This is a genomic window from Sorangium sp. So ce385 (genome assembly GCF_051474135.1).
Lineage (GTDB): Bacteria > Myxococcota_A > Polyangia > Polyangiales > Polyangiaceae > Sorangium > Sorangium cellulosum_D.
Genome location: NZ_CP150337.1, coordinates 10,727,980 through 10,785,187 on the forward strand (window position 1 = coordinate 10,727,980; position 57,208 = coordinate 10,785,187).

45 protein-coding genes (1 of these 45 cut by a window edge) are annotated in these 57,208 nt (G+C 73.0%); 27 read left to right on the top strand and 18 right to left on the bottom strand.

Going from position 1 to position 57,208, the window contains the following annotated elements:
- Nucleotides 1-3, bottom strand: the 5' portion of a protein-coding gene (locus WME83_RS39180) for a glycosyltransferase family 39 protein (protein ID WP_437314808.1). 1,839 nt of this gene lie to the left of the window's left edge; 3 of the gene's 1,842 nt are visible here — the first part of the coding sequence; its start codon is at nt 1-3; the stop codon falls past the left edge of the window.
- 284 nt (nt 4-287) lie between these two features.
- On the opposite strand from WME83_RS39180, the gene WME83_RS39185 reads away from it, so the two are divergent.
- The gene (locus tag WME83_RS39185) at nt 288-1,625 is read left to right on the top strand and encodes a dihydrolipoamide acetyltransferase family protein (protein WP_437314809.1); all 1,338 of its coding nucleotides are present in this window, start codon (nt 288-290) and stop codon (nt 1,623-1,625) included.
- Nucleotides 1,622-2,893 carry a serine hydroxymethyltransferase gene (gene glyA, locus WME83_RS39190; RefSeq protein ID WP_437314810.1) on the top strand — a complete coding sequence of 424 codons (1,272 nt, stop codon included), beginning with the start codon at nt 1,622-1,624 and terminating at the stop codon, nt 2,891-2,893. Before WME83_RS39185 ends, glyA begins: the two co-directional genes overlap by 4 nt.
- Before the next feature lie 139 nt (nt 2,894-3,032).
- Here glyA and WME83_RS39195 read toward each other — a convergent pair whose 3' ends face one another.
- Nucleotides 3,033-3,866: a hypothetical protein gene (locus WME83_RS39195; protein WP_437314811.1), complete on the bottom strand. Its 834-nt coding sequence runs from the start codon at nt 3,864-3,866 to the stop codon at nt 3,033-3,035.
- Between the two features lie 271 nt (nt 3,867-4,137).
- On the opposite strand from WME83_RS39195, the gene WME83_RS39200 reads away from it, so the two are divergent.
- Both WME83_RS39200 and WME83_RS39205 read left to right on the top strand, forming a co-directional pair.
- Nucleotides 4,138-4,416, top strand: a complete 279-nt coding sequence (locus WME83_RS39200; protein WP_061626740.1) for a hypothetical protein — start codon at nt 4,138-4,140, stop codon at nt 4,414-4,416.
- 217 nt (nt 4,417-4,633) lie between these two features.
- Nucleotides 4,634-5,230, top strand: a complete 597-nt coding sequence (locus WME83_RS39205) for a hypothetical protein (RefSeq protein ID WP_437314812.1) — start codon at nt 4,634-4,636, stop codon at nt 5,228-5,230.
- Nucleotides 5,231-5,437: 207 nt separating this feature from the next.
- Here WME83_RS39205 and WME83_RS39210 read toward each other — a convergent pair whose 3' ends face one another.
- The gene (locus tag WME83_RS39210) at nt 5,438-5,776 is read right to left on the bottom strand and encodes an HU family DNA-binding protein (RefSeq protein ID WP_020739698.1); all 339 of its coding nucleotides are present in this window, start codon (nt 5,774-5,776) and stop codon (nt 5,438-5,440) included.
- Between the two features lie 363 nt (nt 5,777-6,139).
- Nucleotides 6,140-18,232: a tetratricopeptide repeat protein gene (locus WME83_RS39215; RefSeq protein WP_437314813.1), complete on the bottom strand. Its 12,093-nt coding sequence runs from the start codon at nt 18,230-18,232 to the stop codon at nt 6,140-6,142.
- An 836-nt stretch (nt 18,233-19,068) separates the two neighbouring features.
- Here WME83_RS39215 and WME83_RS39220 point away from each other — a divergent pair.
- The 8 genes from WME83_RS39220 (at nt 19,069) to WME83_RS39255 (ending at nt 26,913) form a co-directional block, all read left to right on the top strand.
- On the top strand, nt 19,069-19,605 hold the full coding sequence (locus WME83_RS39220) for a hypothetical protein (RefSeq protein ID WP_437314814.1): 537 nt from the start codon (nt 19,069-19,071) through the stop codon (nt 19,603-19,605).
- Nucleotides 19,606-19,800: 195 nt separating this feature from the next.
- Nucleotides 19,801-20,484 (top strand): hypothetical protein, encoded by a 684-nt coding sequence (locus WME83_RS39225; protein ID WP_437314815.1) that lies wholly within the window; start codon nt 19,801-19,803, stop codon nt 20,482-20,484.
- Nucleotides 20,485-21,031: 547 nt separating this feature from the next.
- Nucleotides 21,032-21,562, top strand: a complete 531-nt coding sequence (locus WME83_RS39230; RefSeq protein WP_437314816.1) for a hypothetical protein — start codon at nt 21,032-21,034, stop codon at nt 21,560-21,562.
- 184 nt (nt 21,563-21,746) lie between these two features.
- Complete coding sequence (locus tag WME83_RS39235) at nt 21,747-22,820, top strand: ABC transporter substrate-binding protein (protein ID WP_437314817.1); 1,074 nt, start codon at nt 21,747-21,749, stop codon at nt 22,818-22,820.
- Between the two features lie 68 nt (nt 22,821-22,888).
- Nucleotides 22,889-23,968, top strand: coding sequence for an ABC transporter permease (locus tag WME83_RS39240; protein WP_437322095.1), 1,080 nt, complete (start codon nt 22,889-22,891; stop codon nt 23,966-23,968).
- Nucleotides 23,965-24,855, top strand: coding sequence for an ABC transporter ATP-binding protein (locus WME83_RS39245; protein WP_437314818.1), 891 nt, complete (start codon nt 23,965-23,967; stop codon nt 24,853-24,855). Before WME83_RS39240 ends, WME83_RS39245 begins: the two co-directional genes overlap by 4 nt.
- 245 nt (nt 24,856-25,100) lie before the next feature.
- Nucleotides 25,101-25,997: an NAD-dependent epimerase/dehydratase family protein gene (locus WME83_RS39250; protein WP_437314819.1), complete on the top strand. Its 897-nt coding sequence runs from the start codon at nt 25,101-25,103 to the stop codon at nt 25,995-25,997.
- 208 nt (nt 25,998-26,205) lie between these two features.
- Nucleotides 26,206-26,913, top strand: coding sequence for an aspartate/glutamate racemase family protein (locus WME83_RS39255; protein WP_437322096.1), 708 nt, complete (start codon nt 26,206-26,208; stop codon nt 26,911-26,913).
- 31 nt (nt 26,914-26,944) lie between these two features.
- Here the strand turns inward: WME83_RS39255 and WME83_RS39260 are convergent, their stop codons facing one another.
- The gene (locus tag WME83_RS39260; RefSeq protein WP_437314820.1) at nt 26,945-27,400 is read right to left on the bottom strand and encodes an N-acetyltransferase family protein; all 456 of its coding nucleotides are present in this window, start codon (nt 27,398-27,400) and stop codon (nt 26,945-26,947) included.
- 227 nt (nt 27,401-27,627) lie between these two features.
- Nucleotides 27,628-29,046 (bottom strand): family 43 glycosylhydrolase, encoded by a 1,419-nt coding sequence (locus WME83_RS39265; RefSeq protein ID WP_437314821.1) that lies wholly within the window; start codon nt 29,044-29,046, stop codon nt 27,628-27,630.
- A gap of 324 nt (nt 29,047-29,370) precedes the next feature.
- On the opposite strand from WME83_RS39265, the gene WME83_RS39270 reads away from it, so the two are divergent.
- From WME83_RS39270 to WME83_RS39280, 3 genes are all read left to right on the top strand, one after another.
- Nucleotides 29,371-30,678: an LLM class flavin-dependent oxidoreductase gene (locus tag WME83_RS39270; RefSeq protein WP_437314822.1), complete on the top strand. Its 1,308-nt coding sequence runs from the start codon at nt 29,371-29,373 to the stop codon at nt 30,676-30,678.
- A gap of 63 nt (nt 30,679-30,741) precedes the next feature.
- Nucleotides 30,742-31,506 carry a dienelactone hydrolase family protein gene (locus WME83_RS39275; RefSeq protein WP_437314823.1) on the top strand — a complete coding sequence of 255 codons (765 nt, stop codon included), beginning with the start codon at nt 30,742-30,744 and terminating at the stop codon, nt 31,504-31,506.
- 112 nt (nt 31,507-31,618) lie between these two features.
- Complete coding sequence (locus WME83_RS39280; protein WP_437314824.1) at nt 31,619-32,593, top strand: aldo/keto reductase; 975 nt, start codon at nt 31,619-31,621, stop codon at nt 32,591-32,593.
- A gap of 82 nt (nt 32,594-32,675) precedes the next feature.
- On the opposite strand, the gene WME83_RS39285 is transcribed toward WME83_RS39280, so the two are convergent.
- Nucleotides 32,676-33,449, bottom strand: coding sequence for an SDR family NAD(P)-dependent oxidoreductase (locus WME83_RS39285; RefSeq protein ID WP_437314825.1), 774 nt, complete (start codon nt 33,447-33,449; stop codon nt 32,676-32,678).
- A gap of 243 nt (nt 33,450-33,692) precedes the next feature.
- The gene (locus tag WME83_RS39290) at nt 33,693-34,943 is read right to left on the bottom strand and encodes a hypothetical protein (protein ID WP_437314826.1); all 1,251 of its coding nucleotides are present in this window, start codon (nt 34,941-34,943) and stop codon (nt 33,693-33,695) included.
- 586 nt (nt 34,944-35,529) lie between these two features.
- Between WME83_RS39290 and WME83_RS39295 the strand changes: the two genes are divergently transcribed.
- Nucleotides 35,530-35,760: a DNA-binding protein gene (locus WME83_RS39295; protein ID WP_437314827.1), complete on the top strand. Its 231-nt coding sequence runs from the start codon at nt 35,530-35,532 to the stop codon at nt 35,758-35,760.
- Nucleotides 35,761-35,842: 82 nt separating this feature from the next.
- On the opposite strand, the gene WME83_RS39300 is transcribed toward WME83_RS39295, so the two are convergent.
- On the bottom strand, nt 35,843-36,427 hold the full coding sequence (locus WME83_RS39300) for a hypothetical protein (protein ID WP_437314828.1): 585 nt from the start codon (nt 36,425-36,427) through the stop codon (nt 35,843-35,845).
- A gap of 207 nt (nt 36,428-36,634) precedes the next feature.
- On the bottom strand, nt 36,635-37,390 hold the full coding sequence (locus tag WME83_RS39305) for a hypothetical protein (protein ID WP_437314829.1): 756 nt from the start codon (nt 37,388-37,390) through the stop codon (nt 36,635-36,637).
- Between the two features lie 445 nt (nt 37,391-37,835).
- Here WME83_RS39305 and WME83_RS39310 point away from each other — a divergent pair, with 445 nt between their 5' ends.
- The gene (locus tag WME83_RS39310; protein ID WP_437314830.1) at nt 37,836-38,423 is read left to right on the top strand and encodes an ArsR/SmtB family transcription factor; all 588 of its coding nucleotides are present in this window, start codon (nt 37,836-37,838) and stop codon (nt 38,421-38,423) included.
- Between the two features lie 12 nt (nt 38,424-38,435).
- Nucleotides 38,436-39,257 carry an SRPBCC family protein gene (locus WME83_RS39315; protein WP_437314831.1) on the top strand — a complete coding sequence of 274 codons (822 nt, stop codon included), beginning with the start codon at nt 38,436-38,438 and terminating at the stop codon, nt 39,255-39,257.
- 35 nt (nt 39,258-39,292) lie between these two features.
- On the opposite strand, the gene WME83_RS39320 is transcribed toward WME83_RS39315, so the two are convergent.
- Nucleotides 39,293-40,183, bottom strand: a complete 891-nt coding sequence (locus tag WME83_RS39320; protein WP_437314832.1) for an STAS domain-containing protein — start codon at nt 40,181-40,183, stop codon at nt 39,293-39,295.
- A gap of 50 nt (nt 40,184-40,233) precedes the next feature.
- On the bottom strand, nt 40,234-40,668 hold the full coding sequence (locus WME83_RS39325; protein WP_437314833.1) for a hypothetical protein: 435 nt from the start codon (nt 40,666-40,668) through the stop codon (nt 40,234-40,236).
- An 809-nt stretch (nt 40,669-41,477) separates the two neighbouring features.
- Here WME83_RS39325 and WME83_RS39330 point away from each other — a divergent pair.
- Nucleotides 41,478-43,424 (top strand): putative Ig domain-containing protein, encoded by a 1,947-nt coding sequence (locus WME83_RS39330; RefSeq protein ID WP_437314834.1) that lies wholly within the window; start codon nt 41,478-41,480, stop codon nt 43,422-43,424.
- Between the two features lie 474 nt (nt 43,425-43,898).
- Here WME83_RS39330 and WME83_RS39335 read toward each other — a convergent pair whose 3' ends face one another.
- Entirely contained in the window at nt 43,899-44,828 is a 930-nt protein-coding gene (locus WME83_RS39335; RefSeq protein ID WP_437314835.1) for a LysR substrate-binding domain-containing protein, read from the bottom strand.
- A gap of 75 nt (nt 44,829-44,903) precedes the next feature.
- Between WME83_RS39335 and WME83_RS39340 the strand changes: the two genes are divergently transcribed.
- The 4 genes from WME83_RS39340 (at nt 44,904) to WME83_RS39355 (ending at nt 48,274) form a co-directional block, all read left to right on the top strand.
- Nucleotides 44,904-45,737 (top strand): SDR family oxidoreductase, encoded by an 834-nt coding sequence (locus WME83_RS39340; protein WP_437314836.1) that lies wholly within the window; start codon nt 44,904-44,906, stop codon nt 45,735-45,737.
- A gap of 85 nt (nt 45,738-45,822) precedes the next feature.
- Nucleotides 45,823-46,557 (top strand): iron-containing redox enzyme family protein, encoded by a 735-nt coding sequence (locus tag WME83_RS39345; protein WP_437314837.1) that lies wholly within the window; start codon nt 45,823-45,825, stop codon nt 46,555-46,557.
- 106 nt (nt 46,558-46,663) lie between these two features.
- Entirely contained in the window at nt 46,664-47,428 is a 765-nt protein-coding gene (locus tag WME83_RS39350) for a zinc-dependent peptidase (protein WP_437314838.1), read from the top strand.
- A 189-nt stretch (nt 47,429-47,617) separates the two neighbouring features.
- A complete protein-coding gene (locus WME83_RS39355; protein WP_437314839.1) occupies nt 47,618-48,274 on the top strand; it encodes a hypothetical protein in 657 nt (218 codons plus the stop codon).
- Between the two features lie 28 nt (nt 48,275-48,302).
- Here the strand turns inward: WME83_RS39355 and WME83_RS39360 are convergent, their stop codons facing one another.
- Nucleotides 48,303-49,106, bottom strand: a complete 804-nt coding sequence (locus tag WME83_RS39360) for an SDR family NAD(P)-dependent oxidoreductase (protein ID WP_437314840.1) — start codon at nt 49,104-49,106, stop codon at nt 48,303-48,305.
- A gap of 66 nt (nt 49,107-49,172) precedes the next feature.
- Between WME83_RS39360 and WME83_RS39365 the strand changes: the two genes are divergently transcribed.
- Nucleotides 49,173-50,060 carry a LysR family transcriptional regulator gene (locus WME83_RS39365; protein ID WP_437314841.1) on the top strand — a complete coding sequence of 296 codons (888 nt, stop codon included), beginning with the start codon at nt 49,173-49,175 and terminating at the stop codon, nt 50,058-50,060.
- Between the two features lie 36 nt (nt 50,061-50,096).
- The gene (locus WME83_RS39370; RefSeq protein WP_437314842.1) at nt 50,097-50,639 is read left to right on the top strand and encodes a cupin domain-containing protein; all 543 of its coding nucleotides are present in this window, start codon (nt 50,097-50,099) and stop codon (nt 50,637-50,639) included.
- Nucleotides 50,640-50,733: 94 nt separating this feature from the next.
- On the opposite strand, the gene WME83_RS39375 is transcribed toward WME83_RS39370, so the two are convergent.
- From WME83_RS39375 to WME83_RS39390, 4 genes are all read right to left on the bottom strand, one after another.
- Entirely contained in the window at nt 50,734-51,354 is a 621-nt protein-coding gene (locus tag WME83_RS39375) for a hypothetical protein (protein ID WP_437314843.1), read from the bottom strand.
- Nucleotides 51,355-51,611: 257 nt separating this feature from the next.
- Complete coding sequence (locus WME83_RS39380) at nt 51,612-52,619, bottom strand: cupin-like domain-containing protein (protein ID WP_437314844.1); 1,008 nt, start codon at nt 52,617-52,619, stop codon at nt 51,612-51,614.
- Nucleotides 52,620-52,668: 49 nt separating this feature from the next.
- Nucleotides 52,669-53,292 carry a hypothetical protein gene (locus tag WME83_RS39385; protein ID WP_437314845.1) on the bottom strand — a complete coding sequence of 208 codons (624 nt, stop codon included), beginning with the start codon at nt 53,290-53,292 and terminating at the stop codon, nt 52,669-52,671.
- 181 nt (nt 53,293-53,473) lie between these two features.
- Nucleotides 53,474-54,727: a hypothetical protein gene (locus WME83_RS39390; RefSeq protein WP_437314846.1), complete on the bottom strand. Its 1,254-nt coding sequence runs from the start codon at nt 54,725-54,727 to the stop codon at nt 53,474-53,476.
- Between the two features lie 258 nt (nt 54,728-54,985).
- Here WME83_RS39390 and WME83_RS39395 point away from each other — a divergent pair, with 258 nt between their 5' ends.
- A complete protein-coding gene (locus tag WME83_RS39395; protein WP_437314847.1) occupies nt 54,986-55,933 on the top strand; it encodes a hypothetical protein in 948 nt (315 codons plus the stop codon).
- A gap of 266 nt (nt 55,934-56,199) precedes the next feature.
- Nucleotides 56,200-56,835, top strand: a complete 636-nt coding sequence (locus WME83_RS39400; protein ID WP_437314848.1) for a TVP38/TMEM64 family protein — start codon at nt 56,200-56,202, stop codon at nt 56,833-56,835.
- Nucleotides 56,836-57,208: the final 373 nt, after the last annotated feature.

Sequence of the window (57,208 nt, forward strand, 5' to 3'; positions counted from 1 at the left end):
CACCGGGCCCTTTTACCGGCTCGGGCGCGCCAGCGTCTACGTGCGTCGACGTGCGATTCTACGTACGGTTCCACGTACGATTCCAGCCCTCCTGCGCCGGGCGTGTCGGCGGGCGCGGTTCGTCGTCGCCGAGCCGACCCAGGCAGCGGCGGGAGAATTGCGAAAAGGATGCGCAGCGAACGAACACTGTGTCGTTGCCCTCGAAGGGCGGGCGGCGTATACGACCGTGCCGCCTTGCCCCGAGAAACGGGCGCTCACGGCGGCGCGCGTTGGAGGAGCGAGAAGCGATGGTCGATGTTCGCATGCCGCAGCTCGGCGAGAGCGTGCTCGAGGGGACCGTCTCGAGGTGGCTCGTGCGCGAGGGCGATTTCGTCAAGCGCGAGCAGCCGCTGCTCGAGGTTGCGACCGACAAGGCAGACACGGAGATCCCGGCGCCGACCGCCGGTCGGGTCACGCGGATCGCGGCGGCCGAGGGATCCGTCGTCGCCAAGGAGGGTCTGCTCTGCCAGATCGACGAGGCCGCGTCGGAGGCGCAGGGCGCAGCGGAGCAGCGCCCGCAGGCCGCGGCCGCGGCCAGCCCCGCCGCGCCGGCGCCGGCGCCCGCGCCGGGCAGCAACGGGCATGACGAGAGCGCCCGCCCGCTGTCGAGCCCGTCGACGAAGAAGCTGGCGCTCGAGGCGGGCGTCGATCTGCGCGGCGTGCAGGGGACCGGCGAGCACGGTCGGATCACCCGCGACGACGTGATGCGCGCGGCCCACGGCGCGTCGGCCGAGCCGGCGCCGCCGGCGAGCGCGGCGCCCTCGCCGGCGAGCACGGCGAGCCAGGCGGCCGAGCTGTCGCAGCTCATCCAGTCGAGCGGCGGGTTCGTGCCGCCGGTGCCCGGCGTCGGATACGGCGCGTACAAGGTGCCGCCCTACGCGCCCAAGCCGGGCGACAAGGTGGTGCCCTTCAGCCGGCGCCGCCGCATCACGGCCGACCACATGGTCTATTCCAAGGTGACCTCGCCGCACGTGGTGACGGTCGCCGAGGTCGACCTGCACGAGACGTCGAAGCTGCGCGACGCGCACAAGGACGAGTTCAAGAAGGCGGGTGTGTCGCTGACGTTCCTGTCCTTCATCTGCGCCGCGGCCGTCCGCGCGCTGCGCGAGCACCCGGAGTTCAACGCGCGCGTGCTCGAGAACTCGTACGTGGTGCTGCGCGACGTCAACCTCGGCGTGGCGGTGGACACGCCCGGCGGCCTCATCGTCCCGAGCATCAAGCACGCGGACGAGCTGTCGCTGCGCGGCATCGCGCGGAGCATCGACGAGCTGGCCGGGCGGGCGAAGTCGGGCAAGATCACCGCCGACGACCTGGCGAACACGACCTTCACGGTCTCCAACCCCGGCCTCAAGGGCAACCTGTTCGGCGGCGCGATCATCTCACAGCCGAACGTCGGCATCCTGCGGATGGGGGAGATCAAGAAGCGCGTCGTGGTGGTCACGAAGGACAAGGAGGACTCGATCGCGATCCATCCGGTCATGTTCCTCGCGCTGTCCTACGACCACCGCATCATCGACGGGGTGCTGGCGAACTCGTTCCTCTGGCGGGTCACCGACATCCTTTCACGCGGGGAGTTCGAGGTATGAGCGTGAAGAACGACGTGCAGGGCCTGCGGCCGCTGAGCGAGGTCGATCCGGAGATCGCCGAGCTGATCCGCCTGGAGGAGCGCCGCGAGGCGGACACGCTCCGGCTGATCGCCAGCGAGAACTACGTGTCTCGGGCGGTGCTCGAGGCGACCGGCTCGGTGCTGACGAACAAGTACTCCGAGGGCTACCCGCACAAGCGGTATTACGAGGGCCAGCAGCAGATCGACGTGGTCGAGGAGCTCGCGCGCACGCGGGTGGCCAAGCTGTTCGGGGCCGACCACGTGAACGTGCAGCCCTACTCCGGGAGCCCGGCCAACCTGGCCGTCTACCTCGCGTTCGCGCAGGCGAACGACACGATCATGGGCCTCGGCCTGCCCGCGGGCGGTCACCTGACCCACGGCTGGACGGTGAGCATCACCGGGAAGTACTTCAAGAGCGTCCCGTACGGGGTTCGCGAGAGCGATCACCGCATCGACCTGGACCAGGTCCGCGACCTGGCGCGCGCCCACCGGCCGAAGCTCATCTGGTGCGGGACGACGGCGTACCCGCGCACGATCGACTTCGCCGCGTTCCGGTCGATCGCCGACGAGGTCGGGGCGATCCTGGCGGCGGACATCGCGCACATCGCGGGGCTCGTGGCCGGCGGGGCGCACCCGTCGCCGGTGGGCATCGCCGACGTGGTGACGTCGACGACGCACAAGACGTTCCGGGGCCCGCGCGGCGCGATGATCCTCTGCAAGAAGGAGCACGCGAGCGCGATCGACAAGGCGGTGTTCCCGGGCCTCCAGGGCGGGCCGCACAACCACACGACCGCGGCCATCGCGGTCGCGGCGAAGGAGGCCTCGGAGGACGGGTTCCGGGCCTACGCGAAGCAGATCGTGGAGAACGCGCAGGCGCTCGGGCGCGCGCTGGAGTCGCGCGGCTTCCGGCTCATCACCGGCGGGACCGACAACCACCTCCTGCTGATCGACATGACCCCGAAGGGGATCGGCGGGAAGCCCTATGCGCAGGCGCTCGATCGCGCGGGCATCGTGGCCAACTACAACTCGATCCCGTTCGACCCGCGCAAGCCGTTCGATCCGTCGGGGCTCCGCATCGGCACGCCGGCGGTGACGTCGCGCGGCATGGGCGTCGCCGAGATGGAGCGCCTGGCGGCGTGGATGGATGACGTGGCGCAGAACGTCAACGACGAGGCGCGCATCGCGCGCATCGCCGCCGAGGTCGCGGAGCTCTGCCGCGGCTTCCCGGCGCCCGGGATCCGCGTCTAGCACCGATCGAAGGCGCGAGCCCCCGAGGGCGCCCGGAGCGAGATCTCCCGGCGTCCTCGGCGCTTTCGGGCGTCACTTCACGGCGAGCCCCCGAGGGCGCCCGGAGAGAGATCTCCCGGCGCCCTCGGCGCTTTCGGCGTCACTTCACGTAGAGCTGCGCGGCGGCGACGCCCGAGCCGGCGGTGGCCTTGACGATGTACTTGGCGTTGATGCCCACGGGCAGCGACCAGCGGTAGCAATTGCCCCGGCCGCCGAGCGCGGCGTTCGCGCCGGTCAGGTTGTCCTGCGCCAGCACCGACGAGCCCATCGGGATGGGGGTCAGCGCGACGAGGCTGATGTCGAGCTCGGTGATCCCCGCGCCGACGCCGAGGATCGTGTAGCACTTGCCGGGCATCAGCTGGATCTGCTGCTCGAGGGTCTGCCCGGCGCTGAACTGGCCCGCGATCGGCCCTCCCTCCTTCGTCATGCCCGGCGCCTCGGTCGCGGCGAGGTTGTTCAGCGGGATGGTCGCGGCAGAGGCGAAGTTCGGGTCGACCGGCGACGCGCTGCCGGAGCTGCTGCCGCTGCCGCTCGGGGCGGGCTGCTGGCCGCCGGTCTGCTGGCCGCCGGTCTGGCCAGGGAACGGGAACGGCCACGGGAAGCCGCCGGGCTGCGTCGAGGTCGTCGGGGCGGGCTGCGTCGGCGCCGGCTGCGTCGGGGCGGGCTGCGTCGGCGCCGGCTGCTGGTAGCCGGGCTGCGGCTGCTGATACCCGGGCTGCTGGTAGCCGGGCTGCTGATAGCCGGGTTGCTGATAGCCGGGCTGCTGATAGCCGGGCTGCTGGTACCCAGGCTGCTGGTAGCCGGGCTGCTGGTAGTAGCCGGGCGGGGGCTGGTTCGCGTAGCTCGGCGGTGGGGAGGCCTCTCGCTGTTGACAACCAGCAGCGAGGGCGGCGGTGAGGACCATGGCTGGCAGGACGCCCAACGTACGGAGCAAAAGAACCTCCTCGAATTCCGGCAGAACGCCGCGTTCAATCTCACTGACGGGCTCGCGACGCAACCGATTGCTCACGGGAGCTCCGCGGAGCGAGCCCCGAGGCCCGATCCACCGGGCTTCAGGGCCGTTCGCCGGATGTGGCTTTGGACGGGTCACGCCCTGGCTTTCATCGCGCCCGTCCGGCGGATTCATGCTGTTTCTGCCATGATTTCCAGCGTCATCGCCGCCGGGCTCGGCTGGCCGAGGATCAAAAAGTGAGGTAGCCTACGTCATGACCGACCAAGGCTCCCGCGCGAAGCTCGATCGTCCCGGAGAGTTTTCGCGGTGGTTCCTGGAACGAGAGATGCTGGCGAGCGCCGGCATGGGGATCGCGGCCGACAGGGCGCGGCTGCACCTCGGGCGCGCGGTCACCTTCCTGGAGCAGGGGATGCTGCGCGAGTCGCTGGTGGAGGCGAACTCGGCCGCGTACCTCGACCACGCGATCCGGCCCGAGGCGCTCCTCGTCGCGCGCATGTGCATCCTGCGCGAGCTCGTGGGCGGGTCCGGCTGAGCGGCGCGAGAGGCGCGCGGGCAGGGCCGCCGTCGCGGGCGCGCCTGCGCTGGCCCGCCCGGGCGAAAGCGCCTCGCTCGTAGCCCCCGGCCTCCTTCGGGTGTATGAGCGCCCGCGAGCGCAGCTTTCCGAACGAGGAGCCGCGGCGTGCGGCAGGGCGTGCGCGAGGAGGCCGCAGATGACGGTGACGGGTAGGTCGTTGGGTTCAGCAGTGCTCGTGGCTCTCGCGGCGGCAGCGCTCGGCTGCGGCGGCGGCAGCAAGGAGTCGGAGTTCGCGGACGAGCCCCCGGACGCGGGGGCGCTGCCGCCCCCGCAGCCGACGGTGTCCGCCCCGCCCCCGGACGCCGGCCTGCCCCCGGTCGCGGTGCCCACGGCGGCGCCCTGCGATGGAGTCCAGTCGCTGGCGATGACCACCATGTTCCAGGGCCGCGCCTCCGGCGAGGCGCCGAAGATGCAGCCGGAGGGGGCGCCGGTGTGCAACGTGGTCCCCGAGGGGCAGACGGCCTCGGGGCAGACCTTCATGCTCCAACCGGGCTATTGCTACACGTTCCTGGCGCAGGCGCTCCCCACCGTCACCGAGGTCGATCTCCAGCTGGAGCTCGACCTCAACGCCGGCGGTCAGCCGGGGCTCGCCGCGCTCAACCTGAAACCGGTGCTCGCGGTCGACTCGGACACCGGCCCGACTGCCGCCATCGGCGCCAAGCAGAGCTGCTACCAATGGCCGTTCCCCCTGCCGGCGACGGTGAAGCTGGTCGTCAAAGCGCGCACCGGCTCGGGTCCGGTGGCGGCGCAGGCCTACAGCCGCAAGAAATGACGCGCGCCGCGGCGTGACGGCGCGGGCGGCGCTGGCCGCCCCGCGCCCCCCGACCCCGGGAGCCGGTGTGTCCGGCCGGCGCGCGGCCGTCGGCGCGCGGGAGGCGCCGCCCCCCGCCACGGGCCCGAGAGGGCCGGCGCGGGGCCATGGAGCAAGAACGGCCACGTCGCCGTGGCCGCCCTGCGCTCCGCTGGGAGATGCGGTTGCCTAGAGGAGCGCGTCCTTGATGGCCTTGATCGGCCGAGCGCGGACCGACTTGCTCGCCGGCTTCGCGGCGAAGGTCATCGGCTGCTTGGTAAACGGGTTGATCCCCTGGCGCGCCTTCGTCGCAGGGCGCTTGACCACCCGGAACTTCGCAAAGCCGGGGAGCGTGAACACGCCCGACTTCTTCAGCTCGCGATGACCGATCGTGATGAGGGACTCGAGAACGTTCTTCACCTGCTTGCGGCTCAGCTCATCACCGGCAGCTTCGGTGATGGCCTGGATCAGGCCGCTCTTGCTCAACGTCTTCTTCGCGCCGCCCCCGGCCGTCTTCTTAGTTGCCATGGCACTCTCCTCGGACATGAGCTCGCGCGCGACACCTCGCCGCGCACAGCCTTAGTGAACCTTACACACGACTCAGGACAAAAAAAGACAAAAATGCGGGGAGAAATCGCGATTTCTGAGAACGGGCATCGCGCGGACCCCTGAAAGGCCGCGCCGGAGCGGCGCGCCAGCGGGGGAACGCGCCGCCCGGAAGGCCCGCGGCGCGGCGCCGCCGCGGGCCGGAGAGGCGCCGGAGAGAGGCCCCAACGCCGCAAAATACCGCTGGAATCGAGCGTGCCGGCGCCCCCCGCGCGCCGCCTCGGGCGGCCGCGAGGGCGGCCGCCGCGACCGGGGCATACCTGAGGAGACGCGCGGGAGGGGGGTTTAGCCGGCGCGCAGCTCGTCGAGGAGCGCCCGGGCCGCCTCGAGCGACCCGTCCTCGGAGACGGACTTGTCGAGCATCAGGCGCGCTTTGCGGCGGTCACCGGCGGCGAGCGCCATCGCCCCGAGGTGGTAATAGGCGAGCGCGCGCGCGGCGAGCGTGGTGCCGCCCTCGCCGGGCTCGGGGGCAATCTTCATCAGGGTGACCGCGCGGTAGGCGCGCGCGGCGATGTCCTGCTCCCCCAGCCCGAGCGCGCTCTCGCCGAGCGCCATGGCGAACTCGCCGTTCTGAGGGTCGTTCTCGAGCGCCCTCGAGAGCGCCGTGAGCGACTCGCGCGGATTCCCCTCGGCGTCCTCGATCCGCGCGAGGCGGTGGTAGACGGCGCCGAGGAGCCGCGAGCGGCGCCCCTTGCTGGCGACGATGAGCTCCGAGGTGACCGCGCGCGCCTCCTTGGGGCTGCCCGCGGCCGTCAGCGCGTCCACGAGCAGGAGGGCGACCTCCTGATCCTCCGGGCGGAGGGAGCGCGCCTCCCGGAGCACCGGGGCCGCCTGCGCCGCGTCGCCGACCTCGAGGAGCAGGCGGCCGGCCTTGACGAGCAGCGCGAAGCGGCCGGCCACGTCGGAGGCGGCCGCGGCCTCCTCCAGCGTGATGGCGGCGAGCTCGCGGCTCGCGCCGATCTCGGCGTAGAGCGCGCGCAGGCGCTCGCGGATCTCGGCGTTGCCGGGCGCGGCGCGGCGCGCGCGCTCGAGCCCGCCGCGGGCGTCGCTCAGGTGGCCGGCGCGCGCGCAGGCGCCGGCCAGGCGGAGCGCGGTGGCGACGAGCGCGTCGCCCTCCTCGAGCGCGATGAGCCTCCGGTAGACGGCGCTCGCGGCGTCCCACCGCTCGGCCGACTCTTCGAGGCCGGCGAGCGCCTTGAGCGCCGCGCGATCCTTGGAGTCGGCGTGGAGCAGGTCGCCGAGGTGGGCGCGCGCGCGCTCGAGATCGCCCGAGCGCGCGAGGATCTCGGCGAGGCGCAGCCGGAGCGCGCGGGGTGACGAGGCCCCCGCCGCCTCCGGCGCGGGCTCGGACGGCGCGGGCTCGGCCTCCGCGGGCCGCGCCGCCGCGCGCGCGAGCGCCCGCTCGAGCTCGGCGACGAGCTCGCGCGCGTACTCGGCGCCGCCGAGCGCGTAGGCGCGCTCGAGATCGGCGAGCGCGCGGTCGCCCTGCCCGAGCGCCCCGTGGACCTCGGCCCGCGCGCGGTAGAGCCACGGGTCGTCCGGGCTCGCCTCGAGCGTCGCCGTGAGCGCGCGGGCCGCGCGGGCGTGGTCGGAGGACGCGCCGCACGCGTCGATGAGCGCGAGCAGGACGTCGCGGTCGCCAGGGGCGATGCCGAGGGCGCGCTCGAGGAGCTCGGCCGCGGCCGCGGCGTCGCCCGCGCGGTCGCGGAGGATCTCGGCGGCGCGGCAGAGCGAGGCGACGCGCGCCTCGTCGGCGCCGGCGACGCGCGCGGTGAGGACGTGCAGCTCGGCGAGCGCGTGCCAGGCCTCGCGGGCCGCGTAGCGCGACGCGAGCTCCTCGCGGAGCCGGTCGCTCGCGGGGCAGACCGCGTAGCCGGCCTTGAGGGCGGCCTCGGCGGCGGCGTCGTCGCCGCGCGCGCCGTGCAGCTCCGAGAGCTCCAGCGCGATCTGCGCCGCCTCGTCGCCCTGCTCGATGCGCAGGAGCTTCTCGAGCGCGTCGACGAGGTCGTCCGCGCTGTCGCGCTTGCGGCTGAGGCGCACGAGGGCGCGCAGGACGTCGCGGTTCGTGGCGTCCCAGTCGACGGCCCCGAGGTAGACGTCGCGCGCGCCGCGATCGTCGCCGCGCTGCTCGAGGAGGGCGCCGAGGCGCATCGAGATCGAGGCGATCGAGGCGACGTCGGCGCGGTCCTTCGCGGCGTCGAGCTGCAGCGCGAAGAGCTCGCCGAGCTCCTCGGTGCGGCCGGCCTCCTCGAGCATGGTGGCGAGGAGGATGGCGGCCTCCACCTGGGTCGGGTCCTCGTCGAGGATGTCGCGGAGCAGGAGCGCCGCCTGGGCCGGCGACTCCCGCGCGAGGAGGCGCGCGCGCTCCAGGCGCAGCGCGCAGCGCTCGGAGAGGTCGTCGACGAGGGGGACGGTCTCCTCGAGCAGCGTCGAGAGGCGCGCGGCGTCGCCGCTCCGGCGGTACACGCCGGCGAGGGGCATCCAGATCTCGCGCTCGGCCGGCTCGCGGGCGCGGAGCTCCTCGTAGAGGCGCGCGGCGCGGGCGAGGTCGTCGAGCGGGCCCGCGGCGAGCTCCGCGGCGTGCAGGAGCAGCGCGCGCTCGTCCTCGGGCGCCGAGGCGCGCGCGGCGCGCTCGCAGAGCCACGCGGCGGCCGCGAGATCGGCAGCCTCCTCGCGGAGCTCGGCCAGGGCGACGAGCGCCCACGCGGCGCCGGGCGGGTCGGACGAGGGCGCCGCGCCGGCGCCGACGATGCGCAGCAGGATCGACTCGGCCAGCTCGCGATCGCCGAGCGCGCGGGCGGTGCGGACCGCCTCTTCGAGGACGCCCGGGCCCTCGATCTCGGCGAGCAGGAGCAGCGCGTCCACGAGGGCGCGCGGGCGCCCGCTCTGCCGGGCGAGGCGCTCGAAGAGGCGGATCGCGCGCGGGTTCCTCGGATCCGCGCGCAGCGCGTCGCGCAGGATCGCCTCGGCGCGGTCCGGATCGGCGGAGAGCTCGAGCGCCTCCTCGAGGAGGGAGATCGCCGGATCGACCTCGGCCGGGTCCGACGCGAGCAGCGCGGCCAGGCGGTACCGCGGCTCGGCGCGATCCGGGCGGCCCGCCGCGGCGGCCTGCGCGTCGTCGGCGCGCGCGGCGTCGGCGTGGGCGATGCGCTTGCGGAGGACGTCGGCCTGCGCCAGGCGGTCGCCGAGGCGCTCGTAGATGGCCTCCAGGGAGCGCCACAGCTGCTCGAGATCGGCGACCGCCTCGCGCCCGGCCGACGGCCCGCCGGCCGCGATCTTCGCCTCGGCGCGGCGGTAGACGGCCGCGGCGCGCTCCTGGCCTTCCGGCGCGAGCTCGAGGGCGCGGGCGAAGCGGAGCAGGAGCGCGACCTCGTACGGCTCGGAGGCCGCCCGCGCGCAGAGCCGCTCGACGAGCTCGAGGTACCGGTGCGTCTGGCCGAGCCGGCGCGCGAGCTCGAGGGCGGCGTCGTGGGCGGGGCCGGCGCTCGGCGCGAGATCCAGGGCGCGCAGGCGGGCCGCGAGCGCGGGCTCCGGGCGATCGAGCGGCCCCTCGTAGAGCGACGCGAGCTCGCCGAGCGCGGCGGCGGCGTCCTCGGCGGGCTCGAGGGCGGGGCCGGCGAGCCGCGCCTCGAGCGCGCGGGCGAGCAGGTCGTGGCGCCCGCGGGCGCGCAGCGCGGCGAGGAGCTTCTCGTGCTCGGCGTCGCTCTCGCGCGCCGCCTCGAAGGCGGACTCGACGTACTCGACCTCGCGATCGGGCGCGCCCTGCCGCCGCGCGATCTCGCCGAGCGCGAGGAGGACCTCGGCCCGGCTGAACGAGGTCGACGTCGGGAGGGCCACGCTGGAGCGCGTCGGCGGCATCGAGCTCCGCCGCGCGCCGGGGAACCCGTCGCCGCCCTCGTCGCGGGGCCGGCGCGCGACGAGCAGCAGCGCGCGGTAGGCGCGGTGCGCGCGCTCGAGCTGGCCGTCCTCGAGGGCGAGGCCGGCGAGGCCGTGGAGCGCGTCGGGGTGCGCGGGATCGACGCGCAGCGCGAGGTCGAACTCGGCCATCGCGCGGGCGCGGTCGCCCGCGGCGAGGGCGACGCGGGCGAGCTCGTAGTGCACGAACGCGCGCTCCTTCGGGCGTCGGCTCCCGAAGTCGGCGACGATCGCGCGCAGGGCCGCGGTCGCGTCGTCGGTCCTGCCCGCGGCGGAGAGGGCGCGGCTCCGCGCGAGGCGCAGCGAGAGGTCGTCGGGGGCGAGGACGATGGCCTCGTCGAACAGCGGGATCGCGGCGGCGGGCGCGCTCGCGCGCGCGAGGTAGAGATCCGCGGCCTCGCGGAGGAGCGAGAGCCGGGCCGGCGCCTCGTCGGCGCGGGCGGCGTCGCCGGCGATGAGCTCGGCCAGCGCGCCCCACGCGCCCGACGCGCGGTAGAGATACGCGAGCCGCTCGCGGAGCGGCGCGGGCTGGGCGGCGCGGGGCGCCGCGCGCTCGAGGGCGGCGCGGGCGCGGTCGGGCTCGCCGGCGGCGAGGTACGCGTCCGCGAGGCGCAGCGCGGCCTGGTGCAGCTCCTCGGGCGGCGCGCCCGCGCAGAGCCGCTCGAGCGCCTCGGCGGCCGCCGCGTGCTCGCCGCGGCGCGCGAGCAGCCGGGCGAGGGCGTCGAGCGCCTCGACCGAGCCGATCTCCGCGGCGCGGCCGTAGCTCGCGATCGCGCGCTCGGGCTCGTTGAGCTCGTGCTCGGCGAGGGACGCCGCCTGGAGCCAGAGCTCGGCCGCCGCCGCCCCGACGCCCTCCGCCTCGCGCGCGGACGCCTGCTCCTCGCGGAGCAGCATGAGCTCGCGGTGCAGCCCGCCCGCCTCGAGCAGCGCGGCGAGCTTGTCGATCGACGCGGCGTGCCCCGGGCGCTCGGCGAGGTTCTTGCGGAGCAGCGCGATCGCGTCGGCGGCGCGCGGGGTCTCCGCGAGCAGCTCCGCGGCGTCGTAGCGGAGCGCGACGCGGCGCTCGGCGTCGCCCGAGACCTCGATCTGCCGCTCGCGCAGGCGCACGAGCTCCTCGCGACGGGAGGCCCTCCGGAGGAGCGCCGCGAGGCTCTCGCCGACCGGCTCGTCCGCCGGATCGTCGTCGAAGAGCCCGCCGTAGAGGGCGATCGCCTCCTCGGGCTCCGCCGCCTCGGCCGCGATCCGCAGGAGCCGGCGCTGCTCGCTCGACGCGAGCGGGAGCGCGGCGCCGCGCCGGCAGAGCGCGACGATCTGCGGCCTTTCGCCGGCGTCCGCGAGCATGGCGACGAGCGCGTCGATCGCCCAGAGCGCGGCGCGCGACGGGGGCCACGCGCCGGGGACCGGCGGCTGCCCCTCCTCGTCGCCGAGGCGCCGCACGGCGATCTCGAGGAGCTCCGCGGCGATGTCGCGGGCCCGGGCGGCGTCGCCCGCGCCGCGCGCGGTCTCGACGGCCTCGCGGTAGAGGCCGAGGTCGTGCCCGGTCGCCGCCGCGAGCCGGAGCAGGGTCGGGACGAGCGAGGGCCCGCGCCGGTGCCGCAGGAGCTCCGCGAGATCGAGCAGGATGGCGCTGTTCGTGGGGTCGTGGAGGAGCGCCCGCTCGAACGCGCGCTCGGCCGCGTCGGCGTCGGCGCGCGCGTCGCGGTGCCAGCGGCCGACGCGGAAGGTGAGGTCGCGGAGCGTGGCGGGCGGCACGTCGCCGCGGCGCTCGAGCTCGGGGAGCGCGTCGGCGATCGTGTGCCAGCGGCCCGCGAGATCGGTGAGCCGCAGGAGGCCCTCGGGCTGCCCTTCGCCGGGGGACAGGAGGAACGCGCGGAAGGCGAGCTCGAAGGCGCCCTCCCGGTCGCCGCCGCGCTCCTCGAGCAGCGCCGCGGAGGCCTTCAGGATGGCGACCCGCTCGGCGTCCGTCTCGGCCGCGGCGAGCCGCGGCTCGAGCAGCGCGACCTCGGCGCGCCAGTCGTCCGCGGCGGCGCAGATCTCGAGCAGCGCGCCCACCGCGGCGACCAGCGCGCGGCGGTGCTCGGCCGACGCCGGCTCGATGCGGCGGAGCAGCTCCTCGAGCCCGGCGCGCGCCGTGGACGACCCGCGCGCGGCCCCCTCGCCGCCCTCGCCGCCCTCGCCGCGCGCGGCGCGCTCGGCCTCGTGCGCGCGGCGGTAGCCCTCGACGGCCCGCTCCCACGCGAGCGTGCGATCGCGGTGCGTGTCGCCGAGGCGCCGGAAGAGCTCCGCGCTGCGCGCCGCGCCGGCCCCGCCGGGGAGCGCGCGGGCCGCGGACGCCTCGACCTCGAGCAGCGCGACGAGGTCGCCCCAGCGCTCGGCGCGCGTGTAGAGCGCGGCGAGCGCGTCCCCGCTCTCGGGATCGGGCGCGAGCTCGTCGCGGATGCGGCGCCAGGTGGCGATCGCCTGCTCGGCGTCGCCGAGCTCGCGCTCGAAGAGCCGCGCGACCCGCCCGAGATCGCGCCGACCGCCCGCGCCGCCGCGCACGGCCGCGCGCCGCTCCAGCACGGCCGTGAGCTCCCGGTAGCGCCCGCCCTCCTCGAGGATGGCGGCGAGCCCGTCGAGCGCCTCGAGGTCCTGCCGGTCGTCGGCGAGGCGCGCCGAGTACGCGGCGATCGCCCGCGCCTCGTCGCGGAGCCGCGACGAGGCGAGCCGCGCGAGCTCGCCGAGGGCCTCGCGCCGCGCCGCCGGGTCGGCCTCGAGCGCGGCGAGCGTGTCGAGCACGTCGCACCGATCGGCGACGCGGTCGCCCTCGGCGAAGAGCCGATCGAGCGCGCGGGCGGCGTCGCGCGCGGCCGCGGCGTCGCCGTGGCGCTCGGCCAGCGAGAAGAGCCGGCGGAAGAGCGCGATCGCGCCGTCCGCGTCGCCGAGCCGGTCGCGGCGGAGGAGCGCGGCGTCGCGGACGAGCGCGAGCGCCTGCTGCGGGCCTTCGGCGCGCGGCTCGGCCGCGGCGAGGACCTCGGCCAGGCGATCGTGCCGGCCGAGCCGCTCGGCGAGCTCGGCGAGCTCGGCGCGATCGCCCGGGTCCGACGGCCTGAGCTCGATGAGCTCGGCGAGCCGCGCGAACGCGCCCGGCTCGTCGCCGAGGGCGTCGCGGCGGAGCCGCACGATCTCGCGCAGGAGCGCCGGGCGGTCGTCCACGTCGGCGCCCTCGAGCTGGATCTCGAGCACGCGCACGAGGTCCTCCGGCCGCCCCTCCTCGCGGTAGCGCCGCGCGAGCAGGACGGCCGACCGCTGCCGCGCCGCGCGCGCGGCGAGCGCGCCCGCCTCGCCGGCGGGCGCCTGCTCGGGGGGGATCGCCGCGAGGAGGCGCTCGAGCAGCGCGAAGGCGGCGCGGGGCGCGCCGGGCGCGCGGGACGAGAGCCACGCGTCGAGGAGCTGCTCGATCACGGGGAGCGCGGACGCGGCGTCGCCGACCCCCTCGATCCAGAGGAGCGCGATGCGCTCGCGGAGCCGCTCCGCGGCCTCGCCGGAGAGCCTCGGCAGCTCGGCGGTCAGGAGCTCGATGAGCGGCCGATGCCTGCCGTGCCGCTCGTAGAGCCGCTCGAGCGCGGCGCGGGTGCGCGCGTCGTCCTGGAGCGGCAGGAGCTGCTCGAGGTAGCGCATCGTGCGCTCGCCGTCGCCCGCGAGGTCGCGCGCCACGGCCGCGGCGTCCTCCAGGAGGAAGATGCGCTCGTCGGGCGCCGAGGTGCGCTCGAGCATCGCGTCGTAGAGCGCGAAGAGGTCCTCCCAGCGCTCGGCCGCGTTGTAGGCGAGCTTCAGCCGCTCGAAGCCCCAGAGCGAGCCGGGCACGAGCTCCACGAGCCGGCGGAGCAGCGCGAGGGCGGCCTCCGGCGCGTCGAACCACTCCTCGTGGTGCTCGACGGCCCGGCGGCCGAGCTCCTCGACGACGTCGGGCGGGAGCGCCGCCCCCGCGTCGCCGAGCGCCGCGGCGTGCGCGGCCGCGACGCGCTCGGGCTGCTTCGCCCGGCGGCCGAGCTCCTCGAGCCGATCCCAGAGGTCGAGCTCGCCGGGCAGCTCGGAGACCGCGCGCAGGGCGACCTCGAGGCCCCGGGCGGCGTCGCCCTCGTGGAGATCGAGCAGGCGCTCGAACCAGCCGCGGCGGACGGCGGAGCGCTGCGCGGACGCGAGGCTGCCCCCGTCGAGCGCGCCGCGCGGCGAGCCCGGCGCGGGCGAGCTCGCGAGCAGCGTCTCGAGCAGCGCGGCGCGCGCCTCGGGGTCGTCGAGCGTGTCGCACGCCCGCTCGAGCAAGAGCGCGGCCCGCGCCTGCGTCTCGGGCCGCCCCAGCGCGCGCTCCGCGATCTCGAGCACCGCGGGCTCGATGGTCCCGGCCTCGATCGCGGGCGCGACCGCGTCGAGGGCCTCCGCGGGCCGATCCAGCCGATCGAGCAGGAGCGTCGCGAGCTCGACGTCGAGCGCCACGCGCGCGCTGCCCTCGCTGCGATCGCGGCGCATCGCGAGCACCTCCGCCGCGCCCTCGTCGTCGCCGAGCTCGGCGAGGAGGCGCCCCCGCGCCGCGAGCGCGTCGTCGTTCTCGGGATCCGCCTCGAGCAGCCGGGCGTAGAGCGCCGCGGCCGCCGCGCGCTCGCCGATCTCCTCCTCCCACGCGGCCCACGCGGCGAGCGCCCTCCGGCGCTCGTCCTCGCGCGCGCGCTCCACGAGGAGCGTGAAGAGCCAGCGCCGGTCCACGCGGCGCGCGAGCGTGTCCGGGCTCTGCGCGAGGAACGCGCGGAACGCCTCCAGCGCGGCGGGGTCGAGCGCGCCCTGCGCGGCGTCGCCGCCCTCGGGCGGCGAGAGCAGCCGCCGGTAGACGGACGCGGCGTCGTCCTGCCGGTCGGGATCGGCGGCGAGCACCCGCCCGAGCGCGGCGTCGATCGCGCGGAGCCGCGCCGCGGCCGGCTTGCCGGCGGGCGCGCTCCCCTCCCCCTCGCCCCTCATGCGATCGCGGAGCTCGAGCGCGGCGTCGACGAAGCGCGACGTCGCGCGCGCCCGGATCGCCGCGTCCTCGAGGGCCGCGAGCGCGGCGAGCGCCTCGTCGTCGCCCTCCGCGGTGTCGAGCAGGACCTCGCAGACGGCCGCGAGCCGATCCCAGGCCCCCTGCCCGCGGTAGAGCGCGGCGAGGCGGCCGGCGGCGTCGCGGTGCTTCGGCGCGACGGAGAGCACGCGCTCGTAGAGCTTCTGCGCCCGCTCCGGATCCGCGAGCGGCCCCTCGGCGAGCGCGGCGGCGCGCAGCCAGGCCGCCACCGCGGCGTCGAGATCGCCCGGGGCGGCGTCCGCGCCGGGCGCGCCGCCGATCCCGAACGCCGAGAGCTCGCCGAGCCGCTCCAGCCAGAGCGCCTCGTCCTGCGGATCGCCCGAGGCGGCGACCCGCCGCTCGAGCACCTCGCGGAGCAGCGCCGCGTCGCCGGCCGACAGCGCGAGCGCCTCCATCGCGGAGAGCGCCGCGTCGGAGAGCGCCGCGCCGCCCGACAGGATCGCGCGGTAGTGCGCGACCGCGCTCGGCACCTTCCCGCCCTTCGCCGCCGCCTCGGCCATGCGCAGCTCGCGCGCGACGCGCTCGTCGGGCGGGGCGCTCGGGAGCCGCTCGGCCAGCGCGTCGTAGAGCGCGTCCCACGCGCCGCCCGCCGCGTACGTCTCGAGGAGCGCCTCGTACGCCGCGTCGTCGCCCGGGTCGTCCTCGATCGCCGCGCGGTACGTCTCGGCCGCCCCGGCGAGGTCGCCGACGTCGCGGCGCTGGATCGTGCCGATCGCGTGCAGGAGCTCGCGCCGCCGCGCGGGCGGGCACGGCTGCGCGAGCGCCTCGCGGTAGAGGGCGAGCCGCTCCTCGGGGCTGCCCTGCTCGCGCAGGAGCGCGTCCACCCGCGCGATGAGCTCGCGCGACGACGGCTCGAAGGCGAGCGCCCGCCGGTAGAGCGCGAGCGCCTGCGTCACGTCGCCGCTCGCGAGCAGCGCCTCGCCCGCCCGCCGCGCGAGGTGCGACAGCGGCGCGCTGTCCACCGCGCGATCGCCGAGCGCGCCGGCGAGCGTCGGCGCGCGCCGCGCGGACTCGCTGCCGTGCTCGGTCAGCCGCTCGACCTCCGCGACCCACCGGGCGACGCGCTCGGGCGCCGACGCGGACGCGATCGAGAGCCCGCGCGCCAAAAGGTCGAGCGCCTTCTTCGGATCCCGGAGCTCGCGCTCGGCGACCGCGGCCGCCTCCTCGAGCGCCGCGAGCCGGCCCGACACGTCGGCCGGCGCCGGCGCGGCCGCGCCCGGGGCCCACGCGACGGGCGCGATCTCCGCCCGGGTCTCGAGCACGCGCACGAGGAGCTGCGCCGCGCCCTCCCCGCGCGCGATCGGCTCCAGCACCGCGCAGGCCGCGAGCCGCTGATCGTCGGTCAAGACGAGGTGGGCGCTCTGCCGCGACGGGGTGGGCTCCGCGCCGCCGGCGCCGCTCGCCGGGGGCGGGCCGAGCATCTTCTCGACCGCGAGCCGGCTCGGTCGATCCGTCGGATCGAGCGCGAGCGCCTCGCGGTACGCGGCGATCGCGCCGGCCGGATCGTCGAGCCGCGCCATGCGGATCGCGCCGATGCGGGCGAGGACCGAGGCGCGCTCCTGCCCGGCCGCGAGCTCGGCCTCGGCCTCGAGGAGCGCCTCGAGCTCGGCCCAGCGCCGCTCCTGCTCGAGGAGCGGGATGAGCCGCGCGTGCGCCTCGCGCGACGGCCCGAACGCCGCGAGGTAGCGGCGCCAGGCGGCGATGGCGGCCGGCAGGTCGGCGAGCCGGGTGCGCAGCTCGGCCGCGCGGAAGGCGAGGTCCCGCGCCGCGCGGCGGTCCGGCTCGGCCTCGGCGCGCCGCTCGAGGACCCACGCGAGCCCCTCGTGCGCGGCCGTGGCCTCGTACAGCCGCTCGAGCGCGGCGAGGGCGCGCGCCTCGCGCGAGGAGCCCGGCTCCGCGAGCTTGCGGTAGGCCGCGATCGCGCCCGCCGGCTCGTTGAGCTCCTCCTCGTAGAGGCGCGCGAGCCGCTCCGCCGCGGCCTCGCGCGCCTCGGCCTCGGTCTCTGCCTCGGCGAGCCGCTCGAGCGCGCCGGCGAGCCCGCGCGGGTCGCGCTCGCGCTCGCAGAGCTTCGCGAGCCCGCGGGCCGCGCGCCGCACGGCCGCGGCGTCGGGCTCGCCGTCGAGCGCCTGCTGGAACGCCGCGCGCGCCTTCCGGCCGTCCCCGAGGCCCTCGTACAGCTCGCCGAGCTCGGCGGCGATGTGCGCCCGGAGCGGCTTGTCCTTGGCGCCGGACGCGGCGCGCACGAGCACGCGCGCCGCGTCGGCCCGGCGGTCGAGCACCGACGCGAGCTGGAGGAAGCGATCGCGGACGGCCTCGTCCGAGGGGTCGACCGCGAGGATCTGCTCCGACAGCGAGAACGCCGCCGCGAGGTCGCCGAGCCGCTGGAACTGCAGCTCGACGAGGCGCTTCTGCACCTCGACGCGGCGCGGCCCGCGGAGGTTCTCGATCTGGAGGGCCATCATCCGCGCCGCTTCCTGCGGCCGCCCGCGGCGCGCGTGGGCGGCCTCGAGCGCCGCGGCGGCGCGCACGAGGACGGTCTTGCGCCCGAGCAGGGCCTCGGCGGCGCGGTAGGCGGCCTCGTGGCTCGGGTTCAGCGCGAGCACCTCCTCGACGTGCGGCAGGGCCCGCTCGATCTCCTTGAGCGGACCGCTGTAGAGGTCGATGAGCCGCGCGCGGATCTCGAGCGCGTCGGCCGGGGGCGGCTCCGTGGTGAGCGCCGGCTCGAGCATCCTCGCGATCTCCTGGAGCCGCCCGGCGCGGGCGTAGCGCTCCTCGAGCGCCCAGCGCGCCGAGGCGTCGCCGGGGTCGATCCGGAGGATCTGCTGGAGCAGCTTGACCGCGCGCTCCTCCTCTTTCCCGCTGACCTCGACAAGCGCGAAGGCGCGGCGGAGCAGCGCGAGCTGATCGGCGCGCTCCGCGCGGTAGCCCGCGGCGAGGGCGTAGAGGTCCGCGAGCTTCGGCGGCTCGTTCGCCTCGACGAGGATGCGCTCGAGGCGCAGGAAGGCCTCCTGGTGCGAGGGCAGGACGGAGAGCGCGCGCTCGAGGTAGGGGCGAGCGCCGCCGGGGTCGCCGAAGAAATCGGCGAGGAACTCGGCGGCGTGGACGAGGACCTCGGCCTGGGCGGCCTGCGGGAGCATCCCGAAGCGCCGCTCGCTGGCGAAGCGCTCGTACGCGAACGCGAGCTCGGAGAACCGGTCGTGGCGCGCAGCGGACTCGTGGAGCTTCGCCCACAGCTCCGGGTGCGGGCTCCCCTTCGCCGCGGCGGCCACGAGCACGTCGAGCGCGGCCGCTTCGTTGTCGATCCCCTGCTCGAGCGCGGCTTCGAGGTTGTCGATGCGGAGAGAGACGCGCGCGCCCTTCGTGTCCTGCTGCATGTTGGATCCGGACCTCGGCTGGCGATGGGGCAGCAGGCCGGCGTGCCGGCGCTGCCCTCGAACCTGCGCCCGCAGTGCGCTGCGGAGCGTCGCCCAAGGTAACAGGAGCGTTTCCCAAATGGGCTCGGCGATCGGGGGCCCGGCGCGGCCGGGGCGGGCTCGGCCGCCCGCGGCGGCGCTGCGCGGCGCGCGAAACGCGGCGACGGCGGCGAAGAATGGCCCTGCAGAGGCGGTGAGACGCGGTGAGGCGGGTGGGTCGACCGCGCCTGCCGCTGGCAGGCCCGCGGGCCAGGCGCGCGCGAGCGCCGCGGGTCAGCCCCCCTTGTCGAGGCGGCCTTGAACCTCAGGCAAGCCGGCGCGCGCTCGAGGTGGTGCGCTGTCTGCTCGTCGGCGCCCAGGTAGGCGCAACGCCGCCGTCTCGCCCCCCGAGCGCCGGAACGGCCCGGGCGCAGCGGCGAGGGTGGTCCGCGCCTTCGAGCACGCCCGCCGCGCAGCAGGGCTCATCACGTTGGTGTCGCCCGCCCGACTCCTTCCTTCCGAGTACCCGGACTTGCTCCGACGATACGGGCAACTCTCATGGTGATGCTCAACGACTCGAGTTCAGCGCACTGGGCACCTTGACCACTCCTTCGCTGGGCACCAGGAGACGATTGATATTCGAGCAGGGAGGCGTCCGCTCATCGACGAGCAGCTCCTCGCAGGACGAGGCGCTGGGCGCGCGGACGAGTTCTGCGCAGAAAGGAGTCGTTATGCACATCGGAAAGGCGATTCTCGGCAGCCTCCTCGCAGCCGCGACGTTCGGGGCAGGATCTCTGGACGCGCGAGCGAGTGAGCCCGTGGCCACGGCGGAGAACGCGGTCGCCAGCCCGGCGGGCTGGTCGCTCGCGGGCAGCGAGCCGGAGGCGTATGCGGTCGGCGTCGACAGCAAGATCAAGCGCAGCGGCAAGTCCGCCGCGTTCCTCAGGTCGGTGAGGGACCCAGGCGATGACTTCGGCACCTTGATGCAGTCCATCAGCGCCAATGAGCTCCGCGGCAAGCGGGTCCGGCTGCAAGCCTGGGTGAAGAGCGAGAACGTCAAGGGCTGGGCCGGCCTGTGGATGCGCGTGGACGGTCGCCACAGTAACACGCTCGCTTTCGACAACATGAGCGATCGCCCCATCAAGGGGACGAACGACTGGACACAGTACCATGTCGTCCTCGACGTGGATAGCGCGGCCGAGTCGATCTCGTTCGGCACGCTCCTCGACAGGACCGGATCGCTCTGGATCGACGACGTCGAGCTCTCGCCGGTGCCCACGACGGTGCCCACGACGGAGGTGTCGCTGGCCAGGACGCTCCCGCAGCGGCCGGTGAACCTCGGCTTCGACGACTGACAGCTCCTCGCCCGCGGCCATCCACCTCGGCGGTCCTCCTGCACGGCGCCTGGCACGCGGAGTTCAGCAGATTCAACGACAGCACCTCACCTTCCTGACCAGGGGACCTCCGTGTTCTCCCCCTGGGCAGCTACGGATCGCCGTGCGGCCAGTTGTGATAGTGCTCGTCTCCCCGGGGGGGAGAAAGACAGCACCATGTCGGAGTCGAAGCTCGCCGCGCCGCAGATGGTCATCGATAGCCGGATGCTCTACTCGAGCTGGATACCCGCCGATCCGGACGCCGCGGCGGCGCTCTTGCCGAGCGGGCTCAGGCCGGCCGAGAACAGGGCCATTTACATGAACCAGTACGTGGTCGACAAGCCGGAGCAGACGTCCGGCTTCGGAGCGTATTCGCTCACCTACCTGGGGCTCGATCTCGCGGGCCACACCACGCCGGACGGCGCGAGCCCGGCCCGCTTCTTCACGCACTACTTCAACTCGTCCGACGTGGTGCGCCGGTATGTGAGCGAGCGCGGCGTGCCGGCGTCGCCCGGGTCGACCACGCTGGAGCTGCACGGCAAGGAGCTCGTGGCGACGACCTCGGTGGACGGCGTGCCCATCATCCGGACGCGGGCGCACGTCGGCAACAAGATCGGCGTGGTCGCGCGCGGCCACCTCACCTACGTGACGAAGATCGAAGATCGCCTCTTCGCCGGCAACTACCCCTACATCGCGGACATGGCCGACCCGTACGAGCTCCTGGCCGTCGAGTTCCTCGCGAAGGATCACCCGGTGTATGCGCTCCGGCCCGGGAGCCCGATCCAGGTGGTGAAGAGCGCCTCGTGGTACTCGCCGCGCGACTCGTTCGTGTATCCGGGCGGCGAGCGCGAGCTCGTCTGACGGCCGGCGCTCCGGGCTCTCCCGGGGCCCGGAGCGCGTCCCCCGGCGTCTCCTTCTCCCTGTCCGCGAGAGGCCTCCACGGGCCTGCCGTCTCCGTGGAACCACGGACGAACTCGGGCGACGCGCCGCCCGGCCGCGTCGGGCGCAGCGATCCAGAGAAAAAGACGCCAAGGACACCAGGAGAGCCCAAAAGTCCTCTTCCTGGCGTCCTTGGGCGCCTCGGCGGTTCATCTTCTTCTCCTCCGGGCCCCAGGGCGCCGTCCGCGGTGATCGAAGGCTCTCCAGCGGGCGAGGAGCCCTGTTCCCATCCTGCCCGCCCGGCCCGCGCGGCCCGGAGGACAGCCCTGGAGGGTGGATCTCATGGGATATCGTCAGAGCGACCGACCAGGAAGGCGGGAAGCTCGGAAGACGAATGAATCCCATGGCCGCCCGCCTTGCCGCGCCGGGCGCGCGCGCGGTCCCATCGTGCACAACGAGGCCGCCGGTACGTCGGTTGCTCCGAGCCCCAGCGCGGCCGAGGCGGCCGCTTGTACAAGGGAGAGAACGAATGAACCGACTGATTCGATTCGGAGCACTCTCGGCCTTCCTGTCGCTCGTCCTCTGGGGCGGCAAGGACGTGTTGGCCGCTCCGATATCCGCCGATGTGAGCAGCAAGCACCTCAAGGATCTCACGACCGCCGACGTCGAGTCCACGTGCCAGTCGCTCGCGCCGAGCCTTGAGCTCTCCAAGCAGGATACCTGCGAGTTCGTCGGCATGCTGTGGTCCACGGTCGGGCAGGCGTGCGAGGCGGTGATGCAGAAATGCATGTCCGAGAACCAGCAGCCGCGGGCGGACGAGGCCCCGGCCCCCCCGCCGAGCTGCCTGCCGCCGGCCGACGCGCGCGCGGGCTGCACCGCGACCGTGGCCGAGTACCAGGCGTGCCTGCTCGCGCACGTCACCAAGGTCCGTGCGCTCACGTGCGCTTCCCCCGTGAGCGAGCTGGAGACGACCATCCCGGAGTGCGATCTCATCGTGCAGAAGTGCCCGGATCTCGACGGCTCCGACGAGGGAGACGGCCAGGGCGCGGCTCAGCCCTGACGCCATCGCGCGGAACGCCTCGCGGGCCGCCGCCGGCCCCTGGCCGCTCGCGGGGCGCTCCACGCGCGGGAGAATCCCGAAAAAGCGCGCGACATGGCTCGCGCAACAGCGCCGAAAACTTGGCGCAACGGGCGCCCGGCCACCCTCGCCTCTGCTCCCCGAGAGCCGGAGGAAGGGTCGCACCATGACGTGGCTTGTTCGACGGATGATCGGGCTCGTGACGCTGCTGCTGCTCGGCGCCTCGTGCGGAAAGGGGTCGGCGGACGGCGCGAACGACGACGCCGCGCAGGCCGGGGCACCCGCGGGCGCGCTCCCCGCGAAAAAGCCCGCCGGCGCTCCGCTGCGCGTCGCCTACAGCGACTGGCCCGGGTGGGTCGCCTGGGAGATCGGCATCCAGAAGGGGTGGTTCAAGGAGGCCGGCGTGGAGGTCGACTTCACGTGGTTCGAGTACGTGCCCTCGATGGAGGCCTACGCCGCCGGCAAGGTCGACGCGGTGTGCGTCACGAACGGCGACGCGCTCGTCACCGGCAACGGCGGCGCGCCGAGCGTCGCCATCCTCGTCAACGATTACAGCAATGGCAACGACATGGTGGTCGCGAGGCCCGGAATCACCGCCGTCGCCGCGCTCAAGGGCAAGAAGGTCGGCGTCGAGGTCGGCTTCGTCGGCCACCTCCTGCTCCTGAACGCGCTCAGGTCGGCGGGCCTCGCCGAGAAGGACGTCCAGATCGTCAATGTGCCGACGGACCAGACGCCGCAGACCCTGAAATCCGGCGGCGTCGACGCCATCGTCGCCTGGCAACCCAACAGCGGACAGGCGCTGCGCGAGCTGCCGGGCTCGACCGCGATCTTCACCAGCGCGGACGTGCCGGGCATCATCTACGACGTCCTCGCCGTGAGCCCGAAGAGCCTCGCCGAGCGCCGCGCCGAGTGGGGCAAGGTCGTGAGGGTGTGGGACCGCATCGCCCGGTTCATCAAGGACGAAAAGAACCTCGACGAGGCCGCGCGCATCATGAGCGCGCGCGTCGGGCTCACCCCGGAGCAGTACAGGCCCTTGATGAAGGGGACGTTCTTCCTCGATCTCGCCGGCGGCATGAAGCACCTGGAGAAGGGCGAAGGCCTGGGCTCGATCTATGGATCGAGCCGGGTCGTCGACGAGTTCAACGTCGAGAACAGCGTCTACAAGGCGCCGCTCGCGGTGGACGGGTACATCGATCCAAGCCTCACCGCGGAGGCCCTCAAGGCAGGTCAGGCGCCGTGAGCGCGGGAGGTCCCCTCCCCCGGGCGGCCGGCGGCGCGAGGCGCGCGCGGCCCGGGGCGCTCTCCGGCTTGCTCGCGGTGCAAAGGCCGCTCCCGCGGCGAGCGGGCCTCACGCTCGCGGCGCTCGCCTTCGTGCTGCCGCTCGCCGCGTGGTGCGTCGTCAGCTATGTGCCGTTCGTCTGGCACCCGCTGGTGCGCGTGATCGATCCGGGCGACGCGGCCGCGCCCGGCGCCTACGCGTACATCGCGGAGGGCCAGCTCGTCGATCGCGAGGTGTTCGACGGGCGCAACCTCGAGCTCGCGCAGGCCGGGCGGCCGCTCGCCCGCGGGGAGCGCGCGAACCCCGTCTTCCTGCCGGCGCCGCACGAGGTCGGCCGCGCGTTCCATGCCGCCTTCGCCACGCCCCCGCAGCGCACGGGCGACACCTGGCTGCACGAGAGCCTGCTCCAGAGCTGCCAGGTCATCTTCTGGGGGTTCTTCTACGCCGCGCTCCTCGGCGTCCCGCTCGGCGTGCTCTGCGGGGCGTTCGCGCTCTTCTCGAGGCTCGTCGAGCCGTTCGTCGACTTCGTTCGTTACATGCCGGCGCCCGTGTTCGGCGCGCTCGCCGTCGCCGTGCTCGGGCTCGGGGACGCGCCGAAGATCGCCATCATCTTCATCGGCGTCTTCTTCCAGATGGTCCTCGTCGTCGCGAACACGGTGCGCTCGGTCGACCCGGCCTTGCTCCAGGCCGCGCAGACGCTCGGCGCGCGCCCGCGCCAGCTCGTCGCCCACGTCGTGCTCCCGGCGGCGTTGCCGGCGCTCTTCCGCGACCTGCGCATCCTCCTCGGCTGCGCGTGGACGTACCTCGTGGTCGCCGAGCTGATCGGCGAGAAATCGGGGCTCAGCGCGTTCCTTTACCAGCAGCAGCGCTACCGGAGCTTCGCCAACGTGTACGCCGGGATCATCATCATCGGCCTCATCGGGCTCGCGACCGATCAGCTCCTCGCCCTCCTCGGGCGTCACCTGTTCCCCTGGGAGACCGGCGACACCGCGCTCGCGCGCTGGGCGCGCGGCCTCCGCCGGCTGCTCCCGCGCGCGCGCGGCGCGAGCGCGGGCTCGCCGCCCGGCGCGCGCGCGCTCGCCCCGCGGCTCCAGGGAGACCCCCGATGACGACGGACGATCGGATCGAGCTCCCCAGCTACAAGCACCACACGGCGGAGGTCGCCGCGCGCCTCGCCGAGCTCCGGGCGCGCCCGGCGGTGATGCGCATCGAGCGGCTCACGCGCCGCTTCGAGGGCGATCGCGGGCCGGTCGCGGCGCTCGACGGGGTGAGCTTCGACGTGCGCCGGCGGGAGCTCATCAGCGTGATCGGGCCGTCCGGGTGCGGGAAATCCACGCTGATCCGCGTCGTGGCCGGGCTCGACGCGCCGAGCGCGGGCGAGGTGCTGATCGACGGGGCCCCCGTCGCGGGGCCGGGCGCCGACCGGGGCATGGTGTTCCAGAGCTACACGCTGTTCCCCTGGCTCACCGTGAAGAAGAACGTGATGTTCGGCCTCAAGATGCGGGGCGTGGGCGGCGGCGAGGCCGAGCGGGTCGCGCTCGAGTGGCTCGAGGTCGTGGGGCTCTCGGGCTTCGCCGATCGCTACCCCTCTCAGCTCTCCGGCGGGATGAAGCAGCGCGTGGCGATCGCCCGCGCGCTCGCGAACGGGCCACGCATCCTGCTGATGGACGAGCCGTTCGGCGCGCTCGACGCGCAGACGCGGGCGAGCATGCAGGCGCACCTGCTCCGCATCTGGGCGCACGTCGACGTCACGATCCTCTTCATCACGCACGACCTCGACGAGGCGATCTACCTCTCGGATCGCATCGTCGTCCTCGGGGCGAACCCTGGCCGGGTGCTCGAGATCGTCGAGGTGCCGGTGGCGCGCCCGCGCGGGCCGGAGCAGCTCCTGTCGGGGCATTTCCTGGCGACGAAGAAGCGGCTGGAGGAGCTGATCCACCATCGCGCCCCCGCGGCGCGCGCGGCGCCGTCGAGCGCGCAGGCGGCGATCCCATGAAAGAGATCTCGGCGCCCGCCTCCGTTCGTCCTCCCTCGCGCCCTCCGGCCTGAGGCCGCGCCGCGGCGCGGCTCACCGGCGCCGGGGTGACCCCGACCAGGTCCGACGCGCGCGCCGCTGCGGCGCTCCCACCGATCCAGGTGGCCTTCCGCCGTCGAGATGGACCGGCCCGGGCAGGGCGCGGTACGTCGGTCGCGTATACTGTCATCATGCGCTCCCCTGATCTCGAGCGCTGGGAGGCTCTCATGGAGATGAAAGGCAAGGTCGCCCTCGTCACAGGCGCGAACGGGTTCGTCGGGCACTACGTCGTGAAGCGCCTGCGCGAGGAGGGCCTGCGGGTCCGCGCCCTGGTGCGGCGACCCGACGCGCGCGCGGAGCTCGAGAGCATGGGCGCCGAGACGGTGCTTGGCGAGATGACGGACGAGAGCGCCCGGGAGGAGGCGGTGCGCGGTGCGCAGATCGTGGTGCATTGCGCCGCGTCGCTCTCGTCGGATCTGCACGAGGCCCGGCGGGTGAACGTGGAGGCCACCGCGGCGCTCGCCGAGGCCGCGCGGGTCGTTGGCTGCGAGCGCTTCGTGCACATCTCCACGATCGCCGCGTATCCGCTCAGGAACCGGGGGGGCGTGCTCGACGAGGCCGCGCCGATGGCCACCGAGGGCGACGCCTATGCGGTGAGCAAGGCCGAAGGGGACCGAGCGCTGTCCGAGGTGGCGGCCCGCGGCCTCCCGACGGTCGTCCTCCGCCCCGCGGTCATCTTCGGCGTACATCCCACGTCCTTCTGGGGCAGCCGCCTCCCCGAGGCCGTCGCGGCCGGCCAGTTCCCGCTGGTGGACGGCGGCGAGACCACCATGGGCTATCTCCATATCAGCAGCCTGGTCGAGGCCGTGGTCCGTTCCCTGCGCGTCGACGAGGCGGTCGGGCAGGCGTTCAACATCCTCGACGGCCACTTTCGCTGGCGCGAGTACACAAGCTTCTTCAGCACCGGCGCGCTGCCCGCTGCCCCGGCGGAGCAGGTGCCTGCGTTCATGAGCTTCCGGGGGACCATCTCGACCGAGAAGGCCCAGCGCGTGCTGGGCCTCGCCCCACGAGATAGCTTTGCGTCGAGCATGGCAGAGATCACCGGAGCTCTCTCGCAGCGATAGGCGCGCGCCCCGGCCTCCACGCGCCGGGCGTGCGCGCCCTCCCCGGCGCGACGGCGAGTTCGTGATAGGGCCGCGCGCGGACGTGCCGCCGGCGCGCTCACGCGTCGGCGCAAACGAGCCAGGCTTCCCTCAGGATGATCCGTCCTGTCTCTGGACGGGCGCGCTGATGCCCGAGCTCATCTTCTGGTACGCTCCGGGCACGCTCGTCATGACCCAGCACATCGGTATCGTCGGCTGCTCTGCCGAGGGCGCGGCGCTCTGCTATCGGACCCTCTGCGCGGAAGGCGCAGCGCTCCTCGGCCCGCACGCTCACCCCGAGGTCTCGATACACACGCCCTCGCTCGCCGAGTACATGAAGCACATCGACCGCGGCGACTGGGAGGGCGTGGGGGCGCTGATGCTCGCCTCGGCGAACAAGCTCGCGAGCATCGGCGCCGACTTCCTGATCTGCCCGGACAACACCATCCACCAGGCGCTGCGTTACGTCGAGCCGCGGTCGCCGCTGCCCTGGCTGCACATCGCCGAGGTCGTCGCGGAACAGGCCGCCCTGCGCGGGCTCCGGCGCGTCGGTTTGACCGGGACTCGCTGGCTCGTCGAGAGCGAGATCTATCCGGAGAAGCTCGCGGCGCGCGGGCTCGAGTGGGTGCGCCCGAGCGCCGCCGAGCGCGAGGAGATGAGCCGCATCATCATGGAGGAGCTGGTGTACGGCGTCTTCAGGCCCGAGGCCATCGCCTGCTTTCAGCGGGTCATCGGGCGGATGCGCGCCGAGGGCTGCGACGCCGTCGTGCTCGGCTGCACCGAGATCCCGCTCCTCATGAGCGACGCGAACTCTCCGCTGCCGACGCTCGACTCCACACGGCTGCTCGCGCGGGCAGCGCTGCGCCGGGCGGCGCAGGGCGCGGCCGCGCCAGCGTGAGTCGGCTCCCTCGGTCGCGAGCGGCGGCGCGTCAGCGCGACAGGTCGAGCTCGAAGAGCGGGAGCAGCCGGCCAGGGATGCTGGCCGAGCGCCGCTCGCCCACGCGCCGCGCGCCGCAGGCCTCGTAGAACCGCGCCGCGTTCGGGTCGCCCTGGATCACGAGGACGCGATACCCGCGCCGCCGCGCCTCCTCGCGCGCGTGCGACAGGAGCGCGCGGCCGAGGCCGCGTCCGATCTCCGCCGGCTCGACGAAGAGGTGGCCCAGCTCCACCGCGGTGGAGCTCAGGGCCTCGAGCGTGTAGAACCCGAGCGGCTCGTCTCCGCGCGAGCGGACGAAGGTCGGATGCTGCGCGACGTACGCCGGCGAGATCGAGAGCTCGGCGCGGCACGCCTCGAGGAACTCGGGCGAGTAGCCCCAGTGCGCCTTGGAGCGGAGGGCGAGCGCGCCGAGCAGCTCGGCGTCTTCGGGGCGAGCGGCTCGGATCATGGGGCTCTCATGTCGTCCATTCACGGCGAGATGCCAGAATTTAACGCAAAGGCGCAAAGGCGCAAAGGGGCAAGAGAGATAGAGGGAAGTCATCAAGGCTACGATGCACCTCGATCGGCGCGGGTGCTTCCTGGAGGGCGTGCCCGAGCACGCGCGCATCCTCGCCCTCGCCCGCGACGGCCTGGGGTCAGGCCGGTAGAGCTCCGTTTCGCTGGGGGCGGGCCACGCTAGACGGACCCGTCCAGCGACACGATGCCGCCCTCGAAGCGGATCGGCGCGGCGAGCAGCGCGCGGAAGGCCTTGTATCCCGCCACCCCCGGGCGGAAGGCGTGCAGGAAGATGTGGTGGCGCCCGTCGGGGCCGACGGCCACGGACGGGTGCCCTGGCCCCCACCATTCCGCGCTGGAGCTCAACAGCACCTCCGACGACTTGCGGTATGGCCCCGTGGGCGATTCCGCCACGGCCGCGCCGATGCCGTAGTGCGCGGTCGAGAAATCGTTGCCAGCGTAGAGCAGGTGATACCGCCCGCCCTCCTGGGTGATCCAGACGCCCTCGATGAGGTGCGCTTCCCACGGCTGGTCGTTCTCGAGGATGACGGCGGGCTCCCCCTCCAACGAGCGGCCGTCCGCCGACAGCCGCTGTGCATAAATGCGCGTCCTGAGCGCCCGCGAGATCGCGGCGATCTCCTCCACCCGCGCGCCGCACGCGCGCGCCCTGAGCCCCTCGAGCCGCCGCGCGAACCCCGTGAAATCCGCCGTCGCCGCCTCGATCAGCGGCTGCAAGACGAAGAACTGCTCCATGGGCTCGAGGGTCTCCGCCCACGGCCACAGCGTCAGCGCCAGGACGGCCGTGCGCTGGTCCCCCGGTGCGGCGAAGAGCTCGCTCACCCAGGCCGGCTCGCGGTGAAGCAAGGCGGCCAGCTCGCGCGGCCACACGCCGTTGTCGTCCTTCTTCCAGACGAGCCACGGCGCGTCATGCACGTCCACGAGAATGTGGGCGTCGATCACGTCCCCTGTGACGATCGGCGCCTCATCCGCGCTGAACGGGCCGTCCGGGCTCCGGGACCTGGCGAGGCCGATGGCGAGCGAACGGTCGTGCATGCGGGCCGTGAAGCAGAGCCAGGTCTCTTCCCCGACCCGGTGCATCTCCGGGGCCCAGAAGTCGGCCTGACCCGGGCCGGTCAGCGCCCAGGCGGGCGCGCGGCCCTCCGGGAAGACGAAGCCGGTCAGCCGCCAGGCGAGAAGGTCGCTGGAGGCCAGGATGGGAAAGGCGTTTGGCGCGTCATTCGAGGTCACCAGCAAGCGCCACTCGCCCTCGCCCACCCGCACCACGCAGGGGTCTCCATAGCCATAGAGGATCTCCGGCGCGACCGCCTCGGTCAGCAGGGGTCGCAGCGGCGGCCCGCCGTTCCGCGGCGGCGGCGGGGTGCGGGCCAGCGGCGCGCGCGTGCCGAAGTCCCGCGCCAGCGCCTCGAAGAGGTCGAGGTAGTCCGGCTGCTCGGCCTGGGCGAGCTCATAGCGCCGCGCGCCCTGCCCGGGCTCGGCCACCTGGAAGGCGCGAGTCCCCCGGAAGTCGACCGCGATCTCGAAGGCGACCGGCGCGCCGACCGGCGTCCGCAGGTGAAGGAGCATGGGTTCAGCGTCCATGCAACGGGCTCCTCCGCGACGTCAACGCTCGGGAACAGGACCGCGCCCGCGACCGGTCGACCACGCCGGCCCTCGCCCCGGCGTCGCTGGCATGCGTGCCCTGCCACGCGCGGCACGGGAACGGGAAACGCCCGGCGAGCGCCTGCAGCTCCAGGGAGCTCGCCCCCCGTCCCCCCCGACGCCGCGGCATCCGTTATATTTTCCGCTTTCGCCTCGGCATCCGTTATAGTAGACATCCTACATGGCAACGGGACGCTTGGAGTGGCCGCGCTCGCGGCGTGGAGGCCGAAGGTGGCCGCACGCACGCTGAGGCTCGGCGCGTTCATGCGCCCTGTCAGCATTCATACGGGCGCCTGGCGCTATCCGGGGGCCTACCCGGACGCGAACTTCAATTTTTCTCATCTCAAGCGCTTCGCACAGCGCCTGGAGCAGGCTCGTTTCGACGCGTTCTTCATGGCCGATCACCTGGCCGTGCTGAACATGCCGCTCAGCGCCCTGATGCGCAGTCACACGGTCACGTCGTTCGAGCCGTTCACGCTGCTCTCTGCGCTGGCCGGCGCCACCGAACGCATCGGCCTGGTGGCGACCGCGTCGACCACGTTCGATCAGCCCTATCACGTCGCCCGGCGCTTCGCGTCCCTCGATCACCTCAGCGGCGGGCGCGCCGGCTGGAACATCGTCACCACCTCGAACCCGGACGCAGCGCTGAATTTCGGCCTCACCGAGCACGTGGAGCACGACGAGCGCTACCGGCGTGCGCGCGAGTTCTACGACGTGGTCACGGGGCTCTGGGACAGCTTCGCCGACGACGCGTTCGTGCGCGACGTCGAGGCCGGGATCTACTTCGACCCGGAGCGCCTGCACGTCCTGAACCACAAGGGCAAGTATTACTCCGCGCGCGGGCCGCTGAACATCGCGCGTCCCGTCCAGGGATGGCCGGTGATCGTGCAGGCGGGCGCCTCGGAAGCAGGCCGGCAGCTCGCAGCGGAGACCGCCGAGGTCGTGTTCGCGGCGCAATCCACGCTCGAAGCCGCGCGGCGCTTCTACGCCGACGTCAAGGGGAGGCGGGAGCGCCTGGGGCGGGATCCCGACACGCTCAAGATCCTGCCCGGCGCGCTGGTCGTCGTGGGGGAGACCGCGCAGGAAGCGCACGAGAAGCGCGCGCGGCTCGATGGCCTCGTGCACTTCGACAGCAGCATCGCGTCGCTCTCGATCGTGCTCGGCTGCGACGCCTCGCGCTTCGATCCGGACGCGCCGCTCCCGGAGATCCCCCCCACGAACGCCGGCCAGTCCGCGCGCGAGCGCGCCATCGAGCTGGCGCAGCGGGAAGGGCTCACGGTTCGCCAGCTCGCGCAGCGCCTCGGCGGCTTCGGGGGGCTCGCGTTCGTCGGCACGCCCAAGACCATCGCGGACCACATGGAAGAGTGGCTGGTCCAGAACGGCTGCGACGGCTTCAACATCATGTTCCCCTACTTGCCGGGCGGGCTCGACGACTTCGTCGATCGCGTCGTCCCCGAGCTCCAGCGACGGGGCTTGTTCCGGCGCGAGTACGAAGGGAGCACGCTTCGCGAGAACCTGGGGCTCGCGCGGCCCGCGAATCGTTTCTTTCCAGAGCGCGCCGCGCCGCGCTGAGCGCGATCGTCGCGCCCGTTCGCATCGACGACCACCCGCCCGGACGCCGGGCACGAGGAACAGATGTCACGAACCACGGTCACGTTGAAGACTCGGGACGGGCAAACCGAAGCCTCCATCTTCCGGCCCGACGCCGGCGAAGGTCCCTGGCCCGCGGTGCTTGTGTACCAGGACGGCCGCGGCATACGCCCCGCGCTCTTCGAGCTGGGGGAGCGCATCGCGCAGGGCGGTTATTTCGTCCTGCTGCCCGATCTGTTCTATCGCGGCGGCCCTTACCAGGCGCCGGACGCCGAGACCTTCAGCCGAGATCCCGAGTTTCGCAAGCACTGGCAGCAGAAATACATGGCCACGGCCACCAAGGCCAACGTGCGCTCGGACACCGAGTCGTTCCTCGCCTTCCTGGCCGAGCGCCCCGACGTCAGCTCGCTGTCGATCGGCACCACGGGCTATTGCATGGGAGGCGGGCTGTCGCTGTCGGCCGCCGGCCACTTCCCCGACCGCGTGATCGCGGCGGCGTCGTACCACGGCGGCAACCTTGCGACCGACGATCCGGACAGCCCGCACCTCCTGGCGTCGCGCATCCGAGCGCGCGTCTACGTCGCGGGCGCCGTCGAGGACGCCTCGTTCCCGGACCCGCAGAAGCAGCGCCTGATCGACGCCTTCGAGCAGGCGGGCGTGCGGCACACGGTCGAGACGTACGAAGGCGCGAAGCACGGCTGGGTCCCCTCCGATTCGGCGGTGTACAACCAGGCCGCGTCCGAGCGCCACTACCAGACGTTGCGCGCGCTGTTCGACGCGACGCTCACGTCGGCGCCTCCGAAGCGCTGAGCCGGACGGCGCCGGCGCTCATCTCCACGCCACAAGGTGGGCGGGCTCGCGGAGCTCTCCCCGTTCTCACGGCTTGCAAGCTGCGGCGCGCGCGCGCCCGCGGAGGAAGACAATGACTGATTTGCCCACTCGTCTGCTCGGACGCACCGGCGTCCGCGTCACCACGCTCGGCTTCGGCGCCATGGAGCTGCGGGGCGGCCCGCGCGGCCCGGAGATCTCGGATCAGGAGGCGGAGCGCATCCTGAACGACGTGCTCGACGCCGGGATCAACTTCATCGACACGTCGATCGATTACGGCCGCAGCGAGGAGCGGATCGGGCGCTTCATCTCGCATCGCCGGGGCGAGTACTTCCTCGCCTCGAAGTGCGGCTGCGTCGTCGGCGGGGCCCAGGGCGAGCACGTGCACACGGCGCAGAACATCCGGCACGGCGTGGAGAACAGCCTGCGCCTGCTGAAGACGGACCACCTCGACCTCGTGCAGTTCCACCGGAGCCTCACCCGGCGAGAGTTCGAGCAGGACGGCGCGCTCGAGGAGGCGCTGAAGCTCAAGGGCGAGGGCAAGGTCCGCTTCCTCGGCGTCTCGGGCACGCTGCCCAACCTGGTGGAGCAGATCGAGATGGGCGTCTTCGACGCCTTCCAGATCCCGTACTCCGCGCTGCAGCGCGAGCACGAGGAGGTGATCGGCAAGGCGGCCCAGGCCGGCGCCGGCACCATCATCCGCGGCGGTGTGGCGCGCGGCGCGCCCACCGACTGGCAGCGCACGAACTACATGCTGCCGGGCACCACCATGCAGGACCGCTGGGAGCGGGCCAGGCTCGACGAGCTGCTCGACGGCCTGAGCCGGATCGAGTTCACCCTGCGCTTCACCCTCTCGCATCCGGGGCTGAGCACCACGATCGTCGGGACCCGGGATCCGAAGCACCTGCGCGACAACCTGCAGTTCGCGAGGAAGGGTCCTTTGCCGGCGGACGTGCTCGCCGAGGCGAAGCGGCGCCTGAGCGAGGCGGGCTCGACGCCCGAGCCGGTGCCGGCGGCGGACGCGCGCTCGCGCGGCGCGGCGCAGGCGTCCGCGGGGGGCGCGCCCTGAGGAGCCGCGCTGGGCGGCGGCCTGCTCGGGGCAGCGGCTGCCGCCTGGCGAGCGGGGCTCGCCGAGGGCGCGGCGGCGCGGGTCAAATCGCGCCGGAGGTCCCGCCGTCCACGTTGATGCTGGTGCCGGTCACGTAGCTTGCGGCCTTGGAGGCGAGGAAGGCGATCACGTTGGCCACCTCCTCGGCCTCGCCGACGCGCCCGAGCGGCACGTTCTTCCCGAGCGCCGCGTAGTGCTCCTCGGGGCTGAGCCCGCGGCGCTCGGCGTTCCTCCGCTGCTGGCCGCTCTTGATGACGCCGACGCACACGGTGTTGACCAGGATGCCGTGCTCGGCCAGATCCTTGGATAGGGCTTTGGTGAGCGCGATCCCCGCCGCGCGGCTGACCGAGGTCGGCAACGACCTCGCCCCGGGCTGCTTGCCGGCGGGCGTCGTCACGTTGATGATGCGCCCGCCGCGCTGCTGCTTGAGGTGGGGAATGGCGGCGCGCGACGTGCGGATCGCCGCGTGGAGCTTGAGGTCGAGATCGGCCTGCCAGGTCTCGTCGTCGACCTCCTCGAAATGGTGTGCCCGCCCGGTGCCGGCGTTGTTGACCAGGATATCCAGCCGTCCGAATCGGGCGACCGTCTCCGCCACGAGGCGCTCCACGTCGGCGGGGCGCGTGACGTCTGCCGCGATCGCCAGCACGTCTCCGCCGCGATCCCGGATCTCCCGCTCCGCGCTGGCGAGGACGTCTGGCCGCCGCGCCGCGATCGCCACCCGCGCCCCCTCTTCCGCGAGCCGAAGCGCGGTGGCTCTCCCGATGCCTTCGCTCCCGCCGGTGACGATGGCCACCTGTCCCTTCAAGCCGAGATCCATGGCGCCATGAAGAAACAACTCCCATGCCGCCGCGTCGCTCGCCGGACGCCGCCGAGCCGCTGACGCCGCCGGGCCGCCCTCGCGACGCACGCTCGGTGTCGGGCACCGCCTCCGGTGCCGTGCGGGCGCGGCTGTTCCGCCCGTGTTGCTGCCACGCGAGCAGCCGGTGGTGATCCGCTGCTCCGGCACGGTCACGCGCGCGCCGATGGACCGGAGGGAGGAAGGGAACCATCGGCTCGGGGGCTAGCGGCAGGAGTTGTCGCGCGCGTTCACCAGCGTGAGGTTGCGGAACGTGCTGTTGACCGCGCAGGGGCTCTCGTTGACGGCGGTGTTCGAGATCGTGAGGTTCTGGATCGTGATGTCGGAGGAGTTCGCGAACTGGGTGCGCGCCGCGAGCCGGACGTCGCCGCCGCCCGTGACCTTCCCGGACTCGGCGGCGATGTTCACGTTGTGGCAGTTCTCGAGCAGGATCGAGTTGCTGCCCGTGCCGGAGATGTCGATGCGGTCGATCGAGGCGCCCCCGCTCTCGGAGACGCAGAAGATCCCGCGCCCGCCGCCGCGGGCGACGACCTCGCCGACGTGGATGTTGGTGGGGTAGCCGTCGCCGACGCGCCCCGCGCGGTTGGCGAGGCGGAACGCCGCGTAGCCGGTGCCCGTGCCCGCGTTCACGGCGTCGACCTTCCCCACGTCGGCGTTGATGGTGTCGTTCAGGAGCAGGCCGCATTCGCCGGTGTCGCGCGCGACGACGGTGCCGATGCGGAGGCCGTCGACGCCGTAGGTCTCGACGCCGTGGGAGCTGGTCCCCTCCGCGTAGACGTCGTCGAGCTCGATGTTCGTCACCTTGTCGGCGCGGTCCGCGTGCCCGTGGTTGTCGATGCGAATTCCGAGGCCGCTCGAGACGCGCAGCTCGACGTGGCCGAGGCGCAGGTTGTCGACGTCGCGGAAGAACATGGCGTACAGCGGGGTGCCGGTGATCGTGACGTTCGGTATCTCGATGTCGGTCCGGCCGCGGGCGTAGATGGGCGCCATGTCGCCGGAGCCGCCGCCGGTCACGTCGATCGTGCCGCAGACGTTGAGCACGGTGTAGCTCGGCACGCTCAGCCGCGAGCTCGCGGCGATGGTCCCCGAGCCCTGGACGAGGACGCTCTCCTTGCGGGTGCGGCCGCGGCTCAGGCTGTCGAGCGCCGCCTGCACGGCGGCCCGCATGTCGCCGCCGCTATAGACATTGCGGCTGCCGTTCCGCGCGACCCACCTGGACCCGGATTGGGTCACCACGGCGTTGTAGCGGCTCGTGTCTCCGTCGCAGGGATACGCCGCGTCGCCGCTGCCGCCCGGACTACCCACGAGCGCGAGCCCGTCGTCCGCGCCCGAGCCATCGCCGGAGCTGTCGGCGCTGCCCTCCGGGCCGACGCCAGGGTCCGACAGACAGCCTGCGGCCATGAGCCCGGCGAGCGCCACAGGCATCCAGGAAATTTCAAGTATTCTGGTCTTCATTTCAAGCTCCGAAGCGTAAGAGAAATTTGCCGCCGTGATCGACGCTAGCGCTGGGGCTCGGTGCCCCGGGCCCTCTGACAGGCAGCGCCTAGCGACTGCATAGCTGCAACCCGTAGCACGGTGTCGACACGGGGGCAGAATCAATCATGGGTTTCGACGCGCATGATGCGTTCGCTTGCGAGCGAACGATTGCAGTGGTGTCCCTCGTCGGGGACGACCTGACGTAGGTTGACAGGCACGGCGCTTGTCGATGGGCTCCGGCGGTGAGCCAGCCTCGCGAGACCGCGCCAGGCGCCGGCGACCTGCTCCCACGTCGGGTCGTGTGCCAGCACCTGACACCCTCGCTCGACGCTTCGTCGCGGTGGCCAGCGGGCAGCGGGTCGCGGCTCCGCGCGCGGGGCGATCCCGACCTGGGTGGGGTCGCCTTCACCCGAGCGCCAGGCGCCTCTGTCCGTGGAGATCCCCGTGCCGCGGTGTTGTCCAGCGGGCCTCGTCCTGGCATGCTGAGCGCGGTTGTCGGGTTGACGCTCCGGGAATATGGCTGCGCTGGCCGCCGGGGGGCCAATCACTCCATCAGGATGGACCCATGCCGAGCAAACCGCGCAAACCGAAGGAACAACCCGAATCCTCGCTCCCGAAGGGCATCGGGAAGCCGGCGACGCGAGCGCTCGCGCTGATGGGCGTCTCTCGCCTGGACCAGGTCGCTCGATTCTCGGAGGCCCAGCTCCTTTCGCTTCATGGCGTGGGGCCGAAGGCGATCGGAGTCCTCAAGGCTGCCCTGGAGGCCCAGGGAAAGTCTTTTGCCAAAGGCGGATAGCCCCCGACGTCCTGGCGCGGCGTGACGCGGGGGCCCTGCTCCAGGCGGGCGACCTCGACCTGGGTCGGTCGCCGGGAGCAGCTCAGTCGTCGCCGCGGACGCGGTGGAGCACGTACATCCCCGTCAGCTTTCCGAGCTCCTTCGCCGCTGTCCGCGCGCGCCCTCCGCTCGATGGATTGAACAAGCTCGCGGGCGCCGCAGTCTCGAGCAGGACCTCGTCGAGCACCGTCCCGGCCGGATCGGTGATCTGCACCGTCGCCTTGATGACGGTGGGCTTGTTGAAGACGCCGGTGAAGATGCCGGGCTCATAGGATGTGACGTTCGCGCGGATGAAGAACGGCGCGTCGGCCGCGCTGACCGCCCTGACGACGACGGCGTCCTCCGACGCGGTCTCCGCCATGAGGGCTTCGGTGAACTGCTCGTTGATCCCGGATTTGTCCTCCTGCCAGCTCTGCCGCTGCTCGGCGTCCTTGTCGGCCATCCAGTCGGCTTCGGTGATGTCGCCGACCATGGTGCCGTGGAACGCCATCGGGACGACCGCGAAGCGCCCCTTGCCGTAGAACGGGTTGGGCACGGCTTGACGGGTGGTCTTCCAGGGGTGCCCGCAAGCGACGAGCAGGGGGGCGAGGCAGAGCATCAGGAACAAGAGCGCATGTCGACGGTGCACGGAGCGGTCTCCTTCTCGGGCGGTGGCGGCGCGCGGGCGCACTCGGGCGGTGGCGGCGCGCGGGCGCACGATGCCGCGATCCTAGCGGCAGGCGCCGCCGGCGGAGCAAGAAAGCGAGGGGCGGCTGCGACCGTGGACGCGGGCGCCGGCCCGGGTCGGGTCGCGGGGGTCGGGGCGCGGGGAGGGATCGCGGCGCCCGGGGACGGCTCACGCCGGGACGCAGACCCCGCTGGTGGAGCAGACGCAGCACTCTCCGCAGCCGCCGCTGTTCACGCAGTCGACGCAGCGGCCCGCGCCGTCGCACTGATCCTGCTGCGCGTTGCACAGGGTGCCTGACGGCACGGGTCCCTCTGCGCAGAGGCCGTTCATGCAGGTGTACCGGTAGCATTCCGTCGAGGCGCCGCACTCGATGTCCTGCGTGCACTGGAGCGGCACGCACTGGCCAGCGTCGTCGCATCGTCCGCCTGGGCACGGTCCGGGCAGGGGCGCGTGCACAGGGGTTATCCCGTCGCAGGAGTCCGACGTGCACGGGTTGCCGTCATCCGCGGGCTCGTCGGCGGCGACGACGACCTGGGCGCCGCGACCGTTGCAGACGGTGCGCTGGCAGTCGCCCGTCGCCGGCGCGATCTCGGTGCCTTCCGGCAGCGGCGCCGTGCCGCACTTGCCGTCGACGCACGCTGGGATCTGGCATGGTTCGGCGGGGGCGGGGCAATCCGAGGGCCCCGCGCAGCTGCCGCCGCCGGAACCGGTGGTCGAAGCGCCGTCGCTGCTCGCGCCGCCTCCGCCGCCGGTCCCGCCTGAGGCGCCGGTCCCGCCGGCGCCGCCCTGGCCCCTGTCGACGAAGGTGCGTTGCTCGACGGCGCATCCTGCGAGCGCGGCGACCAGGAGGAGCTGCAGCAGAGCCGGCGGCACGGCGCCGGCGCGGAGAGACGGACCCGAGGCACGGGCAGGAGACGACGCCATGGGCCGCATCATAAAAGCAGAGCTGCCCGACGGCGAAGCGACCCGGGCGACCCGACCCGGGTTCGTGGCGGCCCGGGCCACCCGCCTGGGCGGTGCTTGCCCCCAACCCGGGTCGCCGGCACCTCAACCTGGGTCGGGTCCGTGCCGTGCCACCCCAACCCGGGTCGCCGGCACCTCAACCTGGGTCGGGTCCGTGCCACCCCAACCCGGGTCGCCGGCACCTCAACCTGGGTCGGGTCCGTGCCACCCCAACCCGGGTCGCCGGCACCTCAACCTGGGTCGGGTCCGTGCCACCCCAACCCGGGTCGCCGGCACCTCAACCTGGGTCGGGTCCGTGCCGTGCCCAACCTGGGTCGGGTCCGTGACCCCAACCTGGGCCGGCGGCGGCACCTCAACCTGGGTCGGGTGCCTTGACAACAAAATTTGTCAACCTACGATGAGCCGCGTGCTGGACGTTGAGGTCATCGAAGACCCTGCCGCGGCGGTCGTCGCGCTCGACCCGGTCCGGAGCCGATTGCTCTCGGAGCTGGCGCAGCCGGCCTCCGCCGCGAGCCTCGCGGAGCGGGTGGGCCTGGCGCGGCAGAAGGTCAACTACCACCTGCGCGCGCTCGAAGCACACCAGCTGGTGCGGGCGGCCGGCGAGCGGAAATGGGGCGGGCTGACGGAGCGCCTGTTCGTGGCGACCGCGAGCGCCTATGTCGTATCTCCGAGCGCGCTCGGCCCCGCCGCCGCCGATCCACAGCGGACGAGGGATCGCCTGTCCGCCAGCTACCTCATCGCGCTCGCGGCGCGCGTCGTCCGCGAGGTCGGCAGGCTGTGGCGCCTCGCGTTCGACGCCCAGAAGCGGCTGGCGACGCTCTCGATCGACACGGAGATCCGCTTCGCGTCGGCCGCGGAGCGCGCCGCCTTCACCGCCGATCTCAGCAAGGCCGTCACCGACCTCGTGGCGCGATATCACGACGCGGCCGCCCCCGGCGGGCGCGAGCACCGGCTGCTCGTGATGGCGTATCCGAAGCCGAGCGACGAACCCTAGAAAGGAGCCTTCATGCCGATAAAGAGCGACGCACAACGACGCTGGGTCGAGCTCGAGCTCATCGTGCCCGGAACGCCGGAGCAGGTGTGGCGCGCCATCGCGACCGGCCCCGGCATCAGCGCCTGGTTCGCGCCCACCACCGCCGACGAGCGCGTCGGCGGCAAGATCGAGTTCACCTTCGGCGAAGGCGCCGCCTCGTCGGGGACGATCACGGCATGGGAGCCCCCGTCGCGCCTCGAGTACGAGGAGCACGGCTGGAGCGAGGGCGCCCCGCCCCTCGCGACGGAGTTCGTCGTCTCCGGCCGCTCGGGCGACAGGTGCCTCGTGCGGCTCGTGCACAGCCTGTTCACGTCCAAGGACTCCTGGGATGACGAGATCGAGGGGTTCGAGAGCGGCTGGCCCGGCTTCTTCCAGGTCCTCCGCCTCTACTTGCGTCACTTTGCCGACCAGCGCGCCGCCGCCGCGCGCGCGCTGAGCGCCTACCCTGGCGCGCACGCCGAGGCCTGGAAGCAGCTCGCGACCGCGCTCGGCGTCTCCGGCCCCAACCTGGGTGAGCGACGGTCGGCGCCGGCAGGGGCCCCGCCGCTCGTCGGCACCGTCGAGCACGTCGAGCAGAGCGACCAGACCTGCGAGGTCCTGCTGCGCCTCGAGCAGCCGGCGCAGGGCGTCGCGCTCCTCGGGAGCTACCGCTGGGAAGACAAGGCGCGCGTCGCCGTCAGCCTGTTCTTCTACGGCGATCGAGCGGCCGAGACCGCCGCCGAGCTCGAGCCGCGATGGCGCGCCTGGCTGGAGGCCCGCTTCCCGGCCAACGCCGCGCAGAAGGCGAACGCATAGCCGCCCGCCCCGAGGGGGCCTGCCATCGCCCCCGCTCAGACCCGCGCGATCGCGGCCTGCAAACCCGATTGGAGCGTCCCGCTGATCCGCAGGGATGACCAGTCGACGTCGAGAGCGACGAGCGATCGCGCGACCTGCGCCGACATCCCGGTGAGCGAGCAGGTCGCGCCGAGCAGCTTCGCGGCCTGGATCGTCTGGAGCAGGCAGCGGGAGACCTCCTCGCTCACGGAGGGCACGCCGGTGATATCGATGATCAGCTCCCGCGCCGAGGTCTTCACGATGCTCGACAGCACGCTCTCCATGATCTGTTGCGAGCGCCTGCCGTCGACCGTGCCGACGAGCGGCAGGACGAGGATGCCCTGCCAGACCTGGATCACCGGGGTAGAGAGCGCGAAGAGCGCCTCCTTCTGCTCCTCGATCAGCCGGAGCTTGTCCTGCAGCGCCGCCGTGCGGCTCAGGACCAGCTGCTCGAGCTGTCGCTTGCTCTCCCGCAAAGCCTCCTCGGCTCGCCGCCTCCGCTCCGCATCGTGGATGTCGACGAGGATCGCCTGGCCCGACGCGAGATCCACCTTGCGGGCGAAGCACTCCACGTGGAGCACGCTGCCGTCCTGGCGCGTACGTGGACGGCACTCGAAGCTCTTGTGGACGTCGCTCAGCAGCTCGGGCCAGAGCTTCCGCAGCGGATCGAGCGGATGGGCCGCGCCGGCGCTGCCCACGGCGACCTCGAAGAGGCGCAGATCCTCGCGTCCGACCTCGTACATCTCCAGCAGGCGGGCGTTGCAATCGTCGACGGAGCCGTCGAGGTTGTAGAGGATGACGGCGTCGCGGAGCTGGTCGAAGACGTCGCGCAGCTTCGCCGGCGCTCGACCCGGCTGCTCGCGCTCCAAAGCGACCTCGCTGCGTGCCCCATCGCGGTACTCGGACATCCCGGCGCCCCTCGCTCAGCGCTCATCGCGGCGTCGCGCGGCGGCGCCGCTCAGCCGCGCGCCCTCAGCCATTCCACGGCCGCTCTCTCGGAGGAGAACGAGGCGTTCACGTTGTCGATCTCGTTCGCGAACCGCTCCAGCGCGAACCGATTGGCGTGGTCCTCGGTGCTCTCGTCTCGCTTGACGAACACGGCCAGGTGCCGCAGGCCGGACGCGAAGAGCCGCGGCATCACGTCGTCTCGCAGGAAATCGTTGACGCCGTCCCAGCTCGCGGCCCACTGGCTCAGGTCGGCGAGGAGCTTCGTGCACTTGCTCTCGATGAAAGCATCCACGAAGTGGACCCCGAGGATCTCCTTGATCTCCTCATCGAAGACCTCACCGAACCACCGGTGGGTGAGGATGCCATCGGCGCAATAGGTGCTCTCGATCGTGTGGATGCGGCTGCCGAGGATGTTGAACGTGTCGATGGCGCGCGCGGTCTTCACGACGGAGATCCCAGTCCGTGTCTCGGTCGACTGCCTTAGAACGACCCTCATGGCTCCCCCACCCTCGACGCGGCCGCGTTTCGCAGCCCCCACACGATGCTTCCGCAGGGACAGAACATCGCATTCCGCCCAGCTTGTCAAGATCGGTCCGGACTGATTCAGCGAGTGTGAACCATGTCACATGGTGAGCGCTCCCAGAACGGGCGCCGACGTGATCCGGCGTGCACGACCCGCGGCGCGAGGTCGCGCCGGCCCGTCATGTCAACGATGACAGCACGTCAGATCTCGCGGTCCGAGCGGCGGTCGGGACCGCAGTGCTCTCGCGCAGGACCAGCGCGACCTCGACCACGACGCGCGACGACGAGCGCTGGCCCCCTCTCGATCCACCGCCCGCCGGAGATGGCGGCAGCGGAGCTCCGGCCGAGACGCGCCGACCCGTCGATTTGAATTGACGTCGCTTATGTTAACGTTAACATAAGCCCCAACGCTATCCTCTTTGTCGCGCCATGGGCGTGTCTCCATGCGCCTCGACACCTCGCCTCACCCGCCGGATCCGCCGAGGAACAAGCTGAAAGAGCCCGGCATGCAGCAAGAGGATAGACCGCAATGGCGCAAGCGGCGCGAGGGGACGGAGATGGAATTGTATTCTTCTCTTCCCCTTGCGTCCCTCGCGCTCCTGTTCCCATGAATCGATTTCGCCGACATTCGACGTGATCGGCGCTCTAGCTGCCGCCGCTGCTCAGCGCACAGGCGTGGAGGCTCGTGCGCCGAGCACGACGCCGGCATGCATCCGACACTCAGGAGAGCTCATGAGACGATCTCGCACCTCCTTTCTTCTGGTTGGAGCCACGCTCACGGCGACCCTGGTCCTGAGCGGGGCCGCACACGCCCAGTCGACCATCGACATCTCGATGGCGGAGGCGCCCGCGGCGCCGCGGCTGCAGGGCCCATTCGTGTACGGCGCCGCGCCCTCGTCGCCGTTCTTGTTCGCCATCCCCGCCACCGGCCGGGCGCCGCTCGAGTTCTCTGCCTCGGGGTTGCCCGCCGGGCTCACGCTCGCGCCGTCCACGGGGATCATCTCGGGGACGACGCCGGCCGCCGGTTCCTACCCGGTCACGGTCACCGTCACGAGCTCCGCCGGCACCGCGAGCGCCACATATACGCTGCAGTCCGGCGGCACGCTCGCCCTCACGCCTCCGATGGGCTGGAACAGCTATGACTCGTTCGGCGCGAGCGTCACCGAGCAGGACATGATCGACCAGGCCCAGGCGGTGAGGACGCACCTCCAGCCGTACGGCTGGAACACCGTGGTCATCGACTATCGCTGGTACGAGCCCGGACAGCCGATCGACGCGAACGGCCGCTATCTGCCGGCCGCGAGCAAGTACCCGTCGGCGACGGGCAGCAACGGCTTCAAGAGCCTCGCGGACCGCATCCACGCGATGGGCTTGACTTTCGGCATCCACATCATGCGCGGCGTGCCGCGCAAATCGTACGACGCGAATCTCCCCATCGCGGGGTCGAGCTTCACCACGCGCGACGCGGGCAACCCGAACGATCCCTGCCCCTGGGACGATCACATGTGGGGCGTGCGCGGCGACACGCCGGCGGGGCAGGCCTGGTACGACGCGCTCTTCCAGCAGTACGCGTCCTGGGGCGTCGATTTCGTGAAGATCGACGACATGCTCAACAACACGACGCGCAGGTATCACCAGGCCGAGGCCGACGCGATCCACAGGGCCGTGGAAAAGACGGGACGCTCGATCGTGCTGAGCTTCTCGCCGGGCCCCAACGATCCCTCGTGGCTGATCACCTCGTCCGGCCACCTGAACGGCAACGCCAACATGTGGCGCGTCGTGAACGACTTCTGGGATTTCAACGCGCTCACCGATCTTCCCGGCGTGCTCCGCGCTGCGAGCACCTGGCAGGGCGTCGGCGATCTCACCCCGGGCCACTGGCCCGACCTCGACATGCTGCCGCTCGGCTACCTCGGCCCACGCAACGAATGGCACGCGTCCGGTCAGACGACGTTCACCAAGAACGAGCAGGTCACGATCATGTCGCTCTGGACCATGCTGCCGTCGCCGCTCATGTTCGGCGGCAACCCCGCGCGGCTCGGCTCGGACGCGTGGACGCTCGCGCTGCTCACCAACGAGGAGGTGCTCGCCGTGAACCAGGACGCGCTCGGCGCGCGCGGCCACCGCACGGCGGTGAACGGCGGCGAGATCTGGGTCCGTGACCTGAGCGGCGACCGCAAGGCCGTGGCGTTCTTCAATCACGGAGACCAGGACATGACGATGTCGGTGCAGCTCTCGGAGCTTGGCGTCACGGGGACGCCGGTGATCCGCGATCTGTGGCGCCGCGCCGACGTGAACGGCGTGAACGACGCGCTGTCCGCCAGCGTCCCCGCCGGCGCGGCGCTCATGTACACGCTGTCGCCGCCCGGCGGGGTGGGCGAGGCCTCGAGCGCGGCCTCCACGAGCAGCTCGAGCGGAGGCGGAAGCGCGAGCGAAGGTGGAGGCGGCCCTGGAGGAGGCGGAGGCACGGGAACGGCGGGCGTGGGCGCCGGCGGAAACGGCGGCGGGGGAGAGGCCGGCGCGGCGGGCGACACCGGCGAGCCGAGCGGCTGCGGCTGCGCGGTGCCCGGCCCCCCTCGCACGCCCGCGGTGCTCCTCCTGCTCCTCGCAACGACGGCGCTCGGCGCGTCTCGTCGAAGAGCAGCGAGACGCAACGGCGCGAACGCCGCCCGCCGGTGATCTCGGCGTCCCGCGAGGGACGGCCACGGCCAGCGGGGCGTCCAGCGCAGCGACGACCGGCAGCGGAGGAGCGGCGGCCCCCCGACCCAGCGGCGGCTACCCGACCCGGGTTGCGGCCACCCGACCCGGGTTGCGGCTACCCGACCCGGGTTGCGGCTACCTGACCCGGGTTGCGGCTACCTGACCCGGGTTGCGGCTACCCGACCCGGGTTGCGGCCGCCCGACCCGGGTTGCGGCCGCCCGACCCGGGTTGCGGCCGCCCGACCCGGGTTGCGGCTACCCGACCCGGGTTGCGGCTACCTGACCCGGGTTGCGGCTACCTGACCCGGGTTGCGGCTACCCGGGGTTGCGGCCGCCCGACCCGGGTTGCGGCTACCCGACCCGGGTTGCGGCTACCCGACCCGGGTTGCGGCTACCCGACCCGGGTTGCGGCCGCCCGACCCGGGTTGCGGTTACCGGCGACCCGGGTTGCGGCTACCGGCCCCTCCCCGCCCTGCCGCGGCGTCCCCCGTCAGCCGTCGACTCGCGCACAACCCCGATGAACGCCCGGAGCGCCGCCCGCACCAGCCGGTTGCTCGGGTGAAACAGCCGCAGGCCGGGGAACGGCGGCGTCCACGCCGCGAGCACGCGCACGAGGCGCCCCGCCTCGATGTCCGCCGCCGCCGCGCGCTCGCTCACGTACGCGAGGCCCGCGCCCGCGAGCGCCGCCTGCAACGCCAGATCGTCGTTGTCGAGCGTCAGCGCCCCCCGGACGTCGACCGCCACCTCCCGCCCGCGCCGCTCGAGCTCCCACCGATACACCTCCCCGCTCGCCATGCGGCGGCGGATGCACTCGTGCTCGAGGAGATCCCTCGGCGCCTTCGGCGCCCGGCGACGCGCGAAATACGACGGCGCGCCGACCACCGCCATGCTCAGATCCCCGCCGCACGGGATCGCGATCATGTCCTGCGGCACGGCCTCCGCGAGCCGCACCCCCGCGTCGAAGCCCTCGGCGACGATGTCCACGAAGCGGTCCTCCGTCACGAGCTCGACGCGCACGTCGGGGTGGCGCCGACGCATCTCGAGCACCATCGGGAGCACCTCGATCTGCGCCGCCCCCTTCGACGTGTTGATGCGCAGCGTGCCGCTCGGGGTGTCGCGCAGCTCGTGGACCTCCTCCAGCGACGACGACACCTCCCGGAGCGCCGGCTGGAGCCGCCGGACCACGTGCTCGCCGGCCGCCGAGAGCGATACGCTCCGCGTGGTGCGGTGAAAGAGCCGTACGCCGAGCCGCTGCTCGAGCGCCGAGACCGCGTGGCTCAGCGCCGAGGGCGACATCTCGAGCTCCCTGGCCGCCGCGCGGAAGCTCTTGAACGTCGCGACGGCGATCACGGCCTCGAGCTCGATGAGGCTGGCGCGGATCATTGTACCAGATCGTGCATCACAGCATGCAGGATTGCACGCATTGTTTCATCGGTCGGCGCGGCGCAGAACAGGCGCATGAGCAAGACGGTCCTTGTGACAGGGTGTTCGTCGGGGTTCGGTCGCGACATCGCGAAGGTCTTCGCCGCGGAGGGCTGGAACGTCGCTGCGACGATGCGCAAGCCGGAGCGCGAGACCGAGCTCCGCGCGTCGGATCAGGTGAGCGTGCTGCGGCTCGACGTGCAGGATCGCGCGAGCATCGACGCCGCCGTGGCCGCGACCCTCGCCCGGTTCGGCGCGATCGACGTCCTCGTCAACAACGCGGGCTTCGGCCTCCACGGGGTGTTCGAGGAGACCGCGCGCGAGAAGATCCTCGAGCAGTTCGAGGTGAACGTGTTCGGCGTGATGGACGTGACGCGCGCCGTCCTCCCGGCCATGCGCGCGCGGCGCTCCGGCGTCGTCCTCAACGTGAGCTCCGGGGCGGGCGTGTTCACGCTCCCGATGCTGTCGTCGTACTGCGCGAGCAAGTTCGCGCTGGAGGGGTTCTCGGAGGCGCTCTCGTACGAGCTCGCGCCGCTCGGGATCCGGGTGAAGATCGTCGAGCCGGGGGGCGTGCCGAGCACGCGCTTCGTGGAGCGCAGCGCCGAAGAGGCGCGCCAGACCGCGCCGATCGCCGATTACGCGCCCTTCGTCGACGGCGCCGGCCGGCTCTTCGCGGAGCTCGTGCAGGCGCGCGACGGCGCCACCTCGGAGGGCGTCGCGCGCGTCATCTTCGAGGCCGCGACCGACGGCGCCGACCGGCTGCGGTACCTCGGCACGGAGAACATCGCGCCGCTCGTCGCCGCGCGGCGCCAGACCTCGGAGGACGCGTATATCGCCCTGATGCGGTCCAGGTTCGCGCCCAGGCTGTGAGGCGCAATCCGCTCGCCCGGAGGACGTGGGCGCGCGCCTCACCCGTGCTTTACAACCAAGGCTCCCCTTGCCGAGGAGCTGCCGCATGACGAATCGCCTCCAGGAGCGCCTGCTCGCGATCATGGACCGCAAGAACCACTGGGCCTGGGCGCACCTCACCGGCCCTGGCCTCACGCGCGACCAGCTCGTCGTCCACTTCCGGCACGAGTACCGGGTCTACGTGCGCGACTTCCCGGTGCTGCTCGCGCGCGTGCTCGGCCAGTCGCCGCCGGCCGCGGTGCGCAGCGCCCTGGCGGAGAACCTCTTCGAGGAGCAGACCGGCAAGCTCTCCCTGGGCGCGCCGCATCCGGAGCTCTTCCTGGAGATGATCGACGGCCTGGGCATCCCGCGCGCGGCCGTCGAGGACGAGTCCATCCCGCTCGAGCCCGAGGCCCGCGCCTACCGGACGCTGCTCGACCGCGTGAGCGCGGCGCCGCCGTGGGTCGTGGGCGCGGCGGTGCTCACGATCTTCGTGGAGGGCAGCGTGCACGAGCGCGCCGAGCTCCTCGGCCAGCGCGAGGCGCCGCCGATCGACGAGGCGCTGCGCGCGCACCCGATGGTGCGTCACTACGGGTGTCCGCCCGAGCGCATGCGCCTCGTGCGGGCGCACCGGGCGGTCGAGGGCGGGCACCGGCGGGACGCGTGGGAGATGGTGCTGGGGCACGTGCCCGACGAGGGCCCGGCGGCGGACGCGGTCGCGTCGGCGGTGGCCGCCGCGCACGCGGCCTGGCTCTCGTACCGCGACGGCGTCGCGCGCGCGATGGGGCTCCGGCAGGCGTGAGCGGGCCTCTCGCGCGCGCCTTCCGGCGGGGCCCCGCACGCGCCTTCCGGCGGGGCCCCGCGCGCGCCTTCCGGCGGGGCCCCGCGCGCGGGTAAGATCGGCGTCGATGCTCGGCTTTCTCAGGAAGCGCCGGCGCGCCGCCGTCCGCCGCGCGCCCTTCCCGCCCGCGTGGCGCGCGATCCTCGACCGGAACGTGCCCAGCTTCGGCCGCCTTCCGGCCGAGGACCAGGAGGAGCTCCTCGGGCACATCCAGGTCTTCCTGGACGAGAAGCCGTTCGAGGGGTGCGGCGGCCTGGAGATCACCGACGAGATCCGGGTCACGGTGGCGGCGCAAGCGTGCCTGCTCCTCCTGCACCGCGAGACCGACTACTACCCCGAGCTCGAGGTCATCCTCGTCTACCCGAGCGCCTACGTCGCCCCCGGCCGGGAGGTGCGCGACGGGGGCGTCGTCGTCGAGGGCGGCCGGCCGCGGCTCGGGGAGTCGTGGTCGCGCGGCGCGGTCGTGCTCGCGTGGGACGGCGTCCTCGCGGGCGCGGCGGACGTGAGCGACGGCCACAACCTCGTGCTCCACGAGTTCGCGCACCAGCTCGACCAGGAGGAGGGCCCCGCCGACGGCGCGCCCGAGCTGCCCGAGCGCTCGATGTACGCCGCGTGGGCGCGCATCCTCGGCCGCGAGTACGAGCGCCTCGTCCGCGACGAGGCGACCCTCAAGCGCACGGTCATCGATCCTTACGGCGCCACGAACCCGGCCGAGTTCTTCGCGGTCGTCACCGAGGCCTTCTTCGAGAAGCCGCGGAAGCTCAGGGCGAAGCACCCGGAGCTCTACGAGCAACTGAAGGCGTTCTATCGCCAGGACCCGGCCGGCCGGTAGCGGCGCCGCGGGCCGCCGCCCTCGCCGCCCCGCGCGCGCCGATCGCCCGTGCGCGGCCGGTCATGGTATCTCCCTGCTCCCTCGATGTCCCGAAAGCGCAAAGCCAGGTCCCGCAAGGGCGGCGCGTCCTCCGCGCCCCGCCCGGCGTCCTCCGCGTCGCCTGCCCCCGCGGCGCCGCCCGCGCGGCGCGTGCGCTCCTTCCGCCTCCGACTCGACATCACCGCCCTCGAGCTCGCCTCCGGCCACGACGGCCTCCTCCGCGGCGCGCCCGAGCCCGTCCTCCTCGTCGCCGCCTACCTGCTCTGCCCCCTCGACCCGGGCGCACCGCCCCCCGCGCCGGGCGCGCCGGCCGGCCTCACGCCCCCTCGCCCCCTCGGCCGCACCCTCGTGCGTTTCAGCGCGCCCCAGGGCCGCTTCCCCGCGGTGCTCACCCTCCGCGGCCCGCTCTCGTTCAAGGCCCGCGCTCGCGCCCGCGAGGACGACCGCATCCTCCTCCTCGTCCTCGCCGTCGAGGAGGACACCGGCAAGGAGGTCGAGCGGCTCTATGCCCACCTCGCCGACGCGAAGCACCTCCGCCTCTGGGACCTCGACGCGCCCGTCCCCTCCCCGTCGACCCTGGCCGAGCTCATCGCCGCCCCGTACCTGCAGGGGCCCGCGGCGCCCGTGCGCGTCGGCGTGCTCGACGACGGCGGCGACCTCCGCGACACCTGCCGCGGCGACGACTTCGTCGGCGCCAGCGCGGCCCTCGTCTCGACCGCGCGCCACGAGGACGCGCTCCGCTTCCACGTCGTCTCCGCGGACGGCCGCAACGACTGGACCGCCGTGACCGCCGTCAGCGTCGACTGAGGCCCTGGGCGCCGCGCGCGCGTCGAGGTCACGCCGCGCGACCCGCGGCGCCGGGGATCTCCGCCGTCCGCGGCTTCATCAGGCGAGCCATCAGCTTCACGATGAGCTCGCGGCTGAGCAAGCGGGTGAGGAACACGCTCAGGCTGTTCGTGGCGCCGTGGACGACCGAGGCGCGACCGGCCACGAAGGCCGAGAGGCCGAGGCGCACCACGTCTTCGGGCCGCGCCCGCTTTTCGGCCCCCGGGATGTCGCCCGAGCGCTGGAAGAACGGCGTATCCGTCGCGCCGGGGCACAAGGCGAGGACGCGCACGCCGCGCGGGCGGTACTCGGCCCAGAGCGCCTCGCTGAAGGAGAGGACGAACGCCTTCGTCGCCGCGTAGATCGCGAAGTACGGGGAAGAAACGAAGGCCCCCGTCGACGCCACCTGGATCACGCCCCCCTGGCGCCGCTCGATCATGGGCATGAACAGGTGCGTGAGCTCGACGAGCGCGCCGACGTTGAGATCGATCTGCTCGCGGTGCGTCGCCAGGGGGAGGCCGCCGAAGGCGCCGAAGACGCCGAAGGCCGCGTTGTTGACGAGGACATCGACGTCGAGCCCCTTCTCCGTGACGGCATCGAAGACGCGCCGCGCGGCCCCCGGAGCGGCGAGATCCGCGGCGATGACATGCGCTCTGCCGAGCTCGGAGGCCAGCGCGGCGAGCTTTGCTTCGCTGCGCGCGACGAGGACCAGGGTCGCCCCGCGCCGCGACAGCTCGCGGGCGAACGCCTCGCCGATGCCCATCGAGGCGCCCGTGATGAGCACCGTCTTTCCCCTGAAATCGAAAGCATTCATGCCCGGGAAGATGGATTCAGGCGCGCTTGTCGACAATGGACATCGGTGGTAATCCGATTTCCACGGATGCAAAACGCAGGTGCTCCGCTCTGGGACGATCTCCGCGTGCTCCTCGCGCTGCACCGCCACCGCAGCTTCCTCGCCGCGGGCCGGGCGCTCGGGATCTCGACCTCCACCGCGGCGCGGCGCATCGACGCGCTGGAAGCGGCGCTCGGGCGGCCGCTGGTGCACCGGAGCAACGGGGGGACGTCGGTCGAGCCCGACGCGCTCGATCTCGTGGCGCTCGCCGAGCGCATCGAGAGCGGGCTCCACGCGATCCGGCGCGACGAAGGGGACGAGGCGTTCTCCGGGACGGTGCGCCTGTCGCTGGCCGATGAGGTCGTGCGGCCCGTCACGCAGCGCCTCTGCGAGCTCCGGCGGCTGTATCCGGCGCTGGAGCTCGAGATCCTCTCGGAGACGCGGCTCGTCGACCTCGCGCGGCGCGAGGCGGACGTCGCGATACGCGGGAGCAAGTCGTCGTCGCCCGCGGTCGTCCATCGCCTGGCCGGGCGGGCCTCGTTCGGGCTCTACGCCGCGCCGAGCTACGTCGAGCGGCGGCTGCGGGGCGCGCGGCTGCGGACGGCGGAGCTCGCGCGCCACGATTTCGTCGGCTACGAGGGGACGCTGGCGCAGACCGCGAAGAGCTCGTGGCTCATGGCCCACGGGGCGAAGCGCTTCGTCGTGAGGTCGAACTCGCACCACGCGCTCCTCGAAGCGGCGCTCCAGGGCCAGGGGATCGCGCTCATGTCCGACCCCTCGGTGCGCTCGATCGCGGGGCTCGTGCGGCTCGAGGTCGACGCGGAGCTGCCATCGTCGCCCATCTTCCTCGCGTACCATCGAGAGCTCCGGAAGGTGCCGCGCGTGCGCCTCGTGGTCGACACGCTTGACGCCGCGGTGCGCGAGGCGCTTCGCTAGCGCGCCGCGGACCGACGAGGCGAAAGGAGGCCCGCATTGTCGAGCAACGATGAGAAGTCCGATCCTCAGGTCATCCGCAAGCCGATCGCCGCCGAGAGCGTCCCCTGGCACGTCTGGTCGAAGGGATCGCGCTTCGGCAGCCGCTATCGCCACCTGACCAAGGCGGTCATGGGCGGCGACGCCTACCACGTCGGCGTGGCGATCGAGGAGCTCGCGCCGGGACAGCAGTCCTCGCCCGCGCACTACCACCTGCTCGAGGAGGAGCACATCCTCATCCTCGAGGGGCGCGCCACGCTGCGGCTCGGCGACGAGACGCTCGAGATGTCGGCCGGGGATTACGTCTGCTTCCCGGCGCGCCAGAAGGCCGGCCACTGCCTCATCAACACGAGCGACGCGCCGTGCCGCTTCGTCGTGATCGGCGAGCAGAAGCCGGACGAGGTCTGCGTTTACACCGACTCGAACAAGATCCTCGTGCGCTCGGTCGACGCGGTGTACGACAAATCGCAGGTCAGAGACTACTGGGACGGCGAGGCGACGGGCGCCGATCCGGGGCCGTCGTCGTCGTCCTCCTCTTCCTGACCCCCGCCGTCGGCGACCTGCCAGGCCTGGACGAGCGCATTCACGGCGCGCGCTCTTCCCCGGCGGCGCCCGCGGCTCTCGGCGCTCACCGCGATCAGCCGGTTTGCGGGAGGGTCCGCCCAGGGCCACCGTCGGAGGGAACCGCGGGTCGGGCGTCGAGCGGCCGAGATCTCCGGCGCTCCATGAATCGCCGCCAGTCCTCCTGATCCCGGAGGATCTCCGGCCTCACGAGCAGCACGACGAGCCGCTCGCCGCGCGCGGGGAAGTCGGTGCGGAAGGGGACGAACTGCCGGTTGCGCACGACGGCGCTGCTGATGAACGTGTGCGGGGGGTGCGTCGGTCGACCATCGAGCTCCAGGACGACACGCAGGTGGACGGCGTCGGGCGCCACCAGCCGAGGCCGCACTTCGAAGCGGAGGTCGTGCCCGGCAAGGACGAGCTCGACCTCCGGCTCGGGCGCGCGCTGCGCGGGGGGGAGGAGCTCGCCCCGCGTGAGCTCGATGTCGGTGGTCACATCGTCGGTGGCGAGCGCGTGCGCTCCCGACAGCACGCGGACGTCGCTGTCCGCGACGATCTCCTCGAAGCTCTTCCCGGCGAGGCGGGTCACGCTGTCCGGGTGCATGTCGATCAACATCGCGTCGACGAACACCCGGGGAGGCGAATCGGCCGGCTGCGGCGAGCGCGCCAGCGCTGGCTCTCGCGAGCCACAGGCCATGGTCAACACGGAAAACATCGCTGCAAAGAGAGGGGTTCGCATCGGCTGGCCTGAAGAGCACCTCCCGTGCCAGCCAAGCACGCTCGCGAAGCGCGCGGATGAATGCGTCCATGTTGCGCGCCGGATGACGACCTGTCGGGCTGAGCGCGCCCGCCGCGACGCTTTGTCATCCCGATCTCGCCGGAGGTTGATCCGCAACGGCGCGCCATCGGCGACCGCGATTCAGCCCCTGGAGCGCGGCGCTCCGCCGCGAGCGGCTACACCACGCTGCTCGGCCGGTACCAGTCGAAGTTGTTGTGGAACGGAAAGCTGTTGATCCCGAGGCTGATGCTGACGTCCAGCGCGCGGACGTGGTGCCACCAGCCGACAGGGATGAAGAGCGCCTCGCCCGGCTCGAGCACGACGTCCTTCACGAGCACCGGGCTCATCGCGTCCTGCTCCGGATCCCGGTCGGCGTACATCGCGCGCGCCCCCTCGAACAGCGACGTCTCGAACGGGGCGATCATGCGGTATCGCTTCCTGCCGTACACCTGCCCGAAGAGGATGTTGGACGTGTCGTAATGCAGCGGCGTGACGGTCCCAGCAGGGCCGAGCCACAGCGCCGAGCTGCCGAGGAGCCGATGCACGGCGCAGTAGCCGTCCGGGAGGACCACGTCGCTCAGCAGCGCGCCGAGCCTCGTCCGCTCGAGGACGCGGTTGTTGGCGACCATGTAGAAGTCGTTCGTCTCCGTGCGCGCGGCCTCGATGCGCGCGACGAAATCGCGCATCGGCGTGCTCTGCGTGTGCTTCGCCGCGTGCATGTCGTAATCGGGGTCGCTCATGCGCCCCGTCGTGACGTCGACCACGACGTCGCCGAAGGCCTCGGCGAGGTAGGCCGGCGTCCACCGGCCGAACGCGGGCCAGCGGGTCACCACGTCGGTCAGGATGACCGGGAGGTTCCCGGCGACATAGACGTCGCGAAACTCCGCGGCAGACACGCCGGAGCGCCGCGGGATCCCCGTGGGTTCGAGGGCGTTCGACGCCATCCTCTGCTGGAGCCGGACCAGCATCTCCTGCTGCCGCGCCGCCCGGGCGAACGGCCGGGCAGCGAGGAAGATGGGCGAACGAACGATGGCCGAGAGCAGCTCGCTGGCCTGCGCGCCGCTCACGCCCGCTGCCTGGAGCTGCTCCGACACCGCGCCTTCCGACACGCCGCGGAGCAGGTTCTCCGTGGCCCAGCGCCACCACTCCGGCGCGACTTCCAGCTCGCGATCACGTTCGCCCATCGTCGACCTCCTCAGGTGAAGGGATGCACCGGCACGACCCTCGAACGGCTCACTCGCACGGCTGGGGCGGCGGCATCGGCGGGATGATCTCGCCCTCCTCGCCGTCCGGCGGCGGCGGCGGCATCGGCGGGATGATCTCGCCCTCCTCCTCGATCGGGGGATGCATCGGCGGGATGATCTCGCCATCCTCCTCGATCGGGGGATGCATCGGCGGGATGATCTCTCCCCCGTCGCCGCACGGCGGAGGCATCGGCGGCGGCATTGGCGGGATGATCTCGCCCTCCTCGCCGTCCGGCGGCGGCGGCATCGGTGGGATGATCTCGCCCTCGTCGCCGCACGGCGGAGGCATCGGCGGCGGCATCGGCGGGATGGCCTCGCCGTCGGGCGGCGGAGGCGGCATCGGTGGGATGATCTCGCCCTCGTCGTCCCGGGGAGGAGGCATCGGCGGGATCTCCGCCCCGGCGCCACACCCCTCCTCCGGCTGAGGCTCGGTGGTGGGCTGGTCCTCCTGACTCCCCTCCTCGACGACCGGCGCACCACAGGCCACCACGAAGACGGCCGCCGCCGCAGCGGCAGCGCGGGATACCCCGCGAACCAGGGCCGCCGTTCGGGGCGGGGGCGTGGGCCGCGGCGTCAACAAGGATGCATCGTCCACAAGAAAGAACCGTGACATGAACACCTCCACGCCTGCCTCGTGCACGGTATGTGCCATTCCGTACGGCGCCTGATCTCCCTGGAGTTCGCGCTGTTGATGGCCCTGGCCCGGGGCCTCCGTCGCGCCTGGCCCAGAGTGGCTCAACGCCCCTGGCCCAGCGCTCCGCGGCGCGAGCCCGGCGCGGCGCGCGCGAGCGCGGTCAAGCTCGGCGCAGCGCGCGCGCGAGCGCGGCGTCGTCGACCTCCTCCTCGGCGGCGTGCTCCAGCGCCGCGCGGAGGGCGTCGTCGGCCGTGGCCTCGGCGGCGACGCGGATGCGGTCCCGCGCCTCGGGGTAGCCGGCGATGCGCAGGAGCAGGGCCGCGCCGAGCCGGCGATCCGGCGGAGAGTCGGCGTCCTCGAGGGTGTGGAGCACGTCCTCGGGGCTGAGCGACGTGGCCCTGTAGTCGCCGGCGGCGACGAGCTTGCGGAGGTCGTCCAGCCACGCCGCGAGGTCGCGGCCGCGCCGCTCCAGCGCCTCCGCGCCGCGCGGCGCCGCGCTGCCGACCGCGGACGCGTGCGCCTCGCGGATGCGCTGCGCGAGCGCCTCGGTCAGGTCTTCCCCGGCCGCGAGCTCGACCGCGGGCTCGCCGCGCCGGCGCGAGAGCACGAGCCGATCGCCGCGCGCCTGCACCGCGGTGAGCTCGGTGTAGGGGAGCCAGACGCTCGAGAACAGCCGCGCGACGCGCACGCCGTCGCTGCCCACCACGACCTCGGTGCGGCGCACGGCGCGGCGGAAGAGCCAGGTGGACCCCAGGCTGAGGGCCAGCCACGCCACCGCCAGCGCGGCGCTGCCGAAGATCGGCCCGAAGAGCGCGGCGAGCGCGGCGCCCCAGAGGGCCATGGAGACCGGCAGGCCGACGCAGCCGGCCACGAGCTCGCGGTTGACGCCGCCCAGCGAGACCGCGACGCGCCGCTCCGCCGGGCCGATCCTGAGCGCCGCGAGCAGGCGCTCGCCGTCGCGCTCCCGCGCGACCTGCACATCGAGCACCCGGCCGCCGCGCAGGTGGAGCTCGACCCGGACGCGCGGCTCGGTCAAGACCAGGCCCGACACGATCGCGGCGCGCGGGATCGAGCGCTCCGTCGCGCCGCGGGCGAGGCGCAGCCCGGCCGCCCCGGCGGACACGCGCACCGGGCGCCGCGGGCCGAAGGCGGTGGTGCTGAGCAAGGCGCTCACCAGGGCGAGGACGAAGGCGAGGAGCACGCCGAGCAGGACCAGGGCCAGCGTGCCGAGCGCGGTCCGCTTGAGGCTCCCGTCGCCCAGCACCTCGGCGAAGACGACGGCCATCGTGCTGGCGACGGAGGGCACGACGATCGGGAGCAGCGCGACGCGCCCGAGGACGCGGCCCACGGCCTCGTAACGCCACGCGACGCGCGGGCTCGTGAGCTCGAAGGGGGGCCGGGAGGCAGACGGCATGTCGCGACCGCCGGATCAGCGCGATCGGGGAGGAGCGCCGCCGCGCGGCGGCCGCGAGATCGCGTGCGCCGGCCGGCCGCGCCCGGCGGAGACCGCTTGTGCGTGCGCGGGCGCGCGCATCTCCGCCTCGCCTGCACGCCCGCAACCGCGCTGGCGCGGCCCACTCCTCCGGTTGTGCCTGACACGCGCGGGGTTCACTGGTAGAGTCGCAAGCATCGCTTGGGCCATTCTGCGCCCTTTGTTGAGGAGATCTCCAGTATGTCCTTCTCGGCTCGTTCCTTTGCCTTCTTTGCCGCGCTTACGCTTGCGTCCGCGGCGGCCGCGTGCGGCGGTACCTCGAGCTCCGGAAACGACGGTGGCGGCGGCGCCGGCGGCGCCGGCGGCGGCCCCGCGGGCCCGGGGAACACCTCCTCCGGCGTCACCAGCGGCGGCGTCACCAGCAGCGGCGTCACCACCGGGAGCGCCACCACCGGAAGCACCACCACCGCAAGCGTCACCAGCACCAGCGGCGCCACGACCGGCACCGGGGGCGGCGACGTCACGAGCAGCACGTCGACCGGCAGCACGGGTTCCGGTGGGTGCAGCATTTTCTGCTCCGACTTCGAGGGGGGCTCGCTGCCTTCCGAGCTCCAGTTCTTCCCCGAATACCAGCGCGGCAATATGGGCAACTACGTCAAGCTGGACAGCACGGGTCACAGCGGGACGGGCTCGGTGAAGGTGTCGGGCACAGACTTCAGCCAGATGCTCGGCGTCGCCGTCCCGAGCAAGTTCTGGGGCAGGGTCTACCTCAAGAGCGATACCGACATCCAGATGGGCCACAACACCTATGTCGCGGCGGTGTCCGGCACCGGCGATCCCAACGACGGCGAGGCTATCCGCATCGGCGAGCACCAGTGCCAGCTCGAGCTGAACCGCAAGAGCGACGACGCCGAGAAGCTCTCGAACGGCGGGATGTACACGTGCTCCGGCGGCGTGAAGCTCGTCGCGAACACCTGGTACTGCCTCGAGTTCTATTACGACGGCCCGGGCAGGGAGGTGCGCGTGTTCGTGGACGACAAAGAGGTGGACGCGATGCACGTCACGGACTGGGGTCCGTACGATTACAAGCTCTTCAAGTTCGGCTTCGAGAAGTACCACGGCGGCGCCAAGACGATGTGGTACGACGATCTCGCGCTCGGGGCGGAGCGCGCCGGCTGCGGCACGTGATGAGGGTAGCGCCGCGCGGTTGACGCTGCGCGGGGTGGCGCTCGTCTCGCTCACGGACGACAAGATCGACAATGGTAGGTCACCGCTGTCGATCTCCAGAATTTGACAAAATCGACCCTTAGTGTCAACTCTGTCGAGTGCGGCAGTCCCCTTCACCGGCCGATCTCGCTCCCGAGCCAGGCGGCGCCAGCGCCGCGGGCCTGGCCTCGACCTCGCCGGCCCCGCCCAACGCCGCCCGCGCCCTTCGCGGGGTGAGGCTCGGCGCCGTGGCGGCGGTGGCCGCTCTCCTCGTCGTCGCGCAGCGCGCGGGCGTGTTCGAGACCTTCGGCGAGCCCGCGCGGATCAAGCTGGCGCTCGTGGAGCTCGGGCCGTGGGGGTACGTCGCGTTCGTGGCGGCGTACGCTGCGCTGCAGCCGTTCGGCGTGCCGGGTACGGTGTTCATCGTGGCGGCGCCGCTCATCTGGCCGTGGCCGACGGCGTTCGCGCTCTCCATGGCAGGGACCATGGCGGCGAGCGTCGTTGGCTTCTCGTTCGCGCGCTTCGTCGCGCGCGACTGGGTAGCGAGGCGGGTGCCGGCGCGCTTCCGCGCCTACGACGAGGCGCTGGAGAAGCGGGCCTGGCTCACGGTGTTCGTGCTCCGCCTCGTCTTCTGGATGCCGCCCATGCTCCACGTGTTCTTCGGCGTCTCCAGGGTGCCGTTCTGGACCCATTTCTGGGGCTCTCTGGCCGGGTACATCCTGCCCCTCCTGGCGACCGCCTATTTCGGTCCGAAGGTCTTCGACTTCCTGCGCGGCGCGCCCCCCGCGGTGTGGGTCGGCATGGGCGCGATGACGGTCGCCATCGCGCTCGTCGCCTTCTGGGCGCAGCGTTCGAAGCGGGGAGCGGGGCGGAGCGCATTGTAAGCAACAACACAATTATCTCAGAACGCCCGAGAATAAAGAGAATGGAACCACAGAGGCACAGAGGGCACAGAGGGATGAAGAAAAGATTCTGAGCTCTCTCTTCTCTCTTCCTCTGTGCTCTCTGTGCCTCTGTGGTTCATTTTCTCGGGGTTTCGACCCGTTCGGCGCCCTGGAGGTCGGCCAGCGCCACGCGCGCATAGCTCGTTTCGAGGCCGTCGATCGAACCGATGACCTATCGAAATGGCGTCGCTCTTCTCCCTGCTGCTCGGCCGCTTGACGGCCCTGAGGGCCACGCGCGCGGCGCTCTCGACGCCGACGCGTAGCAGAAGCGCCCGTCCAGATCATGGTATGGATGCACGAGGCAGCGCAGCCG

What these genes read in the sequence shown, in the direction of transcription:
- WME83_RS39280 (WP_437314824.1), top strand. Translation starts at nt 31,619, where the DNA reads ATGACTGATTTGCCCACTCGTCTGCTCGGACGCACCGGCGTCCGCGTC.
- WME83_RS39235 (WP_437314817.1), top strand. Translation starts at nt 21,747, where the DNA reads ATGACGTGGCTTGTTCGACGGATGATCGGGCTCGTGACGCTGCTGCTG.
- WME83_RS39210 (WP_020739698.1), bottom strand. Translation starts at nt 5,776, where the DNA reads ATGGCAACTAAGAAGACGGCCGGGGGCGGCGCGAAGAAGACGTTGAGC.
- WME83_RS39395 (WP_437314847.1), top strand. Translation starts at nt 54,986, where the DNA reads ATGTCCTTCTCGGCTCGTTCCTTTGCCTTCTTTGCCGCGCTTACGCTT.
- WME83_RS39360 (WP_437314840.1), bottom strand. Translation starts at nt 49,106, where the DNA reads ATGAATGCTTTCGATTTCAGGGGAAAGACGGTGCTCATCACGGGCGCC.
- WME83_RS39250 (WP_437314819.1), top strand. Translation starts at nt 25,101, where the DNA reads ATGGAGATGAAAGGCAAGGTCGCCCTCGTCACAGGCGCGAACGGGTTC.
- WME83_RS39320 (WP_437314832.1), bottom strand. Translation starts at nt 40,183, where the DNA reads ATGTCCGAGTACCGCGATGGGGCACGCAGCGAGGTCGCTTTGGAGCGC.
- WME83_RS39365 (WP_437314841.1), top strand. Translation starts at nt 49,173, where the DNA reads ATGCAAAACGCAGGTGCTCCGCTCTGGGACGATCTCCGCGTGCTCCTC.
- WME83_RS39315 (WP_437314831.1), top strand. Translation starts at nt 38,436, where the DNA reads ATGCCGATAAAGAGCGACGCACAACGACGCTGGGTCGAGCTCGAGCTC.
- WME83_RS39290 (WP_437314826.1), bottom strand. Translation starts at nt 34,943, where the DNA reads ATGAAGACCAGAATACTTGAAATTTCCTGGATGCCTGTGGCGCTCGCC.
- WME83_RS39380 (WP_437314844.1), bottom strand. Translation starts at nt 52,619, where the DNA reads ATGGGCGAACGTGATCGCGAGCTGGAAGTCGCGCCGGAGTGGTGGCGC.
- WME83_RS39215 (WP_437314813.1), bottom strand. Translation starts at nt 18,232, where the DNA reads ATGCAGCAGGACACGAAGGGCGCGCGCGTCTCTCTCCGCATCGACAAC.
- WME83_RS39245 (WP_437314818.1), top strand. Translation starts at nt 23,965, where the DNA reads ATGACGACGGACGATCGGATCGAGCTCCCCAGCTACAAGCACCACACG.
- WME83_RS39285 (WP_437314825.1), bottom strand. Translation starts at nt 33,449, where the DNA reads ATGGATCTCGGCTTGAAGGGACAGGTGGCCATCGTCACCGGCGGGAGC.
- WME83_RS39375 (WP_437314843.1), bottom strand. Translation starts at nt 51,354, where the DNA reads ATGGCCTGTGGCTCGCGAGAGCCAGCGCTGGCGCGCTCGCCGCAGCCG.
- WME83_RS39275 (WP_437314823.1), top strand. Translation starts at nt 30,742, where the DNA reads ATGTCACGAACCACGGTCACGTTGAAGACTCGGGACGGGCAAACCGAA.
- WME83_RS39390 (WP_437314846.1), bottom strand. Translation starts at nt 54,727, where the DNA reads ATGCCGTCTGCCTCCCGGCCCCCCTTCGAGCTCACGAGCCCGCGCGTC.
- WME83_RS39345 (WP_437314837.1), top strand. Translation starts at nt 45,823, where the DNA reads ATGACGAATCGCCTCCAGGAGCGCCTGCTCGCGATCATGGACCGCAAG.
- WME83_RS39330 (WP_437314834.1), top strand. Translation starts at nt 41,478, where the DNA reads ATGAGACGATCTCGCACCTCCTTTCTTCTGGTTGGAGCCACGCTCACG.
- WME83_RS39340 (WP_437314836.1), top strand. Translation starts at nt 44,904, where the DNA reads ATGAGCAAGACGGTCCTTGTGACAGGGTGTTCGTCGGGGTTCGGTCGC.
- WME83_RS39225 (WP_437314815.1), top strand. Translation starts at nt 19,801, where the DNA reads ATGTCGGAGTCGAAGCTCGCCGCGCCGCAGATGGTCATCGATAGCCGG.
- glyA (WP_437314810.1), top strand. Translation starts at nt 1,622, where the DNA reads ATGAGCGTGAAGAACGACGTGCAGGGCCTGCGGCCGCTGAGCGAGGTC.
- WME83_RS39200 (WP_061626740.1), top strand. Translation starts at nt 4,138, where the DNA reads ATGACCGACCAAGGCTCCCGCGCGAAGCTCGATCGTCCCGGAGAGTTT.
- WME83_RS39260 (WP_437314820.1), bottom strand. Translation starts at nt 27,400, where the DNA reads ATGATCCGAGCCGCTCGCCCCGAAGACGCCGAGCTGCTCGGCGCGCTC.
- WME83_RS39185 (WP_437314809.1), top strand. Translation starts at nt 288, where the DNA reads ATGGTCGATGTTCGCATGCCGCAGCTCGGCGAGAGCGTGCTCGAGGGG.
- WME83_RS39335 (WP_437314835.1), bottom strand. Translation starts at nt 44,828, where the DNA reads ATGATCCGCGCCAGCCTCATCGAGCTCGAGGCCGTGATCGCCGTCGCG.
- WME83_RS39350 (WP_437314838.1), top strand. Translation starts at nt 46,664, where the DNA reads ATGCTCGGCTTTCTCAGGAAGCGCCGGCGCGCCGCCGTCCGCCGCGCG.
- WME83_RS39255 (WP_437322096.1), top strand. Translation starts at nt 26,206, where the DNA reads ATGACCCAGCACATCGGTATCGTCGGCTGCTCTGCCGAGGGCGCGGCG.
- WME83_RS39230 (WP_437314816.1), top strand. Translation starts at nt 21,032, where the DNA reads ATGAACCGACTGATTCGATTCGGAGCACTCTCGGCCTTCCTGTCGCTC.
- WME83_RS39295 (WP_437314827.1), top strand. Translation starts at nt 35,530, where the DNA reads ATGCCGAGCAAACCGCGCAAACCGAAGGAACAACCCGAATCCTCGCTC.
- WME83_RS39305 (WP_437314829.1), bottom strand. Translation starts at nt 37,390, where the DNA reads ATGGCGTCGTCTCCTGCCCGTGCCTCGGGTCCGTCTCTCCGCGCCGGC.
- WME83_RS39270 (WP_437314822.1), top strand. Translation starts at nt 29,371, where the DNA reads ATGCGCCCTGTCAGCATTCATACGGGCGCCTGGCGCTATCCGGGGGCC.
- WME83_RS39265 (WP_437314821.1), bottom strand. Translation starts at nt 29,046, where the DNA reads ATGGACGCTGAACCCATGCTCCTTCACCTGCGGACGCCGGTCGGCGCG.
- WME83_RS39385 (WP_437314845.1), bottom strand. Translation starts at nt 53,292, where the DNA reads ATGTCACGGTTCTTTCTTGTGGACGATGCATCCTTGTTGACGCCGCGG.